This is a genomic window from Hymenobacter mellowenesis, from assembly GCF_030581005.1.
Lineage (GTDB): Bacteria > Bacteroidota > Bacteroidia > Cytophagales > Hymenobacteraceae > Hymenobacter > Hymenobacter mellowenesis.
Genome location: NZ_JAUQSX010000002.1, coordinates 344,576 through 401,377, shown reverse-complemented (window position 1 = coordinate 401,377; position 56,802 = coordinate 344,576). Strand labels below are relative to the sequence as shown.

49 protein-coding genes (2 of these 49 only partly in view) are annotated in these 56,802 nt (G+C 62.8%); 24 read left to right on the top strand and 25 right to left on the bottom strand.

Annotated elements, in window-relative coordinates:
- From Q5H92_RS05705 to Q5H92_RS05695, 3 genes are all read left to right on the top strand, one after another.
- Positions 1-82: the final stretch of a helix-turn-helix domain-containing protein gene (locus Q5H92_RS05705; RefSeq protein ID WP_305010533.1), read on the top strand. It extends 152 nt beyond the left edge of the window; the window shows 82 of its 234 coding nt (coding positions 153-234); its start codon lies beyond the left edge, outside the window; its stop codon occupies positions 80-82.
- A 171-nt stretch (positions 83-253) separates the two neighbouring features.
- Positions 254-1,636 carry a serine hydrolase gene (locus Q5H92_RS05700; RefSeq protein ID WP_305010532.1) on the top strand — a complete coding sequence of 461 codons (1,383 nt, stop codon included), beginning with the start codon at positions 254-256 and terminating at the stop codon, positions 1,634-1,636.
- A gap of 63 nt (positions 1,637-1,699) precedes the next feature.
- The gene (locus Q5H92_RS05695; protein WP_305010531.1) at positions 1,700-2,719 is read left to right on the top strand and encodes an MBL fold metallo-hydrolase; all 1,020 of its coding nucleotides are present in this window, start codon (positions 1,700-1,702) and stop codon (positions 2,717-2,719) included.
- A gap of 186 nt (positions 2,720-2,905) precedes the next feature.
- Here the strand turns inward: Q5H92_RS05695 and Q5H92_RS05690 are convergent, their stop codons facing one another.
- From Q5H92_RS05690 to Q5H92_RS05670, 5 genes are all read right to left on the bottom strand, one after another.
- Complete coding sequence (locus Q5H92_RS05690; RefSeq protein ID WP_305010530.1) at positions 2,906-3,751, bottom strand: hypothetical protein; 846 nt, start codon at positions 3,749-3,751, stop codon at positions 2,906-2,908.
- A 62-nt stretch (positions 3,752-3,813) separates the two neighbouring features.
- On the bottom strand, positions 3,814-4,062 hold the full coding sequence (locus tag Q5H92_RS05685; protein WP_305010529.1) for a hypothetical protein: 249 nt from the start codon (positions 4,060-4,062) through the stop codon (positions 3,814-3,816).
- 39 nt (positions 4,063-4,101) lie between these two features.
- Positions 4,102-4,647 carry a hypothetical protein gene (locus tag Q5H92_RS05680; RefSeq protein WP_305010528.1) on the bottom strand — a complete coding sequence of 182 codons (546 nt, stop codon included), beginning with the start codon at positions 4,645-4,647 and terminating at the stop codon, positions 4,102-4,104.
- A 66-nt stretch (positions 4,648-4,713) separates the two neighbouring features.
- Complete coding sequence (locus Q5H92_RS05675) at positions 4,714-5,229, bottom strand: hypothetical protein (RefSeq protein WP_305010527.1); 516 nt, start codon at positions 5,227-5,229, stop codon at positions 4,714-4,716.
- Between the two features lie 100 nt (positions 5,230-5,329).
- Positions 5,330-6,301, bottom strand: coding sequence for a hypothetical protein (locus tag Q5H92_RS05670; protein WP_305010526.1), 972 nt, complete (start codon positions 6,299-6,301; stop codon positions 5,330-5,332).
- Positions 6,302-6,646: 345 nt separating this feature from the next.
- Between Q5H92_RS05670 and Q5H92_RS05665 the strand changes: the two genes are divergently transcribed.
- Positions 6,647-7,432: a LytR/AlgR family response regulator transcription factor gene (locus Q5H92_RS05665; RefSeq protein ID WP_305010525.1), complete on the top strand. Its 786-nt coding sequence runs from the start codon at positions 6,647-6,649 to the stop codon at positions 7,430-7,432.
- On the opposite strand, the gene Q5H92_RS05660 is transcribed toward Q5H92_RS05665, so the two are convergent.
- Positions 7,411-9,507, bottom strand: a complete 2,097-nt coding sequence (locus tag Q5H92_RS05660) for an ATP-binding protein (RefSeq protein WP_305010524.1) — start codon at positions 9,505-9,507, stop codon at positions 7,411-7,413. The genes Q5H92_RS05665 and Q5H92_RS05660 overlap by 22 nt on opposite strands.
- A gap of 260 nt (positions 9,508-9,767) precedes the next feature.
- On the opposite strand from Q5H92_RS05660, the gene Q5H92_RS05655 reads away from it, so the two are divergent.
- The 3 genes from Q5H92_RS05655 to Q5H92_RS05645 all read left to right on the top strand — a co-directional run bounded on the left by Q5H92_RS05655 (position 9,768) and on the right by Q5H92_RS05645 (position 12,392).
- Positions 9,768-10,256, top strand: a complete 489-nt coding sequence (locus tag Q5H92_RS05655; protein ID WP_305010523.1) for a hypothetical protein — start codon at positions 9,768-9,770, stop codon at positions 10,254-10,256.
- 132 nt (positions 10,257-10,388) lie between these two features.
- On the top strand, positions 10,389-11,123 hold the full coding sequence (locus tag Q5H92_RS05650) for a YebC/PmpR family DNA-binding transcriptional regulator (protein WP_305010522.1): 735 nt from the start codon (positions 10,389-10,391) through the stop codon (positions 11,121-11,123).
- 153 nt (positions 11,124-11,276) lie between these two features.
- A complete protein-coding gene (locus tag Q5H92_RS05645; protein WP_305010521.1) occupies positions 11,277-12,392 on the top strand; it encodes an acyltransferase family protein in 1,116 nt (371 codons plus the stop codon).
- A gap of 43 nt (positions 12,393-12,435) precedes the next feature.
- Here Q5H92_RS05645 and Q5H92_RS05640 read toward each other — a convergent pair whose 3' ends face one another.
- The 14 genes from Q5H92_RS05640 to mraZ form a co-directional block, all read right to left on the bottom strand.
- Complete coding sequence (locus Q5H92_RS05640) at positions 12,436-13,662, bottom strand: hypothetical protein (protein ID WP_305010520.1); 1,227 nt, start codon at positions 13,660-13,662, stop codon at positions 12,436-12,438.
- Positions 13,663-13,854: 192 nt separating this feature from the next.
- Positions 13,855-15,360: a cell division protein FtsZ gene (gene ftsZ / locus Q5H92_RS05635; protein ID WP_305010519.1), complete on the bottom strand. Its 1,506-nt coding sequence runs from the start codon at positions 15,358-15,360 to the stop codon at positions 13,855-13,857.
- A 103-nt stretch (positions 15,361-15,463) separates the two neighbouring features.
- Positions 15,464-16,870, bottom strand: coding sequence for a cell division protein FtsA (ftsA, locus tag Q5H92_RS05630; RefSeq protein WP_305010518.1), 1,407 nt, complete (start codon positions 16,868-16,870; stop codon positions 15,464-15,466).
- A gap of 84 nt (positions 16,871-16,954) precedes the next feature.
- A complete protein-coding gene (locus Q5H92_RS05625) occupies positions 16,955-17,713 on the bottom strand; it encodes a cell division protein FtsQ/DivIB (protein ID WP_305010517.1) in 759 nt (252 codons plus the stop codon).
- A gap of 69 nt (positions 17,714-17,782) precedes the next feature.
- Positions 17,783-19,180 carry a UDP-N-acetylmuramate--L-alanine ligase gene (gene murC, locus Q5H92_RS05620; protein ID WP_305010516.1) on the bottom strand — a complete coding sequence of 466 codons (1,398 nt, stop codon included), beginning with the start codon at positions 19,178-19,180 and terminating at the stop codon, positions 17,783-17,785.
- 134 nt (positions 19,181-19,314) lie between these two features.
- Entirely contained in the window at positions 19,315-20,412 is a 1,098-nt protein-coding gene (gene murG, locus Q5H92_RS05615; RefSeq protein WP_305010515.1) for an undecaprenyldiphospho-muramoylpentapeptide beta-N-acetylglucosaminyltransferase, read from the bottom strand.
- Between the two features lie 139 nt (positions 20,413-20,551).
- Positions 20,552-21,748, bottom strand: a complete 1,197-nt coding sequence (locus tag Q5H92_RS05610; protein ID WP_305010514.1) for an FtsW/RodA/SpoVE family cell cycle protein — start codon at positions 21,746-21,748, stop codon at positions 20,552-20,554.
- Positions 21,749-21,822: 74 nt separating this feature from the next.
- Positions 21,823-23,184: a UDP-N-acetylmuramoyl-L-alanine--D-glutamate ligase gene (gene murD, locus Q5H92_RS05605; RefSeq protein ID WP_305010513.1), complete on the bottom strand. Its 1,362-nt coding sequence runs from the start codon at positions 23,182-23,184 to the stop codon at positions 21,823-21,825.
- A gap of 2 nt (positions 23,185-23,186) precedes the next feature.
- Entirely contained in the window at positions 23,187-24,407 is a 1,221-nt protein-coding gene (gene mraY / locus Q5H92_RS05600; RefSeq protein ID WP_305010512.1) for a phospho-N-acetylmuramoyl-pentapeptide-transferase, read from the bottom strand.
- Positions 24,408-24,544: 137 nt separating this feature from the next.
- Positions 24,545-26,017, bottom strand: a complete 1,473-nt coding sequence (locus Q5H92_RS05595; RefSeq protein ID WP_305010511.1) for a UDP-N-acetylmuramoyl-L-alanyl-D-glutamate--2,6-diaminopimelate ligase — start codon at positions 26,015-26,017, stop codon at positions 24,545-24,547.
- Positions 26,018-26,096: 79 nt separating this feature from the next.
- Positions 26,097-28,550, bottom strand: coding sequence for a PASTA domain-containing penicillin-binding protein (locus tag Q5H92_RS05590; protein WP_369811118.1), 2,454 nt, complete (start codon positions 28,548-28,550; stop codon positions 26,097-26,099).
- Complete coding sequence (locus Q5H92_RS05585; RefSeq protein WP_305010510.1) at positions 28,547-29,485, bottom strand: FtsL-like putative cell division protein; 939 nt, start codon at positions 29,483-29,485, stop codon at positions 28,547-28,549. The genes Q5H92_RS05590 and Q5H92_RS05585 overlap by 4 nt, the downstream gene beginning before the upstream one ends.
- Positions 29,486-29,494: 9 nt before the next feature.
- Entirely contained in the window at positions 29,495-30,418 is a 924-nt protein-coding gene (rsmH, locus tag Q5H92_RS05580) for a 16S rRNA (cytosine(1402)-N(4))-methyltransferase RsmH (protein ID WP_305010509.1), read from the bottom strand.
- Positions 30,415-30,888: a division/cell wall cluster transcriptional repressor MraZ gene (mraZ, locus tag Q5H92_RS05575; protein WP_305010508.1), complete on the bottom strand. Its 474-nt coding sequence runs from the start codon at positions 30,886-30,888 to the stop codon at positions 30,415-30,417. The genes rsmH and mraZ overlap by 4 nt, the downstream gene beginning before the upstream one ends.
- A 318-nt stretch (positions 30,889-31,206) precedes the next feature.
- Between mraZ and Q5H92_RS05570 the strand changes: the two genes are divergently transcribed.
- The 3 genes from Q5H92_RS05570 to Q5H92_RS05560 all read left to right on the top strand — a co-directional run bounded on the left by Q5H92_RS05570 (position 31,207) and on the right by Q5H92_RS05560 (position 34,639).
- The gene (locus Q5H92_RS05570; RefSeq protein ID WP_305010507.1) at positions 31,207-31,647 is read left to right on the top strand and encodes an HYC_CC_PP family protein; all 441 of its coding nucleotides are present in this window, start codon (positions 31,207-31,209) and stop codon (positions 31,645-31,647) included.
- Between the two features lie 98 nt (positions 31,648-31,745).
- A complete protein-coding gene (locus Q5H92_RS05565) occupies positions 31,746-34,136 on the top strand; it encodes a TonB-dependent receptor (RefSeq protein ID WP_305010506.1) in 2,391 nt (796 codons plus the stop codon).
- Positions 34,137-34,261: 125 nt separating this feature from the next.
- Positions 34,262-34,639 carry a heavy-metal-associated domain-containing protein gene (locus Q5H92_RS05560; protein ID WP_305010505.1) on the top strand — a complete coding sequence of 126 codons (378 nt, stop codon included), beginning with the start codon at positions 34,262-34,264 and terminating at the stop codon, positions 34,637-34,639.
- A 215-nt stretch (positions 34,640-34,854) separates the two neighbouring features.
- Here Q5H92_RS05560 and Q5H92_RS05555 read toward each other — a convergent pair whose 3' ends face one another.
- Positions 34,855-35,070, bottom strand: coding sequence for a hypothetical protein (locus tag Q5H92_RS05555; protein WP_305010504.1), 216 nt, complete (start codon positions 35,068-35,070; stop codon positions 34,855-34,857).
- A 184-nt stretch (positions 35,071-35,254) separates the two neighbouring features.
- Between Q5H92_RS05555 and Q5H92_RS05550 the strand changes: the two genes are divergently transcribed.
- Both Q5H92_RS05550 and Q5H92_RS05545 read left to right on the top strand, forming a co-directional pair.
- Positions 35,255-37,558 carry an efflux RND transporter permease subunit gene (locus Q5H92_RS05550; protein ID WP_305010503.1) on the top strand — a complete coding sequence of 768 codons (2,304 nt, stop codon included), beginning with the start codon at positions 35,255-35,257 and terminating at the stop codon, positions 37,556-37,558.
- A gap of 129 nt (positions 37,559-37,687) precedes the next feature.
- Positions 37,688-38,083, top strand: coding sequence for a hypothetical protein (locus Q5H92_RS05545; RefSeq protein ID WP_305010502.1), 396 nt, complete (start codon positions 37,688-37,690; stop codon positions 38,081-38,083).
- A 46-nt stretch (positions 38,084-38,129) separates the two neighbouring features.
- Here the strand turns inward: Q5H92_RS05545 and Q5H92_RS05540 are convergent, their stop codons facing one another.
- The gene (locus tag Q5H92_RS05540; protein ID WP_305010501.1) at positions 38,130-38,681 is read right to left on the bottom strand and encodes a prolyl hydroxylase family protein; all 552 of its coding nucleotides are present in this window, start codon (positions 38,679-38,681) and stop codon (positions 38,130-38,132) included.
- 99 nt (positions 38,682-38,780) lie between these two features.
- Between Q5H92_RS05540 and Q5H92_RS05535 the strand changes: the two genes are divergently transcribed.
- From Q5H92_RS05535 to Q5H92_RS05520, 4 genes are all read left to right on the top strand, one after another.
- Positions 38,781-39,605, top strand: a complete 825-nt coding sequence (locus Q5H92_RS05535) for an oxygenase MpaB family protein (RefSeq protein ID WP_305010500.1) — start codon at positions 38,781-38,783, stop codon at positions 39,603-39,605.
- 12 nt (positions 39,606-39,617) lie between these two features.
- Positions 39,618-40,028 carry a ribosomal maturation YjgA family protein gene (locus tag Q5H92_RS05530; RefSeq protein ID WP_305010499.1) on the top strand — a complete coding sequence of 137 codons (411 nt, stop codon included), beginning with the start codon at positions 39,618-39,620 and terminating at the stop codon, positions 40,026-40,028.
- Positions 40,029-40,101: 73 nt separating this feature from the next.
- On the top strand, positions 40,102-41,019 hold the full coding sequence (locus Q5H92_RS05525; RefSeq protein WP_305010498.1) for an FKBP-type peptidyl-prolyl cis-trans isomerase: 918 nt from the start codon (positions 40,102-40,104) through the stop codon (positions 41,017-41,019).
- A 191-nt stretch (positions 41,020-41,210) separates the two neighbouring features.
- Entirely contained in the window at positions 41,211-41,714 is a 504-nt protein-coding gene (locus Q5H92_RS05520) for an FKBP-type peptidyl-prolyl cis-trans isomerase (RefSeq protein WP_305010497.1), read from the top strand.
- Positions 41,715-41,865: 151 nt separating this feature from the next.
- On the opposite strand, the gene Q5H92_RS05515 is transcribed toward Q5H92_RS05520, so the two are convergent.
- The 3 genes from Q5H92_RS05515 to Q5H92_RS05505 all read right to left on the bottom strand — a co-directional run bounded on the left by Q5H92_RS05515 (position 41,866) and on the right by Q5H92_RS05505 (position 46,934).
- Positions 41,866-45,567 carry an AAA domain-containing protein gene (locus tag Q5H92_RS05515; RefSeq protein WP_305010496.1) on the bottom strand — a complete coding sequence of 1,234 codons (3,702 nt, stop codon included), beginning with the start codon at positions 45,565-45,567 and terminating at the stop codon, positions 41,866-41,868.
- 222 nt (positions 45,568-45,789) lie between these two features.
- Complete coding sequence (locus tag Q5H92_RS05510; protein ID WP_305010495.1) at positions 45,790-46,374, bottom strand: hypothetical protein; 585 nt, start codon at positions 46,372-46,374, stop codon at positions 45,790-45,792.
- A 77-nt stretch (positions 46,375-46,451) separates the two neighbouring features.
- A complete protein-coding gene (locus Q5H92_RS05505) occupies positions 46,452-46,934 on the bottom strand; it encodes a hypothetical protein (protein ID WP_305010494.1) in 483 nt (160 codons plus the stop codon).
- On the opposite strand from Q5H92_RS05505, the gene Q5H92_RS05500 reads away from it, so the two are divergent.
- From Q5H92_RS05500 to Q5H92_RS05465, 8 genes are all read left to right on the top strand, one after another.
- The gene (locus Q5H92_RS05500) at positions 46,933-47,532 is read left to right on the top strand and encodes a hypothetical protein (protein ID WP_305010493.1); all 600 of its coding nucleotides are present in this window, start codon (positions 46,933-46,935) and stop codon (positions 47,530-47,532) included. The genes Q5H92_RS05505 and Q5H92_RS05500 overlap by 2 nt on opposite strands.
- A gap of 15 nt (positions 47,533-47,547) precedes the next feature.
- Complete coding sequence (locus tag Q5H92_RS05495) at positions 47,548-47,907, top strand: Imm51 family immunity protein (protein WP_305010492.1); 360 nt, start codon at positions 47,548-47,550, stop codon at positions 47,905-47,907.
- Between the two features lie 197 nt (positions 47,908-48,104).
- Complete coding sequence (locus Q5H92_RS05490) at positions 48,105-51,284, top strand: DUF5691 domain-containing protein (protein WP_305010491.1); 3,180 nt, start codon at positions 48,105-48,107, stop codon at positions 51,282-51,284.
- Positions 51,285-51,419: 135 nt separating this feature from the next.
- Positions 51,420-52,508: an ATP-binding protein gene (locus Q5H92_RS05485; protein ID WP_305010490.1), complete on the top strand. Its 1,089-nt coding sequence runs from the start codon at positions 51,420-51,422 to the stop codon at positions 52,506-52,508.
- A gap of 264 nt (positions 52,509-52,772) precedes the next feature.
- Positions 52,773-53,294: a hypothetical protein gene (locus tag Q5H92_RS05480; protein ID WP_305010489.1), complete on the top strand. Its 522-nt coding sequence runs from the start codon at positions 52,773-52,775 to the stop codon at positions 53,292-53,294.
- 8 nt (positions 53,295-53,302) lie between these two features.
- The gene (locus Q5H92_RS05475; protein ID WP_305010488.1) at positions 53,303-54,301 is read left to right on the top strand and encodes a hypothetical protein; all 999 of its coding nucleotides are present in this window, start codon (positions 53,303-53,305) and stop codon (positions 54,299-54,301) included.
- A 127-nt stretch (positions 54,302-54,428) separates the two neighbouring features.
- A complete protein-coding gene (locus Q5H92_RS05470) occupies positions 54,429-55,331 on the top strand; it encodes an NAD(P)/FAD-dependent oxidoreductase (protein ID WP_305010487.1) in 903 nt (300 codons plus the stop codon).
- A gap of 66 nt (positions 55,332-55,397) precedes the next feature.
- Positions 55,398-56,802 carry the 5' portion of a DUF5682 family protein gene (locus Q5H92_RS05465; RefSeq protein ID WP_305010486.1) on the top strand. 995 nt of this gene lie beyond the right edge of the window, so only the first 1,405 of its 2,400 coding nucleotides appear in the window; its start codon is at positions 55,398-55,400; the stop codon falls past the right edge of the window.

The window sequence follows — 56,802 nt, the reverse complement described above, 5'->3', positions numbered from 1 at the left end:
CTGCAAGGCCCTGGACTGCCAGCCCGGCGACCTGCTGGAGTATGTGCCCGGCGAGGGGCCCATTGCGCACGACGACGGGTAATGCTACTTACCCAGAAGCGTGACAGCACATAGGCCGCCATGCAGAGCGCAGCGAAGCATCTCGCGTGCTTTAACCAGCTCAATTGCAATGATTACTACCCCACGCGAGATGCTTCGTGACGCTCTGCATGACGGCAAATCAATCTCGCTTTCACCACTTTCCATCATTTCCATGAAAGCCCCTTTTTTCTGCTCATTCCTCGCCGCTTCCCTTCTTCTCCATTCGCCGGCCAGCACCCAGGCCCAGAGCCTGCCCAAGCAGCTCGATGCCCTGGCCGTTTCCTACGCCAAAGCTGGCCAGCTCAACGGCACGGTGCTGGTGGCGGAGCACGGCAAGGTCGTTTTTGCCAAAGGCTACGGCCTGGCCAACCGCGAATGGAACCAGCCCAACGCGGCCGACACCAAGTTCCGGCTGGGCTCGCTCACCAAGCAGTTCACGGCCCTGCTGGTGATGCAGCTGGTGGAGAAAGGCAAGTTGAAGCTCGACGGCCACGTCTCGGATTACCTGCCCGATTACCCGAAAGCTGCCGGCGATAAAATCACCATCCACCACTTGCTCACGCACACCTCGGGCATACCCAACTACACGGCGCAGCCCGGCTTTGCCGCCGCCAGCATACTGCCCACCACGCCCGCCGCTTTCCTGCGCACGTTTGCTGAATTGCCACTGGAGTTCGAGCCGGGTTCGACGTATCGCTACAGCAACTCGGGCTACTTCCTGCTGGGCGCCATCATCGAGAAAGTGACGGGCAAGCCGTATGCGCAGGTGCTGAGCGAGAACATTTTGCAGCCCCTGCACATGCAGGACACTGGCTACGACCTGGCCGAAACCGTGCTGCCCCGGCGCGCAGCCGGCTACGACAAAGCCGCGACCGGCACGTTCTACAATACCTCGTACGTCGACATGACCGTGCCCTACGCCGCCGGCTCGCTGTATTCCACCGTGGGCGACCTGTATAAGTGGGACCAGGCCCTGTACACCACGCAGCTGCTGAACGATGCTAGTAAGGCGTCGCTGTTCAAGCCCTTCAAAGGCAACTATGCTTACGGCTGGATAGCCTCCAGGGCCGTGGTTGGCGCCGACACCGTGGCGCTGCTGGGCCACAGCGGGCACGTCAACGGCTTTGGCGCCTACCTGCTGCGGGCCCCGCGCGACCGGCAATTGGTGGTGGTGCTCGACAACGAAGGCGGCCCGCACGTGCAGGAAGTGAGCCTGGACCTGCTGCGCGTGCTCTACCACCGGCCCACCACCGGCCCCAAGCCGGAGCCCGCCGCCCGCCAAGCCGTGGCCGTCGATGCCGCCACAGTGGCGCCCTACGTGGGCAAGTACCAACTCGCGCCCACGTTTTTCATCACGGTGAAAGCCGACGGCAGCCAGCTCTCGGCCCAGGCCACCGGGCAGCAGCCCTTCGTGCTGGTGGCCACCGGCCCGGCCCGCTTCACGGTGCAGGGCGTGCCGGCCGAAGTCGAATTTGTAAAAAACGCCAGCGGGGCCGTCGAGAAGCTGATTCTGCACCAGGGCGGCAATGCCTCGCCGGGCACAAAAGTGGAATAGGGCGCACCCCTAAGCTGGACATCTGCGTAAAGCCGGGCTCCACCAATCCCCTTTGCAAGCTCTATGGATACCCTAGCCGCCGGCGTCACCCAGCTGCGCATTCAGCGCTTTGTCAATGTGTATTTTGTTGAGACCGGCACGCCCGGCGAGTGGGTGCTGATTGATACCGGCCTGCCCGGCAGCGCCAAAACCATCATTGCCGCCGCCGACAAGCTCTTCTATCCCGGCACCCACCCCGAGGCCATCCTCCTCACCCACGGCCACCTCGACCACCTGGGCTCGGCCCGGGAGCTGGCTGACCACTGGAACGTGCCCGTCATCGTGCACCCGCTGGAACTGCCCTACGTGACCGGCAAAGCCCTCTACCCGCCGCGCGACCCCACCGTGGGCGGTTCGCTGGCCTTCATGAGCCGCTTCTTCCCCACCCAGCTGCCCAACCTCGAAGACCGGGTGCAGGCGCTGGATGCCGACGACCCCAGCACGCCCTACCTCATGAATTTCCGCTGGCTGCACGTGCCCGGCCATGCGCCCGGCCAGCTGGCCTTCTTCCGCGAGGCCGACCGGGTGCTGATTGGCGGCGATGCCTTCGCCACCACCGACCACGACTCGGTGCCCGCCGTGCTGCTGGGCCTGCCCAAAATCAGCCGGGCCGGCACGCCCTTCAACTACGACTGGCAGGCTGCCCGCCAATCGGTGCAAACCCTAGCCGACCTAGAGCCCAAAGCCATTGGCTGCGGCCACGGCCCGGTCATCACGGGTCCGGAAGCCGCCGCCGGCCTGCGCGCCCTGGCCGATAATTACCCCATACCCGCGCACGGCCGCTACGTGAACGAGCCCGCCCGCACCGACGCCAGCGGCGTCGAGCACCTGCCGCCCGCGCCCAAAGACAAGCTGCCCATGCAGGCTGCTATCATCGGGGCCGGCATTCTGGCGGCCGGGGCGGCGTGGCTGCTCACCGGCGGCCGGCGGAAGGGTAAAAAGGAGTCGAAGGCTTATCGAAAAGCCATCAAAGCCGCGAAGAAATCGGGCAAATACCCGTCGGCTACCCCACCCCCGCTGTACCGGGGCGGCGTTGGAAGCTAAAGTAACGGCGGCCGGTATAGGGACGTAGCAACTGCCCCTGACCAATCGGAAAACGAAGCCGCGTAGGCGGTGACAGGTGCCTTTCCGGCGCTGTCGCCACCTGCGCGGCTTCGTTTTTTGAGGGCCCAAGCCTGGCAATGACTGCTAACTAGCGCCGCTACACAGGGGCGCGGTCACTCGGGCTGGTTAGTAGTTTTTCCAGGCCTCGTACACCTCATCGTCCTCGGCCGAACGTCGGCTGGTCGTGACGGTAGTTCTGGTTTTGAGCGTGCTCCGGGACTGGAGAAAATAGGCCAGGTACATGACGGGCGCCAGAAATACCCAAGTGGCCACGTGCTGGCTGGGGTCGAAGAGCACCAGCCCGGCCAGCAGCAGCCAAACGATGGCTACGCCGGCCAGCACCTTGCCCAGCACGGAGCGCCCCAGAGTGCGAGGCGGCTCGGCCACCAAGCCGCTGTCCAGGCTGTTGGCAGCGGCGGGAGCGGCGCTGAGTGTAGCAGCAACGGGTATGCTGGCGAAGGCCGGCCGGGATTCTTCGAGGCGGGCGGCCAGCACTTCGGTCCAGGCGTCCAAGGTCAGCAGGCCCGCGCCGGGGTTGCGCATACGCTTGCCGAATTTGAGCGTGGCCCCGCCGTGGAGTTGCAGCTCCAGAATCTGGTAGGCCGACTCCATTGGCCGCAGGTAGTTGGCAATGCGCGGCAGCGGCAACTCTTCGGCCGGCTGGCCGAGTGCCACGGGCTGAATGCGCAGGCTGCGCGGGCCCAGCTCCAGCTGCACGGCCCGGTAGCCCCGCTGCCAGGCCAGGTAACCCACCGCCAGCAGGGCGGCAGCCAGCACCAAAACCGGCGGGCTGGGCTGCGTCACCAGATTAATCAGGCCGGTAATGAGGCCGGCCACCGAGGCCAGGACCATCAGCCAGAAATAGCCCACGCGCACGGCAAAGGCCTCGCACGCGGGGCCGGTGGCCTCGAAGGAAAAATTGGAACCGGCGCTCTGGGCCGTGGGCTGCTCAATGGGGCTGACGGTACTCATGGGATGAAGAATGAATGAGACAATGATGGGCAATCAGGGTTCGAATTCATTTTCTGGGCGGCCTACTTGCGGGTGTGGGCTGGTGCTGCCGCCGGGCGAACCTGGGCCGAGTTGGGCACCGGGCGGCTCGCGGCGGCGCGGGCGGCATCCAGCTTTTCATCTTTGGGCTTGATGGCCCAGTGCACATTCATCACCAGCGTAACTATCAGCACTACGCCGATAACGCCTATCACAAAGAGCCATCTGGCTAGCTTGAGCAACCAGGTGGGCCAGGGCACTGGCTCTTTGGGGAAAGGCGGCGAATTACGCATCGGATGGCTTGTTTAAGTTGCAACTGGGTCTGGGGCCGCTTAGTCGCCCAGCTTCACGGTGCCGTCGTCGTTAAAGGTGCGTTTCACGTCTTCGGAGCCCTTCACCACTAGGCCAAAAACCTCCCGTCCGCCGTCGGCTTCCTGGTTCAGCACCATGCTCAGGGCCTGGGCGGGCTCGCTGTAGTTGAAGGTGCCGCCGTAGGTCACCGGCTTGCCGTGCGAATCGGTGTAGGTGAGCTGGATGTTCTTGCCGTTGAGGGTGTAGCGGCCGGTTTCATCGAAATGGTTGCGGCCGTAGGGGCCCGGAATCGTCAGTTTTTTCTCGTAGCTGCCGCTGGGGCCCAACGTGAGGGTGCCGCCTACGCCGCGGGTGTTGGATGGCTTGGGGCTGTACTTCGGGGCGTAAACCAGGTACACCGTGTAGGTGTAGGTGGTGAAAAACTTGGTGGGCAACCCGCTAGCCGCCAGCACCTGTGCAGTCGGCCGGACAGGGTTAGCCGGCGCGGCTTTTTTTGGGTTCTTCGATTGGCCGGAAGCGGTGCCAGCCGACACCAGCAACAACATTGCGCAGCAAAACTTATGCATGAATCATCAAGTAGAAACGGGTAAAAATGCCCCATAAAGCGCCTATTTGAGTTCGGGGCACTGCTTTTACTGGGGCGGGGCCACGTTATTCTGGATGGCCATGGCGGGCGCCGAGGTGTCAATCATCTTGCACACCCAATCGCCAAACGTGGTGCGGTAGCACAGGCCGCTGGCGTGGGGCTGGGGGTACACGTTGCAGTTTTTCCCGGCATTGGGGAAGACTTTCGAGATTTTCGAAATCTGGTAGCGCACGTAGCTGCCCCGCACTGGATACACCAGCGCCGACACATCCGCGTCGGGCAGCATGTCGGTGTTAGGCAAGAAAGGCCGGCCCTTGCCAATCTGCAACGTCACGTTGCCCACCAAGTATAGGTCGTCGCCGAAGAGGCCTTCCGTGCCGCAAATGAAGTATTGCATGGCCTGATTGGCCGATATGGGCCCTTTCGGGGGGGCTTTCGTGCTGGGGCAGGTGCGCGGGCCGCGGCTGCCGTATAGGGCCCGGTAGTCCTGCGCCGATGCGCCCGAAGTCAGGAGGAGAAATAAGGCGCAGAGGAGAGCCGCCGGGGCTACTCGATTGAACATGGAATGTTGATTTTAAATTAGTAATCAATAACAAACCGAGACAAAAGCTGCTTCAGCACCTCCCGCCTGGCCCTGCTCCAGGCCAAAGCCGGCGGGCGGCTTATAGGCGCTTGTAGGCCACATTGTCGAAGTAGAACCGCGTTACCTGGCCGGTTTTGTCATTCTTCTCCACCGGAAAAGCCACGCCGCGGTTGGTGTGGCCCTGCGCATCGGTGAGGGTGAGCAGCCAGCCGTTCAGGCTCCAGCGGCCGCTGTTGCCGCTGCTGCTACTGCCGGCGCTGTAGGTTTTGGCGCCGTCCGCGTCGCGCCCCCCGAAGCTGGAGGCGCCACCGCCGGTGTAGGTGCCATCGGGCCGGAAGGTGAGGCTGCTCACCGCCGAGGCACTGCCGCTGCTCGTGCTGATGGAATTGCCGCCCTCGAACGAGCCCGTGAGCTGGCCCGGGCTCGTGAAGGGCCGGCCGGCCAGGAAAATGCCCATGTCCCAGCCAAACGTGGTGGCTTGGGGTTCTACTTCGCTGCTGGATGTTTGGCCGCTGGCCCAGCGCACGGTGAGCTTATTGCCCGCCACCGAATAGCTGCCGCGCGAGCTGGCCGGCAGGGCCGCCAGCGCCGCCGCCGAAAACCCCTTGGGGTCGACGTACACCTGTCCGTTGGGGGCAAAATAATAGGTCGACTTTTCCAGCGAGCGGGTGGCTATCCAGTACCGGGTCATGAAAAACAGCCCCACTGGCCGGCCGCCATTCACGGCACCCGCCACGGGCTGGGTGAGGTCGCCGGCGTTGGCGGCAGCGGCCGGGCGGGCGACCGCAGCGGCGGCGCGCGGGGCGGCGGCTACGGCTCTCGGGGCGGCGGCGGCCGGTGTGGCGGCCCCGCTTTCCACGGCTTTTTTGCGGGCCAGGGCCGCAATCATGCCGTCCGAATCATCGACGCTGGTGAAGGCCTCGTAGGCTTTTTGATAGGCCGCCGCGGCGCCGGCCCGGTTACCGGCGGCCTGCAGCCGCTGGCCTTCTTTCATGTGCACCGCGCCGGGGGGGCCGCTATAGGCCGGTTGGGCTACTGCTCTGGTGTTCATAATGGCCGTAAGCAGCATGCCTGAGGCCATTAGTGCGCAAAACTTTTTCATAGCGGGCGCTTATAAGGTTAGGGATATAGGCCGCTGGTTTAAGGCTGAGCAGCAACCCAAAGGGGCTCAGCCCAGCCCGCAGCCACTCCATCTCCGGAAAGCTAAGCGCCGACCCACCGCCCCTGCCGATGAAGTATAGCAAGGCCCGCAAAAAATCGACCGACTGAGGCTGTCATCTGCAAGCACGAACGCCGGAACAACACGAAAAAAAGCTAACCCCTCAGCGCATCGTTTCCTGCCCCACGGCCGGGCTTCGCTAAACTTCTGTTTATTTGCCTGCTCTGTTTTTCACTTATGCCTTCCAGCCCCGCTCCCTTTACGTGCCTTGTCCTCGATGACGACCTGCTGGTGCGCGACTTGGCGGTCAGCTTTGTGGAGCGCATTCCGTCGCTCCTACTCGTGGGACAGTATGACGATGCCCTGCTAGCTTTCGAGCACCTAGCCCGTACCCCCGTCGACATCCTCATCACCGACATCGAGCTGCCGCAACTCAGCGGCCTGGAGTTGGTGCGGGCGCTGCGCCAGCCGCCGCAGGTCATTTTCATGACCTCGCACCCCGAGTACGCTCTGCCCACCTACGAACTGGATGCGGTAGATTTCCTGGTGAAACCCCTGCGTTTCGACCGCTTTCTGCGGGCCATCGACAAGGCGCTGCTGCTGCTGCGCGGCCGCGCGGCTGAGGCTGCCCCGGCGCCCGTTGCCCCGGCCGACGCCGCCGACCCAACGGCCGGGGCCGACACCTTTTTCATCCGCACCGAACTACAATTTCTGAAGCTGCGCTACGACGAGGTGACCTACGTGGAGGCCATGCGCGACTTTGTGAAGGTGCACCTGCTCGACGGCACGGTGCACATCACCCTGGTCAACCTCAAGCACATGGAGGAGCAGTTGCCCCCGGCCTTGTTCGTGCGCACGCACCGCTCCTTTCTGGTGAACATCCGGCACATTGACGCCGTCACCAATCAGGAAGTGCGCATCGGCAAGGTCGAGGTGCCGCTGGGCAGTACCTTCCGGGAAACCGTTTTGAACCAAGTGGTGCAGCAGCGGCTGCTCAGCCGTCATCCGTCCAAACGGGCGTAGGCGGCCGGCTGCTCGGCCACGGGCAGACGCAGGGTGAAGGTGGTGCCCTGGCCCGGGCCGGCGCTGGCCACCCACAGCTGGCCGCCGGTGCGGGTGGCCATGTCGCGGCTGAGCAGCAGGCCCAGGCCGGTGCTGCGGGCCTGGCCGGCCTCGCCGGCGCGGCGCTCCAGAGCATCGGGCCGCAGGGGCTGGTGGGGCGTGGGCGTGGGCAGGCCGCGCCCGTTATCGGCCACGGCCAGTTGCCAGCAGCCAGCCTCCTGGGTGGCCGAGATGCTCACGGTGCCGCCCGCGGGCGTGAACTTGATGGCATTGGCCAGCAGGTTGCGCAACACCAGCCGCACGGCGGCCGGGTCGGCCCAGGCGCGTTCGTCGCCCGTCAAGTGGTGGGTGAGGGCGACCTGGGCCGCGTCGGCCGCCGCCGTGAGCAGGCCAATGTTTTCCTCAACCAAGCCGGCCAGGGCCAGGTTCTCGGGGCGGGGCGGGGCGCTGGCCCGCATTTGCAGCGCGGCCCAGTTCAGCAGGTTTTCGAGCAGGGCCAGGGTGTGGTCGAGGGTGCGGGTGAGGCGCTGGGTGTACTGGCTGAGCCGGGCGGGCGGCAGCGGCGGCCCGTCCAGCAACTCGACGAAGGCGTGCAGCGAGTGCAGTGGCCCGCGCAAATCGTGCCCGATGATGGAAAAAAGCCGGTCTTTCGTCGCGTTCAGTTTGGTCAATTCGGCACTTTGCCGCTCAATCTGCTGGTTTTTGTGGCCCAGCAGGCGGTTCAGCCGCCACAGGGCCAGCCCGGCCGCGGCCACCACGGCAAAGCCCAGTCCCAGGCCCCACAGCTGGCGCTGCTGGGCTTGCAGGCGCTGCTGCTGGGCCTCGCCGGTGCGGGCCAGGGCCTGCGCCCGCGCCCGCTCCTGGCTGAGCTGAAAGTCGCCCTGCAAACGCCCCATTTCCTCGGCCTTCGACTGCGTGAAGAGCGTGTCGTGGGCGGCGTACGCCTGCTCGGCAAAGGTCAGCGCCTGGCGGTAGTCGCCCCGCTGCTTGAGCAGGCCGGCCAGCAGTTGGCCGGCCGTTTCCAGCACGCTCCAGTCGCGAATGGACGTGGCCAGCGCCAGGGCTCGCCGGGCCTGGGCTTCGGCTTCGGCCGGGTGGCCCAGCTTCTGGTGCAGCTGCCCCAGCGCCACCAGCGTGGCCGCCAGCGTGCCGGTATCGCCCGAGTTTTCCAGCAGCGCGCGGGCGCGCTCCAGCGTGGCTTGCGCGGCGGGCAGGCGCTTTTGCTCAGTTTGCAGCTGGGCGTAGTCGCTCAATACCACGCCCAGCTGGGCCCGCTCGCCGGCCTGCTCCGATACGGCAATGGCTTCCTTGTAAAACGTCTCGGCCTCCGTTAGCTCCCCCAGTTGCTGATGCGAAGCGGCCACGTTGGTCAGGCAGTCGGCTAGGGTACTTGTTTCGGGGCTGCGGCGCACCAGCGGCAAGGCCTGCTCGAAGTACTGTTGGGCCTTCCGGAATTCGTTGTGCCGGAAATAAACCGCGCCCAGGTTACTCAGGCAATTGGCCTGCAAGGCGCTGTCCTGCAGCTGCTGGCTTTGCCGCAGCGCTGGCAGCAGCATAGCCAGCGCCCTTGGGAAGTCGCCCCGGCTGCTGTAAATAATGCCCAGGCCGTTGCGGGTGCGGGCTTCATCGCGCAAAGCGCCGTGGGCGTGGTAGAGACGCAGCGCCTCCTCGCAGGCGCGCAGCGCGCCGGGGTAGTCGTCCTGCTCATTAGCCACCTGGCCGAGGGTGAGCAGCACGTTGGCCAGGGCGTGGCCCTGGCCGGGGGTGCGCCGGGCCAGGTCCACGCCCTGGTTCAGGTAGGCGCGGGCTTCGGCAAAGCTGCCGTGCACCAGCTCGGCCTTGCCCAGCACGCGCAGGCTTTCGATTTCGCCGGGGGCGAAGTGCAGGCCGTGGGCCAAGGCGTGGGCTTGCACCAGCAACGGATGCGCGGCCTCGTTCCGGCCGGCCCGCAGCAGGCCCTGCGCCTGGTGCAGCAGGGCGCGCACCTGGGCCGTATCGGCCGGGGCGGCGGGGCCCGCTGCCAGCAGTCCGGCCATTACCAGGCCCGCAGCTAGGCGCTTTGCGAGGCTACCCAACCGGTAGCCCGCTGCTTGATTGCTTCTGCTGCTTACGTATTCCTCCACGTTTGCTCAGCTAATCAAAAGTTGTCTGTGTTTATTCAAGTAAATAAACATTACAGGCCCTGTTTTTGCCAAATCAGTTGCCAACCACTTTGCTGCTGGCCGGCTTTACCTTCGCGCGGCGTCGTCCTGACCACGGTAGAGCAATAATTCAGCGCTGCTATTTATATCATCCCATGCGTATTCCAATCGTTTTTTCACTCCTAATCAGTTTATCATCAGCTTCGATAGCCCGGGCGCAAACCAACCCGATTCGGCCGTCCTTCTACACCACCTATATCTACACAGCCTATACCGTGTACGACACCACCAGCGCCGGCGCGCCCACCCAGGTGAGCGGCGTGGGTGGCACCCTCACCTTGCGCGCCGACGGTTCCTACGAAAAGCGCATGAGCATCGTGGCCTCGGGCAAGCCCTATTATTTCAATCAAACGGGCACTTACACGCTGGCCGGCGACAGCATCCGCTTTGCCTTCAGCGACTTGAAAGGGGCCGATGTGCAGCGGGGCACCTTCCGGTTTCAGCCGGCCACGCAGCGCCTCAGCATCACCATTTTCGGCTACCCGGCCGGCAACCGGGGGGTTTACGACCTGGTGGCCGCGCCACCCAAGCCGCCAGTACCCGCGCCCAAGTCCCGGCCCAAAGCCAGCAAACGCGCGCGCTGAGCGCAGGTCGGCCGGGTATTTGGCGGCCCGCGCTGGTTCTGGCTAACTTGCGGCCCGTTTCGGCTTTCCGCGCCCCGCGCCGGCCCAAACGGCATTGTTAATTGCTCATTGTTACTTGTTAATTGACCCCCTATGGGACGCGCGTTTGAATTTCGTAAAGGCCGCAAAATGAAGCGGTGGGACAAAATGTCGAAAGACTTCACCCGCATCGGCAAAGAAATTGTGATGGCCGTGAAGGAAAACGGCCCCAACCCCGATACCAACGCCCGCCTGCGCGCGGCCATGCAAAACGCCAAAGGCGTGAACATGCCCAAAGACCGGGTCGAAGCGGCCATCAAGCGCGCCAGCAGCAAGGAAGAGAAAGATTACCAAGAGGTTGTGTACGAAGGCTACCTGCCCCACGGCGTGGCCGTCGTCATCGAAACCGCCACCGACAACCCCACCCGCACCGTTAGCAACGTGCGCCTCATCTTCAATCGCAACGAGGGCACCCTGGGTACGGCCGGTTCGTCGGACTACACCTTCACCCGCAAGGGCGTCTTCAAGCTGGCCGCCGAGGGCCTCGACCGCGATGAGCTGGAGCTGGAACTCATCGATTTCGGCGCCGAAGACGTGTACGAAACCACCGAAGAAGACGAGCACGGCGCCGAGCACAAGTACATCGTGGTCGAAACCGCCTTCACCGACTTCGGCCAGATGCAAAAAGCCCTCGAAGCCCAGGGCCGCCACGTGGTGAGCGTGAACCTGCAGCGCGTGCCCAACACCACCGTCTCCCTCAACGACGAGCAGCTGGAGGAAATCATGACCATCATCGAGAAATTCGAAGACGACGAAGACGTGCAGGCCGTGTACCACACGCTGGGCTAAGGGCCGCGTTTTGCTCGCTTTGCGAAATAAAGAACGTCATGCCGAGCGCCGCGAAGCATCTTGTCCGCAATAGTAAAATCAATTACTGCTGCGGTAAAGATGCTTCGCGGCGCTCGGCATGACGTTCTGTTTTAGCCTCTTCACGTTTTTGTTTTGACTCCTTCCAGTACAGCCTCCCCAGCCTCGCCCCTGCTCTACCGCCCCACCCTCAACGGGTTGCGGGCCATTGCGGTGTGGCTGGTGGTGCTGGGCCACTGGACGCGCCTGCCGTTTCCGGTGGGCGAAATGGGCCGCATCACCTTTTTCGTGCTCAGCGGCTACCTGATTTCGGGCATCATCTGGAAGCAGCAGGTACACCCCGGGGCGCCAGCGGGCTGGGGCCGCCGGCTGCGCACGTTCTACGCGCGGCGGGTACTGCGCATTCTGCCGCCCTACTACCTGGCCCTGGCGCTGGGCGCCGCGCTGCCGCTGGCCACGCTGCACGAATACCCGGGCTGGTTTGTGCTGCCGTTTTCCAACGTACTGTTCTACCGCTTGCAGCATTGGGGCGAGGGTGTGGGCCACTACTGGACCATGGCCGTCGATGAACAGTTCTACTTGGTGTGGCCGCTGCTATTGGGGCTGCTGGGGCGCCGGGTGGGGGCTTTTTTGGTGGTGGCAATGGCGGGGTTGTTGTTTCGGATTGGGTGGAGTGCCTGGGTCACGCCGCACTTCGTGCTGGTGCTGCTGCCCGCCTGCCTCGATATGTTTGCCACCGGCGCCATTCTGCGCATCACCGAGCACCATCCGCGGGTGCAGGCCCTGGCCCGAGGCCACTGGGTGCTGCTGGCCTGGGCAGTGTGGGTTGTCATCTGGGGCCTCACGCACTTGATAGGCCCCGAACAGCAAGAAATCTGGTTGCTCACCTACACCAGCCTGGGCAGCGTAGCCGGCTTCCTCACGCTGGCCTGGGTGCTGCGTGCGCCGGATGCAGACTACACCCCCCGCACCGGTTTTCTGCTGCATCCAGCCCTCCAATGGGTGGGCAGGCGCAGCTACGGCTGCTACCTCTATCATCTGCTGCTGCCAGTTTTTCTTCAACGAGCAGTCTTTCGGTTGTTTCCGGCCACGCAGGCCAATGGGCTGGCTTGGCGGGAGTTCTGGCTGGGCCCTTTGCCCACGGTGCTAGTGCTCACGCCTTTGCTGCTGGCGATGGCGGCGGCCTCCTGGGCCTGGCTGGAAGCGCCGCTCGAACGCTGGAAAAACCGATTCGACTACGCAAGGGCCTGATTCCTGCAGCGGCCCGGCCACCAAGGAATCGGTGGGCGAAGTTTCAATCTTCTGACCGAAGCAGTTCCCCCGCCGCCGGCCAGACCATCGCCGGGCGGGCCCGCAACTGTTCCGCATTGTGCCCCGCCCGCACCGCCGAATAGGCCAGCCAGCCGGCCAGCAAAGTCCCGCCCAACCAGTGCAGGAGTTTTCCTTTGCGCCCCCCCACAGCGGGAGCATCGGGCCAACGTGCCAGCACCAACAGTACCACGGGCCCCACCAACGCCGCGCAATACCGCTCCGCATTGTGCGGGCCTGTCGCCGCACGTAATGCCCCTGTGGCGAATAATAACGCCGCCACATTCACCACCACCGCCCACCACAGCAGCCTTAGTTCCTGTGATGCGTTTGCGGTCGGCAACTTATCCGGCGTTGAAGAGGCGGCCGGCGGCGTTTCATTTTTAAGTGGAAAAAGACAAGCCAGGAAAACCGGCAGCACCCCAATCCACAGCGTCGGCACAGCGTCGCGCCAGGAAGCCCCCAACGGCACCAGCCACCGCACCAGCACGAAGCCATAATCGGCCACCGAGCCCCAGGCGTCCCAAGGCCGGGTGGCCTGGTACAGCTTTGGCCCCGCCAGCACCTCGGCATAGTAGTTCCAGGCCAGTCCGCCCGCTACACAGCCCAGCCCGTGCAGCAGTAGCACCCGCCATCGGCCACGCCACTGCCCCGTGAGCACCAGCCCGGCCCACGCCCCAGCCAGCAGAAAAAACCCCGCCGTCCGCTGCAAAGGCAGCAGGAAACCGGCTACAGTAGCCAGGCCCAGCCAGCCCGTGTGCTGCTGCCGAGTCCAAGCCAGAAGAGCGTACAGATAAATGGCTCCCAAGGCCCCAAACACCGTTTCCGACCATACGTACTTGGCCGGGACCAACACCGCAGCACTCAGCGCCACCAACCACGGCAACCAAACCCGCTGGCCGGCCGGCAACAGTCGCGCCCCTATCTTGCTCCATAGTCCTAGGTAGATAAGCAGCGAGGCGCCATGCAGCACCCGTACGCCCATCGGACCATAAAACGCGGCCAGCAGCAATGGATACAGCGGCCCCCAATAGCGGTAGGGCCGCCCGTCGGGCGCCAGTAGCCGGCCGCTTTCGCGCCAGGTATGCGCCGCCCACTGGTAATAGTTGGAATCGGAGGTTCCCCCAAATCCAGTGGCCGTCATGTACAGAAATAAACCCATAAGGGCCAGCAACGGCAACAACAAATGCCAGCGCCGGAAGAGAAAGGCCATAATCACAAAATAACTGGCCGTCGAAATGCCCCTGGCACTGACAAAAATAAGCAAACAGCCGTTGCGTATGCACGACAGCTTTTCCCTACTAAAAGCCGGGCTTAACCCGGTCCCACCCTCTCCCAAGTAAAAGTGCCGCCCCTGATTACATCAAAGGCGGCACTCTCAAGTCTTCAGCTTAATGGCTGTTGGCTAGTCCACGTTGTCGTGCAGAAAGCGGTTGTCCCCCAGCAGTTCATTGTCGTCCGACAGGTTGAAGCGGGAGATGTTTTGGGCCGAGCTAGGCTCCACGTTCTCCAGCTTCACCTGGCGGCGCAGGTAAGCCGGGGTGTCGTACTGGCTCACCGCCTCGGGCGGCAGGCCGTTGCTGAGCTCCTGCAGGCGGCGGCGGCGCTCCAAGGCCTGGGCATCCATCGCCGGGCGCGGGCGACCGGATGCGGCGGCAGTGGCTTCCGGCGCCGGGGCGGGCGCGTTGGAAGTCAGGACCGGTTCACCGGGTGCGGTAGCTGGAATGCCCGCCAGCGGCGGAGCATTGTGGGCCGAAGGGCCGTTCAAATCAAACGTCACGCGAGCCGGCTCCGGGGTACCGAAGCTGGGCACAAACGGCGCCGAGCCCGAAGCAGCCGGCGCAGTCGGTGCCGATACTTCCGGCCGGGGCGCCTCGGCCACCGGGGCAGCAGCCGGTTCAACCGCCGCAGCACCGCCCATGGCGGGCGTGGTGATGGAGTGCGCCTCGCGGGCAAAACCCGTGGCAATCACCGTCACCCGAATGCTCTGACCCAAGGCCTCATCAATGCCGTGGCCGAAAATCATTTCGGCGTCCTGCCCAGCTTTCTCCTGGATGTAGTCGGTGATTTCCGTCAGCTCGTCCATTTCCAGCTCGTGCTCAGCGCCCGACATGATGGAGAGCAGAATGCGCTGCGCCCCGTGGATGTCGGTGTTGTTGAGCAGCGGCGAGTTCAGGGCTTCTTCGGCGGCGCGGCGGGCGCGGTTTTCGCCGTCGGTCACGCTGCTGCCCATCACGGCGGCGCCGCTGTCCTTCATCACCGTTTTCACGTCTTCAAAGTCCACGTTCACGTCGGCCGTCACCGTGATGATTTCGGCGATGGACTTGGCGGCCGTGGTCAGCACCGTATCGGCCTTGGCGAAGGCGGCGCCCATCGTCAGGTTGCCGAAAATCTGTGGTAGCTTGTCGTTGAGAATCACCAACACCGTGTCGCAATGCTCGCTCAGGGCCTTGATGCCCTCCTCGGCCTGCTGGCGCTTCTTCTTACCCTCAAACATGAACGGCGCCGTCACGATGCCCACCGTGAGAATACCCAGTTCCTGCGCTACCTGCGCAATTACCGGGGCCGCTCCCGTGCCCGTGCCACCGCCCATGCCGGCCGTGATGAACAGCATCTTGGTGCCCTGGTTCAGCAAGTCGCGGATTTGCTCCTTGCTTTCGATAGCGGCCTGGCGGCCGCGCTCGGGCTTAGCACCAGCGCCGAGGCCTTCGGTCAGGTCCACGCCAATCTGGAGCTTGTTGGGCACCGTGGAGCTTTGCAGCGCCTGGTGGTCGGTATTGCAAATGATGAACTCCACGTCCTTGATGCCCTGCTTATGCATGTGCTTCACGGCATTGGAGCCCCCGCCCCCGACGCCAATCACCTTGATGATGGACTTATTCTGGGCTGGAATGTCGAATTTATAGTTCATGGGATTGAGTTATGAGTTTTGAATTATGCGTTATGAATTACAGGCCGGCAATCCACTGGATTTGCCAACTCACAATTCATAACTCATAACTCATAACTAACGGCTAGTAGGATTTATCGTCGTAATCGTCAATCAGCAGCCCTTTGGTGCGGGTGATGATGTCCTTGAAGAAGCGGCTGGCAGCGCCGGGCTCCTTCTGCTTCACGGGCTGAGGCGCCGGGGCCGGAGCCGCCGGAACCGTAGCCCGGGTTTCAACCGGAGCGACTGGTGCCGGAGCGGCCACCGGCTGCGGGGCATAGTACGATGGCACCACAGGCGCCTCCTCCTGTTCGTAAGGCGTGCGCGAGAGGTTGCGCTCATCCAGCGAGTGGTAGCCCGACAGCACGAGTCCCACGGTGGTAGCGTACATCGGCGACTTTACAGCTTCGATGCGGCTTTTGCCGAGGTGCTGGTTGGGGTAGCCGATGCGCGTGTCGAGGCCGGTGATGTACTCGGTGAGCTGCTCCAGGTTCTGGAGCTGCGAGCCGCCGCCGGTGAGCACGATGCCGGCCGACAGCTTGTCGTGCAGGCCCATGCGGTAGATTTCGGCATACACCAACTCCATGATTTCCGACATGCGGGCCTCAATGATGTAAGCCAGGTTTTTCAGCGAAACCTCCTTGGGCGGACGGTTGGGCAGGCCGGGGATGCTCACGATTTCGTAGTCGCTGGCTTCCTGGGCAATGGCTTTGCCGAATTTCACCTTCAACTGCTCGGCCTGGCCGGGGGCCACGTTGCAGCCGGTTTTGATGTCCTGCGTGATGATGTTGCCGCCAAACGGCAGCACTGCCGCGTGGCGGATGATGCCATCCTTGAACACGGCTAAATCGGTGGTGCCACCGCCGATGTCAATCAGGGCCACGCCGGCCTCCTTCTCCTCCTCCGATAGAATGGACATGGAGCTGGCCAACGGTTCCAGAATCAGGTCGGCGATTTCGAGGCCGGCCTTGGTCACGCACTTGTTGATGTTGTTGATGGCGGTGCTTTGGGCCGTGATGATGTGGAAATTGCCTTCCAGGCGCACGCCTTCATAGCCCACGGGGTCGGCGATGCCTTCCTCGTAGTCCACTTTGTAGTCCTGCGGCATCACGTGGATGATTTGCGAGCCGGGCTGGGTCACCAGCCGGTACATGTCCTGCGTGAGGCGGTTCACGTCGTCGGGCCCGATGGTATCGTGCGAGTTGCGGGTGATGCTGCCGTTGTGCTGGAGGCTCTTGATGTGCTGGCCGGCAATGCCGACGTTTACCACTCCAATGCTAATTCCGGATTGTTCTTCGGCCTGCCGAATGGCCCGTTTGATGGCGTCTACAGTCTTGTCGATGTTGAGCACGATGCCGCGCGAAACTCCCTCCGACACGGCTTTGCCCATGCCCAGGATTTCGAGTTTGCCGAACTCGTTTTTGCGCCCCACCAGGGCGCAGATTTTTGTGGTACCAATGTCGAGCCCGACGACGATTTTATCTTGTTGCATAGGAGCGGTGCTGGCGAGCAGTGAGGAAGCGGTGGGTTGGAAACAGGAAAATTTCGGCCTTACAGCCTATGTTTCAGCGAATTACTATTCGCAAATAATTTGATTTTGGTATTCTACGTTCACGCGGTGGTAGGTATCCCACCCCAAAACTGACGGAATTTGCCGGTAAAATACCATCAGCTTGGCAAATTTCTCGGAAATATTTTCGGGCAGCCCGAATTCTATGCGCTGGTCGCCTACCTGCTGGGTGAACGAAAGCTTGCCGCTCGGCTCAATGAACACCTCCGAAACCTGCGCTTTCCAGAATTCATGCTCGTCTACGTAGCGCAGAAACTCCAGATAACGCCGCCCCGTGCTATCCTGGAAAAATCCACTTGGCAGGTTGGCGCCGTTGGCTCTTGCCACGGTGGCTACGCGGGCCGTGAACAAGGGCGACAGCGGCAGCGTGTGGCCCTCGGCGTCGACGTAGGTATCGAGGCGGGTGTCGGGGTGCGTGAGACGGGCGATGGGGCGGTTCTGGCGCACGTCGGCGTGCAGGTCGCCGGCCAGGTCGCGGTACACCTGAGCTTCGCGCACGAAGGGATGGGCTTTCAAACGGGCTTCCAGCTCGCGCAGGCGGGGGCCTTCGGGGCGGCTGCCCAGCACGGGCTCCTTGCCGCCTTTGGTGAGCAGGGCCGTGACGCCACGCTCGCTGATGAAGTAGTTATCGAATTCGTTGGCGACGTTGACGCGCACTTCGCTCACGGGCCGGGAGGCCTGGCGCAGGGCGGCAAATACGCCCAGCCCGCCCAGCACCAGGAGGCAAGCAGCGGCAACAAGTAGGTTTCTAACGGTGCGGTCCAATGCGGTTCAATCGTGGAGGGTGGTAGATACAGCCCGGAGGCCAATTAAGGGGTTGGCTCAATGCGCTGGCTACTTCCAGCGTTCGGTCAGGATGACTTTCAGTTGGGGAACCAGCGTGTCGATGTCGCCCGCGCCAACGGTGGCCAGAACGTCGAAGGAGTTATCGGATTGTGCAGCGGCCAGCACTTCTTCTTTGGTGCAGATGGCTTTGACTTTAGCGGTGATGCTTGTCAACAGAATTTCGGAAGTAATACCCGGCAACGGCTTTTCGCGGGCTGGGTAAATATCCAACAAAAATACCTCATCTGCAATACTTAAGCTCCGGGAAAAGCCTTCGGCAAAGTCGCGGGTGCGGGTAAACAGGTGCGGCTGAAAAATGACGCGCAACCGTTTGCCCGGATACAGGGCACGCACCGAACGCAAAAAGGCCTCTATTTCACGCGGATGGTGGGCGTAGTCGTCCAGATAGACGTTTTTCGGCGTTGTCACCACGAACTCAAACCGGCGCTTCACGCCCCGGTAAGCAGCTACGGCGGCGCGTAATTTTTCGGGCTCAATACCCTGCAATTGGGCCACGCTGGCGGCGGCCAGCATGTTTTCGACGTTGTGGTAGCCGGGCACGGCCAGCTGCAGTTCGGACACGGCACCCTGGGGGCCGTGCAAGTCGAAGTGGAACTGGTGGCCTTCGGCCGAAATGTTGGCGGCAAACAGCTCGGGCCCCTGCTCCGCATTCAGGCCGTAGCGGATGACGCGCGTGCCGTCTGGCGCGGCGGCGGCCACGCTGGGGTCGGCGGTGTGGTTGATGAGCAGGGTGCCGCCGGGCTTGATTTGGGCCACGAACTGGCGAAACGACTCAATCAGGCGGGACTGGTCGCCGTAGATATCGAGGTGGTCGGCGTCGGTGCTCGTGACGATGGCCACGTTGGGAAACAGCGTCAGGAAGCTGCGGTCGTACTCGTCGGCTTCCACCACGATGGGCGCCTCGGGCGTGGACGGCAGCAGCAGGTTGCTGCCCAGGTTCACGGCGATGCCGCCGAGGAAGGCGCCCGCGTCGAGGCCGGCGTGGTGCAGTAGGTGGGCCACCATGCTGCTGGTGGTGGTTTTGCCGTGGGTGCCGGCCACCGCGATGGTGTAGCGGCCGTGGGTGAGCACGCCCAGCACCTGGCTGCGCTTGCGGATGTCGTAGCCCTGCTCCCGCAGCCAGGCCCATTCCACGCTCTCGGCCGGGATGGCGGGCGTGAGGACCACGAGGGTTTGGGCGCGGTTTTCGCGCACAGCGGCTGGGATATTATCCACCGCGTCGGCGTAGTGTACGGCGATGCCTTCGGCGGCCAGGGCGCGGGTTAGGGGCGTTTCGGTTTTATCGTAGCCGCTCACCTGGTGGCCGTTGGCCCGGAACCAGCGCGCCAGGGCCGACATGCCGATGCCGCCGATGCCGAGGAAGAAAACGTAGGGAAACTGCTTCAAATTTGGGTGTATTTAGGCTTTTTTGACCGTCTTGCAGAGCGCAGCGAAGCATCTTTACCGCGCAACCAATTAAGATTAGCGTTGCAGTAAAGATGCTTCGCTGCGCTCTGCATGACGTGCTTTTCTATTGCTCTTCACTTCTTTACCAGCTTCAATAGCTCATCCACAATGGTAACTGTAGCGTTGGGCCGCGCCAGCTCGCGCACGCGGGTGCTGAGCTGCTGCTGGCGCTCGGGGTCGGCCAGCAGGCGCAGGGCTTCGTCGTAGAGGCGCGTGGGGGCGTGCTCGTCGGTGATGAGGACGGCGGCGCCTTTGCTCATCAGGGCGAGGGCGTTTTTGGTTTGGTGGTCTTCGGCCACGTTGGGCGAGGGCACCAGGATGCTGGCCTTGCCGGTGATGCAGAGCTCCGAGACGGAAAGCGCGCCGGCGCGGCTGATGACGACATCGGCGGCGGCATAGGCCAAATCCATGCGCTGGATGAACTCCAGGGCGTGCAGGTTATGGGCCTGGTCGGCCTGCTGGCGGGCTTCGGGGAAGTAGAGCTTGCCGGTTTGCCAGAGCAGCTGGATGCCGGCTTCGCGCAGGCGGGCCAGCGCGGCGGCTGTGGCCAAGTTGAGGGTGCGGGCGCCCAGGCTCCCTCCTATCACCAGTAGCGTTTTTTTGGCAGGGTCGAGGTCGAAGAACTTCATCGCCTCGGCGCGGTCGCCGCTGGCAATCTCGGTGCGGACGGGGTTACCGGTAAGGATGAGCTTGTCTTTGGGGAAGAACTTCTCCATGCCGTCGTAGGCCACGCAAATCTTGTTCACGCGCTTGGCCAATAGCTTGTTTACCAGGCCGGCGTAGGAGTTCTGCTCCTGAATGAGCGAGGGGATGGCGCGCGAAGTGGCGGCCAGCAGCACCGGGGCCGAGGCGTAGCCCCCCACTCCTACTACGGCATCGGGCCGGAATTCTTCAATCAGCCTGCCGGCCTTGCGCACGGAGCGGAACACGCGCACCGGAAACATGAGGTTTTGGGGCGTGAGGCGGCGTTGCAGGCCGGTGATGTCGAGGCCCACGATTTTGTAGCCGGCTTCGGGCACGCGGGTCATTTCCATGCGGCCGTTGGCGCCCACGAAGAGGATTTCGGCGTCGGGCAGGCGGCGGCGCAGCTCGTTGGCAATGGCCACGGCCGGGAAGATGTGCCCGCCTGTGCCGCCGCCGGAGATGATGAAACGAAGGGGAGAGTTGGTCATTTTTGGAGGAGCGTCAGGCGGCTAAAAGGCCGTCATGCAGAGCGCAGCGAAGCATCTTTACCGCAGTAGTATATTTAATTGCGTTGCGCGGTAAAGATGCTTCGCTGCGCTCTGCATGGCGTTCTGGTGCGGTAAAACGCTACGCATACGCCGCGCGCTGGCTGGGGATGCGGGCCGTGTCGGGGTCTTCGCCCGTCATGGGGCGCACTTCGGGCTCGCCGCGGCTCACGGCCAAGATGATACCGATGCTGATACCGGTGAAAATAAGCGAGGTGCCGCCCATGCTCAGCAGCGGCAGTGGCAGGCCGGTGATGGGGCCCAGCCCCACGGCCACTCCCATATTCACCAACGCCTGCATGACGAGGCTGAAACTGAGCCCCGCCGAGAGCAGCCCGCCGAAAGCCCCGTAACTATTCATTACCGTTTTAAGCCCTCGATAAAGAAAGGCCATATAGAGCAGCAGCACCACGGCGCCGCCAATCAGGCCATATTCCTCGATGATGATGGCGTAGATGAAGTCGGAATACGGGTGTGGGAGGATGTTGCGCTCCGTGCTTTTGCCGGGGCCTTTGCCCGCGATGCCGCCAGTGGCGATGGCGATGTAGCTGTGCTCGAGCTGGAAAGGCGTTTTCTTGGTCGGGTCGGAGAAGTTTTCGAGGCGCGACTGCACCGTTTTCCAGCGCTGGCCGCTAGCCAGGGCCGTGCCGCCCACCGTGACGCCAATGAGCACCATCACCAGCATCTGCTTGAGTGGCACCCGGCCGATAAACATGAGCAACAGGCAGGTAGCAAACAGCAGCGACGAGGTAGAAGCGTTGGTCAGCGCAATTAGGCCGCAGATGATGCCCACCCACAGCATCACCGGAAACAGCGTACTCCAGAAGTCGTCGAGGTGCTGCTGACGGCGGCTGAGCATGCTGGCCAGGTGCGAAATCAGGGCCAGTTTGGCCAAATCCGAAGGCTGAAAGGTTTGATTGATAACCGGGATGGTCATCCAGCGGGAGGCACCGTTGGTTTCGCCGCCCAGCAGGTAGGTGAAGAGCAGCAGCGGCACCGAAATCAGCAGCGCGTACAGCGCCAGCCGCGAGTAGTAGCGGTAGTCGACGCGGTGCGCCAGCCACATCAGGCCCAGGCCGGCCACAATCAGGGCGGTGTGCTTGAGGGCAATCATCTCCACGGCCGAGCCCGAGCGGCCGTGCATTTCGTTTCGGTAGGCCAGCGTGCCGGTGGCCGAGTACACCACCGCGATGCTGATGAAGGAAAACAGCAACACAATAGCCCACAGAATGGGGTCACCTTTGAGGTTGCGCTGCAGCCAGATTTTTACGGGTTCCATGGGGTGAGATGGTGATGTGGCGAAATGGTGAGTTTGGGATTAATGAACAGACGAGTTAGAAACTCACCATTTCACTATTTCGCCATCTCACCGACGGCGACGGCAAACTGCCGGCCCCGGTCTTCGTAGTTCTTGAATAGGTCGAAGCTGGCGCAGCAGGGCGAGAGCAGCACCACATCGCCGGGGGCGGCCAGGGCGGCGGCGCGGGCCACGGCGTCGGCCATGCTTTGGGTTTCTTCCACATGCGGAACGATGGGATCGAACACGGTGCGGAGCTTGGCGTTGTCGACGCCCAGGCAGATGAGGGCCTTCACGCGGTGCTCGGCCAGGTTCAGCAGGCTGCTGTAATCGTTGCCTTTGTCGGTGCCGCCGGCAATCCAGACGATGGGCTGGTGGATGCCGTCGAGGGCGTACCAGGCGGCTTCTACGTTGGTGGCTTTGCTGTCGTTGATGTAGCGGGCGCCGTTGATTTCGCCCACCAGCTGCAGGCGGTGGTCAGCATTCTGGAAGGTGGTCAGGGCGGCTTCAATCTGCTCAGCATCGAGGCCGGCCACGCGTGCGGCGAGTACGGCGGCCAGCGTGTTCTGGCGGTTGTGCTGGCCGATGAGGGGCGAATTGGTGATGTCTACTTCGACCCCACCCTCTTCGTTGATGCCGGGCGCCAGATTGGTGCACAGCACTTCTTCGGACACGTAGTAGCCGGCCAGGTGAATATCGCGTCGGTGGTGCAGACTGAACGGTAACTGGCGCGTTTGGAGGAAAGCTGACAGAAAATACTTGCCCGTTACCTCATCATCGGCATTGTAGATGAAAGCCCCGCTGCTGTCGAGGTTGCGGGTTATGCGCAGCTTGGCCTGAGCGTATTGTTCGAGCGAGTAGCCGTAGCGGTCGAGGTGGTCGGGCGTGATGTTGAGCAGCACGGCAATCCAGGGCTGGAAGTCGTGGGTATCATCAAGCTGGAAGCTGCTTAGCTCCACCACGTAGTAGTCGAATTTGTCCTCGATAACCTGCTCGGCCAGCGAGTAGCCCACGTTGCCGGCCAGGCCCACGCTCAGGCCCGCGCTTTTTAGCAGGTGGTAAATCAGCAGCGTGGTGGTCGTCTTGCCATTGGTGCCGGTGATGCAAATGCACTTGGCCTTGGTGTAGCGCCCGGCAAACTCAATCTCCGAAATGACCGGAATCTTTTTTTCGCGCAGCGCCTGAATCACGGGAGCTTTCTCGGGGATACCGGGGCTTTTCACCACTTCATCGGCCTGCAGAATGCGCTCCAGCGTGTGCTGGTTTTCTTCGAGTTCGATACCGGCCTGGGTGAGTTGCTGCTTATAATCTGCCTGAATGGCGCCGCGGTCCGACACGAATACCGTATGGCCTTTCGCCTGCGCCAACAGGGCCGCTCCTACGCCGCTTTCGGCCGCTCCGAGGATGACAATATTCATTTTTAGCGCAGTTTCAGAGTAACCAAGGTAATGACGGCCAACATGATACCCACAATCCAGAAGCGCGATACGATTTTGGATTCGTGGTAGCCTAGCTTCTGGTAGTGGTGGTGCAGGGGCGACATGCGCAGCAAGCGCTTGCCTTCGCCATACTTCTTTCGGGTGTATTTAAAATAGCTTACCTGGACGATAACCGACAGGTTTTCAATTAGAAACACACCGCACAGCACCGGAATCAACAATTCCTTGCGCACGATGAGGGCCAACACTGCAATGATGCCGCCCAGCGCCAGCGAGCCCGTGTCGCCCATGAAAACCTGCGCCGGGTAGCTGTTGTACCACAGAAACCCGATGCAGGCGCCCACGAAAGCCGTACAGAAAATAACCAGCTCACCCGAATCCGGAATAAACATAACATCCAGATAGTCAGCCAACAGTGCATTACCGCTCACAAAGGCGAAGATGGCCAACGTGATGCCGATGATGGCCGAGGTGCCCGCCGCCAGTCCGTCGAGGCCGTCGGTGATGTTGGCGCCGTTGCTCACAGCCGTAATCAGAAAGATGACGATGGGGATGTAAAGCAAGCCGTAGAGGCCGTTGAACATGGTGCCAGCCGAGGCAAATAAGTCGCCGTAATTCAACTCGTTGTTCTTCATAAACGGCACCGTCGTAATCATCAAATGCACGTCCTTGAACACCTTGCTGGCCTCAATGGCCGAGAACGTGCCGTTAGGCAGCAGGTACTCGCGCACGGTGATTTCGTTGCTGTAGAACAGCACCCAGCCCACCGTAATGCCCAGCCCCACCTGCCCCAGCACCTTGAAGCGGCCGCTCAGCCCCTCCTTGTTCTTGCGAAACACCTTGATGTAGTCGTCCAGAAAGCCAATCAAGCCCAGCCACACCGTGCTCAATATCATGAGTATGATGTAGATGTTGCGCAGGCGGGCCAGCAGAATTACCGGCACCAGAATGGCCAGGATGATGATGAGGCCGCCCATGGTGGGGGTGCCTTTCTTCTCGTTCTGGCCCTGCAGGCCCAGGTCGCGGATGCTTTCGCCCACCTGTTTCTGCTGGAGCACGCGGATGAGCCGGTGGCCAAACGTTTGGGCAATGAGCAGGGAAATAACCACCGCCAGCCCGGCCCGGAACGTGGTGTACTGAAACACCCCGGTGCCGGGCAGGTGAAAATGGTCGTGCAGGTAACGGAAGAGGTAATAAAGCATTTTATTCAGGAGCCAGCCAGGTTTTACAGAACGTCATGTCGAGCGCAGCCGAGACTTCTCGCCGCGGAAAACTAATTACTTCGGCACGCGAGATGTCCCGGCTGCGCTCGACATGACATTCTGCTAAACTGCTGTGCTTACTTATTCAATTGGGAAAAAACTTCGGTCAGCACTTCCTTATCATCGAAATGCGACTTCACGCCGCGAATGTCCTGATAATTTTCGTGGCCCTTGCCGGCCACCAGCACAATGTCGTGCGGGCCAGCCAGCGCCACGGCGGTTTCGATGGCCGCGCGGCGGTCGGCCACGGTCTGCACTTTGGCCGAATCGGGGGCCGTCACACCGGCCTGCATCTGGGCCAGGATTTCGAGCGGGTCCTCAAAGCGCGGGTTGTCGGCGGTGAGGACGACTTTGTTGGAGAGGCGGGCCGCCAGGTTGGCCATGATGGGCCGCTTGGCAGCGTCGCGGTTGCCGCCGCAGCCTACCACGGTGATGATTTGCTGCGTTGGCTGTCGGATTTCGTGCAGCGTTTGCAGCACGTTTTCCAGCGCGTCGGGCGTGTGGGCGTAGTCGATGATGCCCGTGATGGCCTGCTGAGCCGACAGCACCGGCTCGAAGCGGCCGGGCGCGGAGGTCAGGCCCGAGAGGATGGTGAGCACCTCGGTGGGGTCCTCGCCCAGCAGCACGGCCGCGCCGTACACGGCCAGCAGGTTGTATGCGTTGAACACACCGATGAGGCGGAACAGGATTTCGCGGCCGTCGATTTCGAGGTGCAGGCCGTGGACTTCGTTGGCCACCAGCTTGGCCCGGAACGTGGCGGCTCCGCGCAGGGAGTAGGTTTCGCGGCGGGCGGCGGTGTTTTGCAGCATCACCAGGCCGCGCTTGTCGTCGGCGTTGGTGAGGGCGAAAGCCGTTTTCGGCAGGTGGTCGAAGAAGGCCTTTTTGGCTTTCAGGTAGTTGTCGAAGGTGCCGTGGTAGTCGAGGTGGTCGTGAGTGAGGTTGGTAAACACGCCGCCCACGAAGCGCAGGCCTGTGACACGGTGCTGGGCCACGGCGTGGCTGCTCACCTCCATGCAGGCGTGGGTACATCCGGCGCCTACCATACGGGCCAGCAGCGCATTCAGCCTGATGGCGTCGGGCGTGGTGTGGGTGCTGGGGATGACTTCCTCGTCAATCTGATTCTGCACCGTGCTCAGCAGGCCGGCGTGGTAGCCTAGTTCGCGCAACAGCTTGTGCAGCAACGTGGCGCAGGTGGTCTTGCCGTTGGTGCCCGTTACGCCCACCAGTTGCAGCTGCCGCGAAGGGTGCCCGTGAAACGCCGCCGCCATGTGGCCCAGCGCTTCGGCGCTATCCGGCACCAGCACGTAGGCCGTGGCGGGGTTCAGCACGGCCGGCAGTTCTTCGCAGACCACGGCGGCTAGCCCTTTTTCCACCGCGCCCTCGATGAACTTGTGGCCATCCGTAGCGGTGCCGCGGAGGGCGAAGAAGGCCACGCCCGGCGCCGCCTCGCGCGAGTCGAGGGTGAGGCCGGTGATGGGCACATCGGTGGGTCCGTGCTGGCTGAGCACGGTCACATCGGTAAGCAAAGAGAAGAGCGGCAGCGAAATCATCTTGGGAGTTATGAATTAAAAGTTATGAGTTATGAGTCGGCCTGTGGTTTTCCCTTTTAACTCTTCACTTTTAACTGATTCAGGCGCGGCGCACAGCGGGTTTGGCCGGCTTGGTTTTTTTAGAATTCTGAGACGGGTCGGGCTGATGGGTTTCTTTGGGTTTGGCGGGCGCTTTGGCGGCCGTGGCGGGCTTGCTGGCCGACGCGGCCGGCTTGCGCGCTTTGGCATTCGGCTTCACACCGGCCGAGCGTTCGGCCACCGTGGTTTGCACGTGGGCTTTCTCGCCGGCGGCAAAGGACTTGCGGGGTTTAGCCGCTTCCATCTCCACGGGCACCAGCAGCTTGTTCTCTTCCAGTTCGGTGTGTTCGGGCTCGGGCAGCGCTTGCGGGGCCGCCAGGCGCGGGCCCGATTCGGCCAGATTCAGCGTAATCATGTCGCCGCGCTTGATGGGCGCGCCCACCTGCAGCGACTGCTCGCGCACGCGGCCCGTGCCCACGGCCCGCACGTGCAGGCCCCGGTTTTCAAGCAAAAACAAGGCATCGCGCAGGCTCAGGCCGCGAACCTGAGGCACGCGCCCGGCGCGCACGGGGTTCACTACCAGCGCCACGGTACGGGCGTGGAAGGCCGTGTCGGAAGCCGCGCGCACCCATTCTTCACCGCCGGTGGCCTGGGTGTTGCCGGCCAGGCCCAGCTTCTGGCACACCAGGGCCAGCTCGTCCTGCATGCCGGCGCGCACCAGCGGCACGTGGCTCTTGTTGAGGCGGGCCTTGGCCAGCAGCGGGCGCTGGCTGAGCAGGTCGCGCGCCATGCACTTATCGGCCACCTCGCGGAACACCGGCGCGGCCACGTCGGCGCCGTAGATGCGGCCGTTGCGGGGCGAGTCAACAACCACAATGCAGCTGTACTTGGGCTTGTCGGCCGGGAAATAGCCGCAGAAGCTGGTCGAATACGTCTTGGTATACTGGCCGTTTTTGAACTTCCAGGCCGTGCCGGTTTTGCCGGCAATACTGTAGTCTTTAGGCCGGATGCTGCGGGCCGTGCCGGCCAGCACCACGCCTTCCATCATGGCTTTCACCTTGGCCAGCGTGGCATCGGAGCAGATTTTGGGGTTCAGCACCTTGGGCTCGTTGCGCTGCAGCACCTGGTCGGCCTGCTTGATTTCGCGCACAATCATGGGCTGCACCTTCACGCCGCCGTTTGCCACGGCGTTGTAGAGGGCCAGTGTCTGCAACGGGGCCAGCTTCAGCTCGTAGCCGATGCTCATAGTGGTGAGCGAGGTGCGGCTCCAGCTGCGGTCCTTGGGGTCTTTCACGTAGGGCACGGCCTCGCCGGCCATCTGGAAGCCAAGGGGCTTGTCGAGGCCGAACTTCTTCAGGTAGTCGGTGTATTCGGTGGGGTTGCCGGAGAAATACTTGTCCACCAGCTTGGCCACGCCGATGTTGCTCGACTTCTCAAACACCTGCTGCACCGTGATGCGGCCGTAGCCGTGCGAGTCCGATTTCACGGCCCCGCCCACGTACATGCGGCCGTTGCCGGTGTCCACCATGTCGTCGAGCGTCACGTTGGGCCGCGCCTCAAACAGGGCCATCATCGAGGCCAGCTTGAACGTGGAGCCCGGCTCGGTGCGGCCCTGGTCGGCAAAGGCGTAGTTGTAGTCCTCTTTATAGGTGTCGTCCGAAGCCTTGCCCAGGTTGGCTACGGCCTTGATTTCGCCGGTGGCCACTTCCATCAGAATCACGCAGCCGTACTGGGCGTTGTTATCGACCAGCGACTTGTAGAGGGCGTTTTCGGCCACGTCCTGCAGGTTGATGTCGAGCGTGGTTTTCACATCGTAGCCGGGGAGGGGCTTCACTTCAGTGCCGTCGAACACCGGCTTCACGCCGCCCGGCACCCGCTCAAACAGCGCCTCGCCGGCCTTGCCCGCCAGGCTCTGCTCGAAAGTGTATTCCAGGCCCGCGCCGTGCTTATCCTCGTTCACGAAGCCAATGGTGCGCTGCGCCAGCCCGCCAAACGGCCGGAAACGCTTGTCCACCTTCTCAAAAATGGCCCCGCCGCGGTTGCGCTTGGCCCGGAAAATAGGCCAGTTGGCCAGCTGCTTCTTCTCCTGGAAATTGATTTGCCGGGAGTTGAGGCGGATGTAGCGCAAAGCGGGCTCCTTAGCGCTGTGGGCATTCACCAAGCGGCGGCGGTACTCCTGCACGCTGCGGTCGCCGAAGAAGTGCGACAGGTGCCAGGCCAGCGAGTCCACATTGGCTTTGAACACCTCGTCGTCGACCACGCCCGGGTCCCATGCCACCCGGTAGAAGGGCAGCGAAGTGGCCATAATACTCTCGTTATCAGAGTAAATATTGCCGCGCGTGGCGGGTACCGGCTGGTAGCTGATGCGCCGCTCCTGCTCCAGGGCCCGCCACTTGGCGCCCTCCTGAAACTGAATTTTGGTGGCTTTCCAGAATATCGCACACGAAAAAACGGCGACCCCCAAAAAGGCCAGCCGCACTCGTGTAACAATGGATTTTTTAACGCTGCCTTTCATCGGGAATGGCTTCTAACGGCTGGCTTAACGGGCTGCTTCGCCTTGCGAGGCGCAGCTTTTGGAGTTGCCTTGGCTTTGGCGTTGGCCTTGCTCCCGGCAGTATTTTTCTTCGCGCTGGGTGCCGACTTAACGGACTTGCTTTTGGCGTTAGACTTCTGGGGTGCGGCGCGGGGCGTTGCTGCCGGCCGCGCCACGGGCGCCATGGCTGCCGCCGAATCCCCGTCCAGGGCCTGGGGCGGGGCAATGATTTCGGGGCCGCTGTCGACGCCGGTTTCCAGGGCTTCACGGCGGCGGCGGCCTGCTTGCACGTCGGCCTGCTCGGCAGCGGCCGAGTCGCGGGCGGCGCGGGCGGCCAGCGTATCGGCCGTGAGCACGGGCATCAATTCCAGTTCGGCGGCATCGAGGTGGCCCTTCGGCACCGTGATGCGGAAGGGCGGCGAGGAGCTTTCCACCAGCCCGAAAGCTGCCACCTTGCGGGCCACTTCGCTCTGCTTGCTGGCTTCCATGTAGTCCGATTTCAGGGTGGTGTAGTCGGCGCGCAGGTCTTCGGTTTCTTGCTTGAGGCGCAGGATGTTGCGGTTCATGCGGTTGCCGTAGTGCGTGTTGCCGATGTAGAGCAGTGTCAGGGCCATGATGAACAGCAGGTGCGGCAGGAAGCGCACCGGCAGGCCCTCCCGAAACAGGCCGTCCACACTGGTCATCCGGTCGAGCAGCGAAAACAGGCTCCACGAGCTGCGGGGCCGGGCCGGTTCGGGCGCGGGCTTGCGGGGGCGCTTCTCGCGCACCGGCGCGGGCTCCGGGGCAGGCGTGGGTTCTGGTGTGGGCGCTTCGACCACGGCGGCCTCGGGCAGCACTTCGGGCGCCGGCGGGGCTACCTCGCGGGGCACGTTGGCCCGGCGCGGGCTATCGGTGGGTCTGAGCGTATTGGCGGCCATGGCTACCTCTTAATTTTTGATTGCAACCCGCAATTTAGCACTTCGGGCCCGGCTATTCAGCGCGATTTCGGCGGCATCGGCCTCCTCAGGCTTGCGGTTGAGGGCCTCAAAGGGCTTGCTCTCATTGCCAAAGAAGTCTTTTTCGACGGTCCCAAAAAACTTGCCCTTGCCGATGAAATTCTTCACCAGCCGGTCTTCCAGCGAATGGTAGCTCATCACCACCAGCCGCCCGCCCGGCCGCAGCACCTCGGCCGTTTGCAGCAGCATCTCCTGCAAGGCCTGCATTTCCTGGTTTACCTCGATGCGCAGGGCCTGAAAAACCTGGGCCAGGTATTTGTTCTCCTTGCCGCGCGGCGTGCAGGGCTGAATGGCCTGTTTCAGTTCGCTAATGGTTTCGAGACGCCGCCCGCGCCGGCCCACCACCACGGCCTGGGCCAGGGTGCGGGCGTTGGTCACTTCGCCATACATGCCGAAGATGCGGTGCAGGTCGGCCTCTTTGTAATCGTTCAGCACGTCGGCGGCGGTGAGGGGCCCGTCGGGGTCCATGCGCATATCCAGGGGCCCGTCGAAGCGGGTTGAAAAGCCCCGTTCCGGCGTGTCGAACTGGTGTGAGCTCACGCCCAAGTCGGCTAGCAGGCCATCGACGGGCAATGCGTCAAGCGCTTGCAATTCAGCAGTTAAATCACGGAAATTAGCCTTAACAAATGTAAATTGTGGTCGAATTAACTTTTCTGCTTCGGCTTCTGCGTCGGCATCTTGGTCGAAGCTGTAGAGGTGGCCGGTGGTGAGGTTTTCTAGAATGCGGGCCGAGTGCCCTCCCCCACCGAAAGTTACGTCGACGTAGCGGCCGTCGGGGCGCAGGTCGAGCCCGGCCAAGCACTGGGCGAGCATCACGGGGCGGTGGTAGGCGGTATCGTTGGCGTAGTCGCTCATGCTGCGGGGCCGCTAGTCGCGGGTGTATCAACCGACAAAAACTTCTGGGCCAACTTACTAAAGCTTTGCTGGTCTTTAATCAGGTACTCGTCGTAGCGGGCGGGGTCCCAGATTTCGCACCGGTTGCCCAGGCCCACGATAATGGCTTCCTTCTCAATGCCCGCGTAGCGCAACATGCTGCGGGGCAGCATAAACCGATTGATAGAGTCCAGCTCTACCTCGGTCATGCCCCGGAAAAAGTTGCGCTGAAACTGCCGGTACTCTTCGTTGAATTCATCGAGCGCCATCACCTTTTCGTGGATGACCTGCCAGGCGGCCCGCGGGTACAGCACCAGGCAGGGCTCAAAGCCGCGCACGAGGATGAGCTGGTTGCCGGACTGCTCGGGCAGGTTGCCCTTCACTTTGGCCGGCAACACAAGCCGCCCCTTGGGGTCGAGCTTGCATTCGTATTCGCCGGACAACAGATTCATGGGCATCAGTCGCCGGGAAAAGGGAGGCGATATATGCAAATGTACAGGACTGGGTTCGAAATCCAACCACAATTTACCATTTCCTACCACAAAACGAAAATGCGGTTCTAGTGCCTGCTGAAGCACTTTTTGAATTGATTGCCCACTTATTTAATGCTGCCGGAATAAGCAGGCCATTGCTGGCTTGCCATTGTGTCAGGTGTTGGACAATGACCTTGAGGACGTACTCAATGCAAGGGCATTGGCCAGATTTTGCACCGCTGCCACCCGTTTTTCGCACCTTCCGGCAGGGCATCCTGGCTTACCTTTGTGGTAGTCATGCCCTGCCATTCTGTATTCCGTCGCTTCGTCAGCCTATTGCTGGCCGTGCTGGTGCTCACCACGTCGGTGGGCTTCACGGTGCAACGCCTGACTTGCCGCATGAGTGGCCGCATCACGGTGGCGCTTTCGGTGGCTGGGCGGGCCGATTTGCGCGGCTGCACTGATGAGATGACGCCAGCCACGCCCGTGGCCAAAGACAACTGCTGCGATTTCAGCAAGCAGTTACACAAGCTCTCGACCCCGTCGCATGAGCTGGCGGTGAAGGTGCTGGTGCTGGGGCCCATGCTGGCGTTGCTGCCGTCTACGCCGTCTTGGCCGAAACCGGCTTTTACCTCCCTCCCTCTCGCCAACGCGCCCCTTTGGTTCGCGGCCGATTCCTCGCCCCCGCCACGGGGTGGGCGCGGCTTGCTGGCGTTTGTCTGTACGCTGGTCGTCTAGAGGGTTTCTGAAAATGCCCTTGGCTGCGCGGTTGCGCAGAGGGCAGCATTGCGGTTTAGCGCCGCAATTATCTCAGAACGCCTTAACTTACAGACATTATGAAATCTATTCGCGGGGTATTCCCGCCGATTGCGCTTGTTACGCTGGTGGCCGCTGGCTTGTCGGCGCCCAAAGCCCGGGCTCAGGCCATTGCGCCGGTGCGGGGCGAAGTGACGGAGGCCGGCAAGGGCACTCCCCTGCCCGGCGCGGTGCTGCGCTGGCTCTTTGATGACGCCGACGCGAATGCGCCGGTGATAACCACCGCTTCGGATGCAGCCGGACGCTTCACCCTGCCCCGCCCAGCGCGGGCGGCCTCGCGTCTGGTGGTGCAGGCCCTGGGCTACCGCCCCGATACGTTGGCCGTGCCCACCACCGGCGCCCCGTACCTGCGGGCGGCACTGCGCCCCGGCCAGGAGCTCGGCGAGGTGATGGTGACCGACCGGGCTCCCTCCTATTCGTCGCTGACGCCGGCCAACGTGCAGATGATTTCGAGCCGCGACCTCACGAAATCGGCCTGCTGCAACCTGGCCGAAAGCTTCGAAACCAATGCCTCGGTGGAAGTCACGACGTCGGACGCCGTATCGGGTGCTAAGCAGATTCAGCTGCTGGGGCTCGACGGCAGCTACTCGCTACTTACTGTGGACAACCAGCCGGCCCTGCGCGGGTTGGCCGCTCCCTACCGCCTGGGCTACCTAGCCGGCCCGTGGATTGAGAACATTGAAATCATCAAGGGCACGGGCTCGGTGGTGAATGGCTACGAGGCCATCTCGGGCCAGGTGAACGTGAAGCTGAAGGAGCCGGAGAAAACCGACCAGTTGCTCTTCAACGCCTACGCCAACGAACTCGGCAAATTCGACGTCAACCTCAATACGTCGGCCCGCCTCAACGCCAAGTGGAGCACGGTGCTGCTGCTGCACACCGACCACCTCGGCAACCGGGTGGACTGGAATAAGGACGGCTTCCTGGATTTGCCGCTGGCCACGCAGTTCAATGCGTTCAATAAGTGGAAATACATCTCGGGCAAAGGCCTGGTGAGCGAGGTGGGCCTGGGCGCGCTGCGCGAAACCCGGCAGGGCGGCCAGCTCGATTTCCGCGATACCGGCGCCGAGGCCTTCACGCAGAGCTACGGCACCACGCAGGCCACCACCCGTTACACCGGCTACGCCAAGACGTCGTACACCTGGCCGTCGCGCCCGTTCCAGAGCTTAGGCTTGTTGCTCACCGGGACTGACCACGACTTCACCTCGCGGTATTCCTACGGCTACCAGACCCTGCACACGGACCACGACCCGAGCCTGCCGTTTTACTTCGTGTCCAACCCTTCGTCGCGCAGCTACGACGGTAACCAGCGCACCGGCCAGGCCACGCTGCTTTTCCAAAGCGCTCTGGGTAATACGGCGCACGTGTACCGAACCGGCCTAAGCTTTTTGTACGACAACTATGATGAACGCCTGACCGCGGGACGCACCTACCTCATCGAAACGCCGGCCGACGTGGAAGCCCGCGAGCACCGCACCCGGCGCGAGCTGGTGCCCGGCGCCTTCGCCGAGTATACCTACCAGAACAGCCGCAACCTGACCGTGGTGGCCGGCCTGCGCGCCGACCGCCACAACCTCTACGGCTGGCAGGTGACGCCGCGCCTGAACCTAAAGTACGACGTGCTGAAGAACACCGTGCTGCGCGCCGCTGCCGGCCGCGGCTTCCGGGTGGCCAACCCCATTGCCGACAACGCGGCCATGCTGGCCAGCGCCCGCGAGTTTGTCATTGCCCCCAACCTGCAACCCGAAAAAGCCTGGAACCTGGGCGGCAGCGCTACGCAGTACTTCACGGCGCTGGGCCGCCCGGCCACGTTCATCCTCGACTATTACCACACCGAATTCCAGAACCAGGTGGTAGCCGATATGTACACCTCGCCCAGCCTCATTGCCATCGACAACCTGCAGCCCGGCGGCCGGTCCTTCGCCCGCAGCCTGCAAGCCGAACTGCAGCTGGAACCGCTGAAAGGCCTGCAGGTGAAGGGCGCCTACAAGTACCTCGACGTGCGGACCACCTACGACAACGTGCTGTTGCCCAAGCCCCTCACGCCCGCCCACCGCGCCTTCCTAAACCTGGGCTACGCCAGCGCCTTCGATAAGTGGCGCGGCGATTTTACGGTGCAATGGTTTGGGCAGCGGCCGGTGGCGCACATCACGGCGGCGCATGCCCACGGCGCGACGCAGGAGTACCGCCCCGAAACCACGCCCCGCTACGCCTTGCTCAACGCCCAACTCACCCGCGGCTTCAAGCGCTTCGATTTGTATGCCGGCGTGGAAAACCTGACCAATTACCGCCAACCTAATCCGATTGAGGGCGCCGCCAACCCGTTTGGTCCGACGTTCGACGCAGCTATGGTATGGGGCCCCGTATATGGCCGCCTTACCTACGCGGGCCTGCGCTTCCGCATCGAATAAAGTAGCGCGTGGCCTTACTGGCTTCCGCAACACTGCGGATTAAAGCCCGCACCACTTACACTTATTCCAAATTTTTCCGGCAGCAATTTTGTTAGGCTGCCGTCATCCGCCTTCACTTTTCAACGATGAAATTCCTCCTCCCGCTTTCGCTTTCGTTCCTGTCGCTGCTCAGCATCTCGGCCACTGCCCAGACGCCCACGCCGGCCGCCGCTCAGACGTCGCCGAAAGGCACGGCCACCGCCAAATTCAAAACCTCGGCCGTGTGCGATATGTGCAAAGCGCGCATTGAAAAAAGCTTGGCTTATGAGAAAGGCGTGCAAAGTGCCGTGCTCGACGTTCCCACGCAAATCGTGACCGTTACTTATAAGACCGACAAAACCACGCCCGCCGCCCTGCGCACGGCCGTGCAAAAAACCGGCTACGACGCCGACGACCTCACCGCCGATACCCGCGCCTACAACCGCCTGCCCGACTGCTGCAAGAAAACCAACGCCGTCCACTAGGGACTGAATTGGATGTCCTAGGCATGGCTAGCTAAAATCTGTCATCCTGAGCGCAGCGAAGGGCCTTATCACGTCTTCATAAATCGTTCACTTCGCTGCGCTCAGGATGACAGATTTTAGCTAGCCAGCGCAACAAAAAGCCCCGCCCGGATTTCCCGGCGGGGCTTTTTGTTGCGCTGGCCGTAAGGCAAAGCAGCGGCCGGAGCCGCACTAAACTACAGCTTAACGGCAGTGGCTGGCTTGGCGGCAGGCTTCACGGCCGCCGTTTTGCCTTCCTTTTTCATGCAGCACGACGAACCGCCGGCCATGCCGCCTTTCATGGAGCAGGATTCTTTCTTGCCTTTTTTGCCGTCTTTGTCGTGGCCGTCGTGGGCGAAAGCGGTGGTGCCGGCAACGGCGAACAGAGCGAGAGCGAGCAGGGACTTTTTCATGGGGAAAGATGGGGGAATGAGGGGAAACAAAACCGGAAAACCGGGGGTTTTCAGGCTCTAAGATACGGACCGGAAGCGTAAGTTTTTCGGCCCGCGTATAAGTAGCTTCCGTTCCCTATTCCGCTCACCAACTGCTGCCTGCCCGGCGCGGGCTTCGGCCGGTGCGGTGCCGGGCGGCCCGCCGATGTCCCTCCGCCGATACGCTCACCTCACCCTGCTCGTGCTGGGCCTGCTCACGGCCGTGAGCGGCTATTTTGTGGCTCAGCTGCGCTTCAATTACAATTTCAACGACTTCTACCCCGCCGGCGACCCCGACTTGGACTACTACCAGGGCTACACCCGGCGCTTCGGCAACGACAACGACTACCTGCTGTTGGGCTTGGAAGCGCCGGCTGGCCAAACGGTGTTTGCGCCCGGCTTCCTGGCGCGCGTTGACTCACTCACCCGGCTGGCCCGGCGCGAGCGGCACGTGGTGGCCGTCACCTCCCCCACCACCATTGCCAACCCCGTGGTGGAGGGCCTGGGCTTCTTCAACCTCCCCTACCTGCACCCCGACGAGCCCGCGCGCCGCGGGCAGGATTCGACGCTGATATACCACACGCCCGGACTCGTGGGCAACGTATTCAGCCCCGATGCGCGGGCCGTAACGCTGGTTATCCAAACCACGCCCGACCTCAAAAAACCGCCCGGCGACTCGCTGCTGGCCACCTTACGCGGCGGTCTGGCGCGGCTCAACTTTCCAGAGAAAGACTACCATTTTGCCGGCCGCGCCGTGGCCCAGTCGGTGTTCGTGGATAGGCTGCAATGGGAGCTGGCCGTATTCATGAGTTTGTCGGTGCTGCTGGTCACGGGCCTGTTGTGGTTCACATTTCGGACGTGGTGGGGCGTGGTGCTGCCGCTGGTGGTGGTGCTGGGGGCCATTGTGTGGGGGCTGGGCGTGATGGGCGCCAGCGGAATCAGCATCGATTTGATGACGGCCCTGCTGCCGGTGATGATGTTCGTGGTGGGCACCTCCGACACCGTCCACATCATCACACGCTACGTGAGCGAGCTGGGCTACGGCGCCAGCAAGCGCGACGCGCTGTGGGTCACGCTCAAGGAATCGGGGTTTGGCTCAGGGTTGTCGGCGCTGACCACCAGCTTAGGCTTTTTCACACTGATGACCAGCACTATCCGGCCCATCTACAACTTCGGGCTGTTCACCGGCATTGCCGTGCTGCTGGCTTTCGTGCTCAGCTTCACGCTGCTGCCGGCGCTGCTCTTGCTGCTGCGGAAGCCCCAGCTGCGGGTGCCGCGCCAGCAGGGCCACAGCTGGGATGGCGTGCTGGGCCGCTTGTTCCGCACGGTGCTGGTGCGGCGGCGGCTGATTTTCGCGGTGAGCGGGCTGGTCATTGCCGCCTCCATCGGCTTGGCCACGCGAGTCCGCATCAACTCCGCCCTGCTCGACGACCTTTCCAAAAACGACCCCGTGCGGCTCGATTTCGCCTTTTTCGAGCAGAAGTTTGCCGGCGTCCGGCCCTTCGAGCTGGAGCTGAAACCGGCGGCCGGCCGCGACATCTACGACCTGGCCGTGCTACGCCAGACCGAGCAAATAGAGGGCTACCTGCAGCATACGTATGGCCTGCGCTTCGCCGCCTCGCCCGTCACGCTGGTGAAATCGGTGCGCAAGGCCCTCAACGGCGGCGGCCTGGCCGAGTACCGCCTTCCCGCCGACTCTACGGAGCTGGCCCGGCTGCGCGGCAAGCTCAGGCTCTTCCGCAAAAAGCCCGAATTCCGCGCCCTGGCTACCCCCGACGGCACGGCCGGCCGCCTCACCGGCCGCATGGCCGACGTGGGCAGCATCCGGGCCGACGCGCTGAACGACGGCCTGCGCCACTACCTGCGCACGGGCATCGACTCGACCGTGCTGCGCACCCGCCTCACCGGCTCCAGCAACCTGATTGACAAGAACAACGAGAACCTCACGCTGAACATGATAACCGGCATGAGCATCGACATTGTCATGGTCACGCTCATCGTGCTGGCCTTGTTCCGGTCGTTGCGCATGACGGTGGTGGTGCTCATTCCCAACCTCATGCCCATCCTCATCGTGGCCGGGGTGATGGGCCTGGCCGGCGTGAGCATGAAGGTGAGCACCAGCATCATCTTCACCATCGCCTTCGGCATCGCCGTCGACGACACCATTCACTTCATCAGCAAATTACGCCTCACGCTAACCCACGAGCCCAACCTCTTCAAAGCCGTGCGGCACACCTACCTGCTGGCCGGCAAAGCCGTCATCGTCACCTCGCTCATTTTAGTCGGCGGCTTCTCCACGCTGCTGTTCTCGTCCTTCGACGGCACGTTTTACGTGGGCCTGCTCATCGGCCTCACGCTGCTCTTCGGCGTGGTAGCTGAATTGACGCTGTTGCCGCTGTTGATACTATTTTTTTATAAACACAAACCCAAGTCCGTTATTGCCGAAGAAATGGCGCTGCCACAGCCATAAGGAAATAGCAATTTGAATTCACGAACAGTGTAACGTCTCCCAGTTAGCGCTATCTGCTTTCGTCATACGAAGAGGCGTATGGGATGGGTACCTGCGTTGTATAGTTGCATCAGTTGGCGGGTAACTTATATGAATCGAATTAATGCGTACGCACTCGTGGGTTTGCTATTGTCGGGATGCCATGAGTACCACAATTCGCTTCAAGACCAGCAACTATATCATAAGCACCGGGCAGAACGGGCCTATACAGTGGTGGTGCAACACGATGAATGCACTTATTGTGGCGAGGCGCTTTTCAAGCCAATGATACCTGTACCTGAAAGCCTTAAAAAAAGCTTGGGAGATACACTGACAAACGATGCGCTAACATTAGTCGGCAATTTCCCGCACGATTTACTCGATTCAAATTCACTCTTTTTTACGGACCCTTCTATTCTGACTGGTAAAATTATTGGCATCGACACGACCAACGGCTCTGAGTGGTATCCCCGCTTCTATGTAGAAACTTGGGAGTATGCGAATTAATTAAACAACCAACACCTCACTATTCATCCACTAGTGGCATTTTGATTCAAATGCCTTCTGTCCGATACATCACATCCGAGCGCAGCACGTATTTCACCCCCTGCGTCACCTCACTGCCTTCGTGGAAAAGGCTGTGCAGGAAGATGAGCGCCATGCCCTGCCGCGGCCGGATGCGCAGCCCGCGAAATGCGGTGTCGCCGCCCTGGAAGTTGTCGTTCAGATACACCATGAAGGTGAAGTAACTGGCCTCGAGCTCGTTGCGGATGTAGCTTTCATCGAAATGGCCTTTGAACTGGTGCCCACGCTGGTAGCGGTAGAATCGGAACAATTCGTTGAGGCCGATGGGGCGGCTGTGGCCCAGCTGCTGAGGCACGAAGGGTTGGAGCTTTTCCCACAGCGTCTGGGCCAGTTCCTCGCTCTTGTAAAACGCCCGGTTGTTGTTGCGAATGTCCGTGCGCACTTTGGCCCCGCCGGATGTATTCACTTTTGCCAGCTCGTACCCAATTTTTTCGCTGAGCACAAGGTTTTCCAGGCATTCCTGCCGGGTGAGAAAGTCCTCGACCGTAAAAATGGAATCTGTTATCTGGGTAAATTTCATGCGGCAAAATAGCTAGTAGCGGTCAGTCGCTTCCAACTCAAGTGGACCAACTTAACAATTCATGCATTAGCTTTGCAATTCAAAGTTCTTTTTACAATCATGAGCTATTTCGTCGCTCCCGATTCCATCGTCCGCCGCATCTGGGGCTCGGCCGATACCGTGCTGTTCATCTTTGCCGGGGCGGCGGCCGAGTTTGCCCTCAATAAGGCCGTGGACTGGCTTTACTTCACCGGCCGCCTGCCCGCCGCCCCGCTCGACCGCCTGTTCTCGACCGTCGACTACGCCCGCCGCATCGTGTTTGCTGACCGCGCCGGGGCCGAGAAAGCCATCGACACCATCGCCGCCATCCACGGCGCGGTGGAGGCCAAGCGTGGCCGGGCCATTCCCGATTGGGCCTACCGCGACGTGCTGTTCATGCTCATTGGGTATTCTATTCGGGCTTTTGAAGTGCTGGAACGGCCCCTCACGGAAACGGAGTGCGCCGAAATCATGGCCGTGTTCACGCGGGTGGGCCAGCGCATGGGCATTCCCGGCCTGCCCACCACCTACGCCGCTTGGCAGCCAGCTCGGCAGCAGCATCTGGCCGAAAACCTGGCTGTAAGTGTCTATTCAGCCGATTTATACGTGCAGTACCGCAAGCACCTCGGTGGCCCGCGCTACCAACTGCTGCGGGCCGTGCAGGGCCTAGTGGTGCCGCCTGGCGTACGTAAGTTGCTCGCGTTGCCCCCCGGCGCGCTGATACAACCGGCCGTGGCTTTCTACCGCCGCACCAAGCAATGGCCCGCCAGCCAGTGGGCTAAAAACGCCATGCTCCCGGCCCAATACCAGGCCCGCATCCACGCCCTAGATGCCGTGCCGGCCGGAAAACCCGCCGTGGCGGCGCAGCCTTCGCTCATGCGCTGCCCCATGGGTTACTCCCACTAAGCCGGGCTGGTGATGCGGCTCCGGTTTGAGAAACGGTACTTCTTGCTGGCCAGTGGCTTACTGGCGCTCGAAGTTGTCATTGCGCTTTACCTGCACGATAAAATCATCCGGCCCTATGTGGGTGATTTCCTGGCGCCCGTATTCCTCTACTGCCTCGTTTGCAGCGGCTTGGCCGTAGCGCCCATGCGCGCGGCGGCAGGGGTGCTGCTCATCTCCTATCTGATTGAATTTCTACAGTATTTCCACTTTTTAAGCTGGCTGGGCTGGCAGCACATCCGGGTGGCAACGGTGCTGCTGGGCAATCATTTTGAGTGGAGCGACCTGCTGGCTTACACCGGCGGGGTGGCGCTGGTTTTGCTGGTGGAGCAGATGCGCGGGCCCCGGTCCCTGGCCCCAAACGGAATTGGCGGTTCTGCAGCTTAGGCCCTGGCGGGCGGGAACTAATGTTTTGCCGGTAGGATTGCGGGCTGAAGCTTATTTTTACCAAAAAACCGCGATGAAAATTAATTTAGCCCCCGGCCTGCTTCGGTTCCTTTTCCTGCTATTGGTTGGCTCGGCCAGCCTAGTGGCCACTTCCTGTAAGAAGGACGGGCCCGAATTTGAGGACTTCAGCGCCAGAGACGAAAGTCAGATTAAAGATTACCTGACCAGCAAAAACATCGTCACTGCCCAAAGACAGGCTTCCGGCCTCTATTTCCTGCCGGTTCGGACCAACGCGAACGCCAAGAAAATCACGCTGGGCACCACGGTGTCGGTGCTCTATACCGGCCACCTGCTCGACGCGGCCGGCACGGTGTTCGATGCTACTTCGCTGCACAACAACAAGCCCATCACCTTCATGGTGGGCGCCGGCAACCTCATTCCCGGTTTCGAGGAGGGCATTTCCCTGATGCACATCGGCGACAAAGCGGAGCTGCTGTTACCTTCCGCGCTGGCCTACGGCTCCAACACGGTGAGCGGAGCGATTCCGGCCAATTCGGTGGTGCGCTTCGAGGTGGAAGTGCTCGACTTTGCGGTCATCGACGACAACCTCATCACAGATTACCTTTTGGCACGCAACATCACCACGGCCCAGAAACAAGCTTCGGGCCTGTACTTTCTGCCCATCACCACCAATGCCAATGCCGTGCGGCCCACCACCGGCTCCACGGTGGTAGTGCAGTATACCGGCCGCCTGCTCGATGCCGCGGGCACCGTGTTTGATGCCTCCACGCCCACCACGCCCCTTACGTTCCGATTTGGCAACAAGCAATTGATTGCCGGTTTTGAAGAAGGCATTGGCCTGATGCACAAGGGCGACCGGGCCGAGCTACTGATTCCGTCGGCCCTGGCCTACGGGCCCCAGGGCTCCGGCACCCGCATCGAGCCGAACACCGTGCTACGCTTCGAAGTGGAATTGGTGGATGTGCGCTAAGCGCTGACTGTTTCCACACCGCTACTACCTGAAAAGCCGGGCCCCGACACAAGCGTCGGGGCCCGGCTTTTTCGCTGCATGACCGATTCAACCGTTGCAGAATACCTGTCGCGGGGCACCTATCGGGACCATTTCATGTCCGTGTAGCGGGCAACGGCTATTTTTACTCAGTTAATTCACTCAAAAAACGCATGAAATCCCCATTTCCAACCAGCATTCTTCAGTTCGTATTCCTGGTGCTGCTCGGCTTTGCCACCCTGGTCACCACGGCTTGCCAGAAAGACGAAACCACCGATTATGCCCCCATCGACGAGGATATTATCAAAAAATACATCGCTGATAACAAAATCACCAATGCCCAGCGCCAGAGCTCGGGCCTGTACTATGTGCCCGTAACAACTGTGCCCGCGGGCCAACGCGCGGTGGCCGGCAAAACGGTTTCGGTGCTCTACACCGGCACTTTTCTCGATGGTAAAGTCTTCGATGCCACCAAGAACCAGTACACGCCCTTCAACTTTTTGCTGGGCAACAACGAAGTCATCAAGGGCTGGGACGAAGGCATTGCCCTCATGCGCAAAGGCGAAAAAAGCGTGCTGCTGATTCCTTCCGGCCTGGCCTATGGCGCCCGCAGTGCAGGTTCCATTCCGCCCAACACCGTGCTGCGGTTCGAGGTGGAGCTGGTAGATATTAAGTAATCTAGTAAAGCCACCGCACAGATAAAGGCCGTCATGCTGAGCGGAGCCGAAACATTTCTACCGCATTGGTAAATCCTTTTGATTGGATTACTACTGCGGCAGAGATGTTTCGGCTCCGCTCAGCATGACGGCCTTTTTCTCGACTTCCCCCTCAAACAGCCTCCTGCCCGTTCCCGGCTACGCGCGCCAGCATAGCGGCATGGTGCGGCGCGCGCTGCAAAATAGCTTCGTTGCCGAGCAGCACCAGCTGCTGGCGGGCCCGCGTGAGGGCCACGTTGAGCTTGCGGTCGACGGTGCCGTCCTCGTTGGGCGACACCATCAGCTCCAGCTGGTGCTCGTGGTGGCAGCAGAAGCTCACGATGATGACGTCGCGCTGCGAGCCCTGGTAGCGCTCTACGGTATCGACGCTGACCTGCGCGAGGGCGGGCAGGGCCAGTTCCTCCGCCAACGCTGCCAGCCGCGCGCGGATGAGGGCGGCCTGGTTGCGGTAGCTGGCGATGATGCCCAGCGTGGTGTCGGGGTTGAAATTGGGGCCGTAGCCTTGCAACACGTAGGCGGCAGCGCGGGCCGCCAGGTCGGCCTCCTGGGCCGATTCTTTCATCGACAAATCCTCGGGCTGGCGGTGCGTGGGCACGAACACCAGGCGCCGTTGGCTCATTTGACCGGTCAGGGCATCGGTGGCGGCGGGCCAGGCGGTGCGGTTCAGCGGCTCGTGCTGCCAGGGCAGGGGGCAGCGCAGCAGGCCGTTGTAAAAGTCGTCGTTCACCAGGGCTACCAGCTCGGTGTGCATACGGTAGTGGTCGGCGAGGGTGCCGTGGGCGTGGGGCCAGTGCGCTTCGGCCCGCTTGAACAGGCGCTCGAAGTAGGAGTTGCGCATGTTGCTCAGGCCCAGCTCCTGCTGCAGTAGCTCGGCTACTTCTTCGGCCACGGCGCTGGCTTCGGGCTCCTGCGTCACCACGGCCGGCAGCTGGCGGTGGTCGCCAATGAGGATGAACTTGTTGACTTTCGAGAGCAGGCTCAGCATGGGCGCTTCCAGCACCTGGCTGGCTTCGTCCACCACGGCCAGGTCGAACTGCTTGAGGGTGAACAGTTCGGGCTTGCCCAGCAGGCTGGCCACGGTGCCCACGTAGAAGGGGCAGTTCTTGAGCCGGTCGCGCACGGCCTGGCGCGTGAGGCAGTCGCGCAGCATGTTATCCAGCAAATAGGGCCGGTAGTGGGGCGCCGTGCCCAGCCGCGAGCCCACCCGAATAAAGGGCAGCCCGGCGTCCACCAGTTGCTCGCAGATTTCGTCCACGGCGCGGTTGGTGTAAGCGGCCAGCAGCGTGTGCTTGTCCTGCTTATACAGGCGTTCGGCCAGCTCGCGCAGCACGGCGCGGGTTTTGCCGGTGCCGGGCGGGCCGCAGAGCACAAACCAATCGGGCGCGGCCAAGGCGCGGGCCACCACGTCGGGCGCCGTGGTAGCAGGCTCTGAGGCGGGCGTCCAGAACTCGGGCTCGGGCAGGCGCGGGCCGGTGCGGGCCAGCAAGCGCTGGCGGCGCTCCGGCGCCAAACTCAGGAAGGCCGAAATACTGGCCCACTCGCGGCGAAAGGTATCGTAGGTATCGGGCTCCAGGGCCCAGTGCGAGTGGCCGTGCAGGTAGCGCGGCGCCAGCCGACGGTTGCGGATGGACAGCACCACGCGGCCATCGGTGCCCAGGTCTTCGGCGAGGACGACTTTCACGACCTGGCTATCGAGTGGACTTAAGGGCTTGGGGGCTTGGAGAATTGGGGTTTCGTTGTTTGAATCCGCTCCTACATCGGCGGTTGCGCTGGCTTTTCTGCGCGGGTATAATATCAAGGTATCGCCGGCCCGGAAATTGACCTCCCGGCCCCCGGCCTGGCGCTGGAATACCAAGTGCGGGCCCAGGCCGTCGCGGACGTCGTCGTCGGCATTGCTTTGGTCTTCGATTAATTCCAGCTCATCAAGCAGGCTGAAATTCTGGTGTTTGCGAGCCTGGGGTAGCAGCCAAAGGCCGGCCTGGCCGCCGGCGTCGCCGGGGCGGGCCTCGTCGCCAAGCAGGGTCAGACGCATTTCGCGGGCTGAGAACCGAATCAGCTCAAGGCAGTAGGCACGCTCCACGGAGTCGGCGGCAGCCCAGGCGTTGGCTACGTGCTGGGCTTTGTCGCGTCCAAAGCTGGGCAGGCCGGCCAGATTGGGCTGGATAACGGGCGCGAGCAGCTGGCGCGTCTGGCGCGGGCCGGTGGCGCGGGCCAGCTGCAGCTCCACGCCCACCAGCTGGTTGCGGGCATTGAGCAGGCGGTCGATGAGGTTCTGGTCCTGGTCGACGCGGCGCACGGCCGACTGCCCGTCGGTGGCATTGGAATACAGAATGCTGGTGCGGCCCCGGCCGGCGGTTTCGCCATCGGCCCCAAACACCGATTCGAGCAGCAGGCGGTAGAGCTGGGCCTGGGCCGTGTGGTTGGTCCAGGGCGGGCCGCCGGGTACCGATTTCGAGCTTTTGAGCTCGATGAGGTCGTAGCCGGTGGGGCTTTCGTGCAGCAGGTCGAGGCGGCCCTGCAGGCCGTAGGTGGCCGAGAGGAAGGTGGGTTCGAGGAAGCAGTCGGCCACGCGCAGGCGCTGCTGCTGGTAACCGGTGCGGCTGTCGGCCACGAAGCCGCGCAGCTGGGTGTCGCGCAGGGTGCGGTGGTGGCGGCGCAGGTCGTTGAACAGCTCCGGCACGCCGTTGCGGGTCTGGAACTCCGGCAAGGTGCTCAGCGCCAATGGCTGGAGGCGGAACAGGCGCTTGTGGAGGAAGTGCTCCAGGTCGAATTCGGAGCGGCTGTCGATGCCCCCTACCGGAGCCTCCCCCCCCGGCCCCCTCTCCGATGGAGAGGGCGAGTCGAACGACGTGCTGGTGGCAAAGGTGTTTTTGGCGAAGCCCTGGCCGGGGCGACCTTTATCCAACAGTGTGGCCAGTGCCGACATGCGTTCTTGCATATTGGCTACTTCGGTTTTGGTTTTCAGCTCCTCGTAGCGAGCGGCGTGGCTCACTTCCTCGTCCAGCAGCATGTTCACCAGGTTGCCGAACACCAGCGGTCGCGAGGTTTCGTCGGGCAAAAAGGCATTGATAAGGGCCCATTCGGGAATGGTGCCGTCCTTCTGGGCGCACTCGGCAATGGTGGTGACGTTGATGAGGTAATCGGGCTCCAGTACCACACGGCGCGGCTTCACCCGTCCATCGGGCAGCAGCACTGGGCCGATGAGGTGCAGCGTGGGGTGCAGCACGGCGGCCGTGGGCAGCAGGCTGGCGTAGGCTTCGGGCAGGAGCAACTCGAAGGGGCCGGCGGGGCGGCCATCGGCGGGCTGGTCCAATTCTACGGTCAGCTCGCCGGTGGCCAGGTTGGTGGCCAGCACGTGCACGCGCCAGGCTTCCAGGGGAGTGGCGGGCGGCAGCGGGGCCACAGCCAGCGCGGCTTCAAAGGCGGCCTGCTCGTTGTCTTCGAGGCCGGCATCGGGTGGCAACTGCAGGGCCGGGCCGTCGTAGAGCACGGTGGTCAGCTTCTCAATCAGTTCCACCACGGCGCCGAAGCCGGATACTACTTCGGCCACGGTGCCAGGGTAGCTTTCGTGCAGCACCAGGTTGGCGCTCAGGCGCAGGGCTTGCAATTGGTGGCGCAGGCGGCCAGTGAGCTCATGCTCGTAGGCCACGAAACCAATGGCCTGGCTGAGGTTGGCGAAGGCTACGCCCCGGCGCTTATACTCGTCGCGCAGCACGGTTTCGAGCAGCTTGCGCAGGCGCGGGAGCTGGTCGGCGGGGGCGGCCGTAGCATCGGTGGCCAGCGCGGCGAGGCGTGGAAAGTAGCGGGCGGGCATAGGTTTCAGCGGTAGAACAAGGTTAAAAGTACCGCCGGGAGAGGGATTTTATCGTCAAAACGACTTTAGAACGTCATGCAGCGCGCAGCGAAGCATCTTGCCCGCAGAAGTAATTCAATAGACCCGCAGAAGTAATTCAATAGAAAGGTTACTTCAGAGGTAAAGATGCTTCGCTGCGCGCTGCATGACGTTCCCTGATTGTTATCTCAGACTACCGATTCTCTACTCCCCTACTCGCTCAAACACTTCGCCGTCGGCCAGTTCGTAACGAACCAGGCCGGCCTGTTTGTCCCAGTGAAAGGATTTCATGCGGCCGGTGCCGTAGTTTTTGGCGTTCTGGCCGTCGCGGAAAACGTAGGCCGCCGGGTAGGTTTTGCCGGTGCTCAGAGTGCAGGGTTCCGGCACCAGCACGTCGGTGGGGCCAATTTTCTGGCCGGCGGGCAGGGGGTACTCCAGGCCGGAAATGCTGAACTGGAGCCGGGCGGGCACATTGGGCCTTATTTTGTCGGCGCTGATGCTGAAATGGGGCAACTTCGGGTCGTATTCCGTGGCCGACGTCAGGCCATACTGCACGTGAATGGGCTGGTAATTCCCTGCCTCCAGCTTGTTGCAGTCGGTGTTGTTGAACCACTCGCGCTGCTCAATCAGCGTCATGGTGTTGGTGTGGCCGCGGTTGCTGCGAAAGGCAATTTGCTTGCCCGCCGGGTGCGCCGGAAACCAGGCCCGTTCGTCGGGCGTGAGAAGAACCTGCTCGCAAGGCCCGCAACCGGAAACCAGCAACGACAAAAACGACAGTAGCTTTTTCATACCGCGCGGCGGGCCCGGGGGTGTTTGCCCGGCCCCACCCCACGGGCATACGCAGCCGGCTACGGCCGGGATTAGGGCTAGCGGGCCGGGGCCAGGCCTTTAGGCGCTTTCAGGTCGGCTTCTTCGTACATGTTCAGGTAGAGTTTCAGCGGCTCTTTGCGGCCGCGCCACGTCACGGTGTAGATGTCGAGCTGGCCTTCGTTGTCGATGCCGCCAGCCGGGATTTTGAACGCGCAGCAGCTGCCCTGCAACTGGTATTCAATGGCTTGGCCACCGGGGCCCCGCAGGGCATTGAGGTAGCGCTGCTCGTTGCGCACGCCGGCTTCGCGGCCACCGCCTACCCGCACGGGGTTGTTTTCCGTAAAGCCGTACGACTCGTCGTCGCTGGTTTCCTGAATCAGGAAGGGCAGCACGCCGCTTGCGCCCTTCTCGTGCAACCCTTCGGAAACGGCGCCGCCGTAGGTGGGCGGCGTTTTCAGGCGGGTGGTTTCACAGCTCCACACGGCCAGCGCGCCGCCTAGCAAGGCGGCCGCTTTCTTCATTACCTCTTTCTTCTTCATGCGAATCCTTCTCTTTCCCTGGTCTGCAAAAGTGCAACGCAACTTCCGAATCCCACTGTTTCAGCTGCTCCTATTGGCTACGGCCGGGCTCGGGCGGCCGGCGGCGGCCCAGGCGCCCGCCGTCACCCCCGACTCGCCCCTGCCCCGCCTGCTGGCCGAGCGCAAGACCCTCACCGACCGCTACCGCGACGCCAGCGCCCAGCGGCACAGCCTGTTCGGCAACAAGCCCTCGAAGAAAGACCTGCAGGAAGTGGTGGACGCCCTGCAGGGCATTGTGGACAAGGACCAGCAAATCGTGAACGTGCTCAACGAAACAGCCCAGAAAGCCACCACCACCTCCGTGCGCCTGGCCGCCACCACCACCCAGCTGCAAAGCACCAGCCGCGACGACCGCAACCTGACGTCGCAGCGCCTGTCAGAGGTCGAAAACGAAGCCAGCAACCTGCGTCAGCGCGAAAAGCAGCAGTTGGCCAAAATGCGCGACCTGGAAGCTGAGGTGACCGAAGCCAAGCAAGGCCATTTCGTGCGCGACGCCCTGATTGCCGGGCTGGCGGTGCTGTGCGTGGGCCTGGTGGTGGCGCTACGCCGGCGCCGGTGACCGTACTTTCGGGTCATGTCAGATACTTTTCCCTTCCAAACAGTCCCCGCCCCGCCGCCCATTTCGCCCGAGTACGAGGTACTGGTTTTTGCCGATGTGGGCGGGCTGGAGGACTACTACCGCTTGTTTCAGCACTTTGGCTTTGGGGGCACGGCGGCCTCCTGGGTCGAGCATCTGGAGACGATTGTGGAAGAACATTGCCCTGCCCTGCTTGAAGAAGTAGAATTTACGGAAAGCAGCGGCGCCTTTGTGGCCTACGCCGCTAGCCCGGCGATTGCCGAGCAGTTTCTGGCCTGCGTGCGGCCGTATTTCGGTTCGTTGGAACTGCTGCGCAAGTATCTGGGGCAGGCCGACCCGGGTGACTTTTTTGCGTGAGCAGTTGGGGCATTACACGAGGCATTGACCTTCAGGCTGAGCGCCGCCGAAGCTGCTCTGCCGCAATGGCAAATCAATCTGCCACTTATGCGGTAGAGCAGCTTCGGCGGCGCTCAGCCTGAGGGTTTGACCGCCTCAAATAGCCGGCCTCGAAACCCCAGGATTCCCTGCTACTTTTGGAGCCTACCCCGCCCCGCATGATTACCTATTCCGAAGCGCAGGCCCTCGCCCTCATCACCGACCCTGGCACCCTCAAACGGGGTCAGGAACTGCTGAAACCAGCCAAATGGGCCAATCTGGGCCGCACCGATACGGCCGCTTGGGGCGAGTGCGCCGGCAGCGGCAGCAAGCCCTACCTCACCGGCATCGACCTCACGGAGCCTGCCTTCAAGTGCAGCTGCCCGAGCCGCGTTTTTCCCTGCAAGCACGGCGCGGGCCTGCTGCTGCTCATGGCCCGCCAACCAGAATTATTGGTCGGAAACATGCCCCCGGTCTGGCTGACTGAATGGCTGGAAAAACGCCAGCAAACGCAGGAGAAGAAGGCTGAGAAACCCGCCTCTAAAGCGGCCAAAGCCACTGCCGCGGCTGAGTTGCTAGCCGACGAAACCAGCCCTGATTCTTCATTACCCGGGCCGGAAACGGCGACCGACGAAGCCGCCGGTCTGTCATTCCAAAGTCAGGCCGCACCGGCCGTCGACCCCAAGCGCCTGACCCGCATGGCTGCCGGGGCCGAAGAACTCACGGCCTGGCTCGAAGACCTGATGCGCGCCGGCCTGGCCGCGCTCGATAAGCAGCCAACTACCTTCTGGGAAAACCAGGCCGCCCGATTGGTCGACAACCAGCTGCCCGGGCTGGCCGCGACCGTGCGCGAGCTGGCCCCCCTGCGCCACGCCCACGCCGACTGGCCCGGCCGCCTACTCGGCCGCCTCGGCGAACTGTATTTGCAGGTGCGGACTTTCCAAAACTTGCCCCGCCTCCGCCCCGATGCCCGGGCCGAGGTGCTCCAGCAAGTCGGAGTCAACCTGAAAAAGGAAGACCTGCTGGCCACTGCCACCCCGATTTCCGACGCCTGGCGCGTGCTGGGCCAGTTCCGCTGGGAGGAAGACCGCCTGACCGCCCGCCGCACCTGGCTGCTGGGCCGCGACACCGGCCGCACGGCCCTGGTGCTGGAGTTTTCGTTTGGCAGCCAGCCTTTCAGCACGCCGTTTATACCACACGGCGCCTATTTGGGCGAACTGGCCTTTTACCCCGGCCTACTGCCGTTGCGGGCGGCGCCGGTGCAGGTGAAATTTGATGGTACAGTGCCCGCCCATGCAGTGCCCGCGGGCCAGTCCATCAGCCAGCTGCTGCAGGACTATGCCAGCGCCTTGGCCCGCCAGCCCTGGCTGCGCGAGTGGCCCGCCACGCTGGCCCAGGTGCTGCCTGCCCCACTACCCGACGGCCGCTGGCAGCTGCACCACGCCACCGAAACCGACACTTTGCCGCTGCGCTTTATTGAGGAAGATTTTGGCTGGCAGCTGCTGGCTGAAAGCGGTGGTCATCCGATAACGCTATTCGGCGAGTGGGACGGGCAGGCATTCCGGCCGCTGAGCAGCTGGCTGGGAAATTCATCCTTCCCATCGACCTCACCCCCTGACCCCCTCTCCAAAAAAGAGGGGGCACCGGCCCGTGAGGACGATTCAATGGTTGAACTCGCAAGGAACATGTCCGGTGCCCCCACTTTTTTGGAGAGGGGGTCAGGGGGTGAGGTCGAAGCGGGCGGCGCGGTGCCGCCGCAAGGCGCGCAGCTTCTGCGCATTGCCCTGCTCGGCACCCGCCAAAGCGGCGAGCCCATCCCCGCCTTTCCCACCCCTGCCGACACCCTAGAACAACAGCTGCTGCTGGCCGCCGGCACGCTGGCCCTGATGCGCAAGGCGGGCTACGAGCCGGCCTCGGCTGCTGGCCCGGCCCTGGCGCCCTCGCCGCCTGAGCTGCTGCCCGTCGTCGGCCCCAAAGGCACCAGCCACCTGCACCAGATGCTGGTCAACTCCCTGCATCTGGAGTTGCTGCCCGACTACCTCACCCGCCTCGCCGGGCGCGACCTGCGGGTGCCGCCGGCCCTGCTGGTGCCACTGCTGCGCCACGCCACGCGCTCCACCGAAACCCGGGCCGCGCTGGGGCCAGTGCTGGGGGCGCGGGGCCACTGGCTGGCCGCGCTGAACCCCGAATGGAGCAAGCTGGGGGACAACCTGCCCGCGCCCACCGCCTCTGGCACCGACCTGACCACCTGGGAAACCGGCCCCTCCGCCGCCCGTCTGGCCTGGCTCAACCAGCATTTTGACCAGATGCCCGAGGCGGCCCGCGCTCTGCTCCTGGCCGCCTTGCCCACCGAGCCAGCCAAAATGCAGGAAGCCCTGCTCAACATCCTGGCCCGCCACCTGCACCCCGACGCCGAGCCTACCCTCGAAGCCCTGCTCAAAGCGCGGGGCCAGGACGTGCGCCGCCGCGCAGCCGAGCTGCTGGTGCAGATTCCCGGCGCCGCCCTCATCGAGCGGCTGTGGGCCCGCGCCGCGCCGCTCATCACGGCCAAACGCAAGCTGCTGGGCCTCGGCAAGCCCACCCTGGAAATCACCCTGCCCACCGCCTGGGACAAATCCTGGCTGCTCGACGGCATTGAGGAGATAACCGCGCGTTATGAGTACCGCATCAGCACCACCGTGGGCCTGCAAACCACGCTGGGCCCGGCGGCGGGCCGCCTCGGCAACCTGGTCGGGCTGCTGCCGCCCCGGCGCTGGACCGCCCACCTCGGCCTCACGCCCGGCGAGCTGCTCGCGGCGGCGCTGGCTTCGGAATGGGCGCTGCCCCTGCTGCCGGGCTGGGCGCACAGCACCCTGCTACACCGCGATGCCGCGTTTGCCGGCGCTTTCCTGCAGCTGTGGCAGGAAGACCTGCCCGCGCTGGACCGCGCCAATTGCGCCCGCGGCATCGAGTGGGGCCAGCTGGCCGCCCTGCTGCCCGCCGCCGACCAGCGCACCCTGCTGCTGGCGCCCACGCTGGAACGGGTGCGCCGCCAGCAGGCCGACTGGGCATTGGGCCTCGATTTCGTGCCCGCGCCCTGGCCCCGCGCCCTCAGCAGCGCCGTGCTCGACGCCATCACCCGCCAGCTAACCAAAACGGCCGTCGTGTACGAGGTCAACGCCCCACCCTACCACCTGCGGCAGCTGGCCTGGCTGCTGCCCCAAACCGTGGCCCCTAACCTCGCTCCCGCCGATGTGGCCTGGGCCATTCAGCAGGTCGAAGCCATCGACCAGGCCCACTCGGTTTTTCAGCCCCAGCTCCATACGTTTGTCGATACCCTGCGCTTCCAGGCCGATTTGGAATCGTCGCTGAGCGAGTGATTACGGTCATGCAGAGCGCAGCGAAGCATCTCGCGTGCCACCACTAATCCAATCGATTGAAATACTAGCCCACGCGAGATGCTTCGCTGCGCTCTGCATGACGTTCTTTTACTTTTCTACACCCCAACCAACTCCATGACGCCCACCCTGCTCCGTCCCCACGCCGAAGACCTGTACGCCGAAGAACTGGCCGCCCTCAAAGCCACCGACCAGGCCCGCCCCAAACCGCCCGGCTGGCACCTCTCGCCCTGGGCCGTGGTGACGTATTTGCTGGGCGGCAAGCTCGATAATGGGTTTGAGATTGAGCCCAAGTACATCGGCCAGCGGCGGCTGATGGAAATTGCCGTCGCCACCCTGGCCACCGACCGCGCCTTGCTGCTGCTCGGCGTGCCCGGCACGGCCAAAAGCTGGGTGAGCGAGCACCTCACCGCCGCCATCAGCGGGCACACCAACCTGCTGGTGCAGGGCACTGCCGGCACCGCCGAAGACAGCCTGCGCTACTCCTGGAACTACGCCCGCCTGCTCGCCGAAGGCCCTTCGCTGGCCGCCCTCGTGCCCAGCCCGCTCTACAAAGGCATGGAAACCGGCCAGCTCGTCCGCATCGAAGAGCTGACCCGCATCCCCTCCGACGTGCAGGACACCCTGCTCACGATGCTCTCGGAAAAGGTGCTGCCCATCCCCGAGCTGAGCACCGAAATCCAGGCCCGGCAGGGCTTCAACGTCATCGCCACGGCCAACGACCGGGACCGGGGCGTGAACGAGCTCAGCAGTGCCTTGCGCCGCCGCTTCAACGCCGTGGTGCTGCCCCTGCCCGCCACCCTGGCCGAGGAAGTTCACATCGTGCAAACCCGCGTGGCCAAGCAGGGCCAGGCCCTCCAGCTGCCCGTAGAGGCGCCCGCGCTGGAGCAAATCAGCCGCCTCGTCACCATCTTCCGCGAGCTGCGCCAGGGCGTAACCGACAACGGCAAAACCAAGCTCAAGAGCCCCAGCGGCACCCTGAGCACCGGCGAGGCCATCTCCGTCATGAACTCCGGCCTGGCCCTGGCCGCCTACTTCGGCGATGGTACCCTGCGCGCCCACGACCTGGCCGCCGGCCTCACCGGTGCCGTCATCAAAGACCCCGCCCCCGACCGCGTGGTGTGGCTCGAATACCTCGAAACCGTGGCCAAGGAGCGCGAGGGCTGGAAGGATTTGTATAGGGCCTGCCGGGAGGTGGTGGAGTAATGAAATTCTCGAAAATCATTGCCTGTCTTCGCGAACTTGGGTTGTTGGCTACGCCCGAGGAATCAGCGGCCGACCATGAGCAACAGGTTGAAGTATTTGTTGCCCAGTTTGAAACCAAGTCCACAAATGATTTATTGGCAATGAACCAGAACCGGCTTTACATAACGGCGGCGCGGGAATCAGCAACAATATTAATTCGAGAACGGGAGCGGCAGAAAGAGGCAAATGGTAAGAGCCTCCAGGAACCCTGAGCAATGAAATTCAATGGCAGATGAGAATACAGATGCTGAAGTGGCTCCCGAATCATGCTGGACCGCGGTTGCCAACATCATTCGGGAGCGCCCTTATGGGCCGGGCGGCGAAGAAATTCGCTTCGGCACGAATCATTTCGCGCCGGGAGCTAAGGTTTATATCATCGATTGGTATGGCGGGATGTGTCAACGGATTATAGTGGTTGGATTGCACCGCAAATCCAGACGCTATATAACCTTGACAATTGACGTAAGACTGGTGGAAAATCTTCGTCCCAAAGTCTGTTATGACCCAACGGTTATTGCCAAATTCAAAGAGCATCATCCGCCAAAGCCACGATACAATACTGACTATACTAATTACCTGACCAAAGAATTTGCCGAAACCGTTTGCCATTCAATTCCCTACTGGCAGCTTAATTATAAATCGGCGGCAGAAACAGCAGAGCTATCAATTGATGAAATAAAATTTCGTCACCCCCGTACCTTTTTGTCTCGGCTTCAGGTTTTTCTCGGCTTTCTTCTAAAGAACTAATCTGTTCTATGCCCTTCGACCCCACTACCTTCCCCATCGACGACACCCAGCTACCCTGGGGCCTGAGCCTGGCCGAAGTGGAGGCGCGGCTGCCGGGCCGGGCGTGGTGGGAGCCCTACGGCGGCTGGCCCAACCTGCGCGGCGCCTGCCACACCGTGTTCGGGCTGGCGGCCACGGCCTGCAATGTGCGCGCCCAGGCCCGCCACAAGCCCGTGCTACAAGTCAGCTACGAGCTGGCCCCGCCGCCCACGCACCGAGGGGAGCGGGCCGTGCCGCCTGCTACCTGGATGCAGTCCCTCACGCAGCTGCTCGGCCCGCCCACCGAGGCCAAAACCTACCCCAATGCCAACCACCCCGGCAATGTGAAGTACTCGGCCCGCTGGGAGCAGTGGCCATTGCAGGTGTCGCTGTCGGTATACGGCGGCGTGCGCCTTGACGAGCCGGGTGGGCCGGCCGCCGCCGGCCTGTTTCTCGATTGGCAGGACATGGTGGCCGTGGCCGGGCCGCTGGTGGCCGCCGCGCAAGCCCAGGCCAACGCCCTCGCCGCAGTAGCCGGGCAGGTCTCGCAACTCGAACGGTTCGATACTGCGCAAACCTACACGCCTTTCTACGTACCCGATTCCAGCAGCCCCGGCCCTCAAACGCCTTATACCAACGACCAGCGGCGGCAGGCGGAGCGCGCCCTCTACCGCGACGGCCTCTGCGACACGCCCGCCCTCCTGGCCCGGCAGCTCACCGAGCAGCAGGCGCTGCTGTGGGCCGTGCCAGGCCAGGAATCCTGGGCCGTTTCAACCCGCCGGGACACGGTGTTGGTGCCCGTCGATGCCCCGCCCCTGCTCGAACTCGTGACGCTGCACCCGGCCCGGGGCAGTGGCTACATTTCCCTGTATGTGGGTGCCATCCATCTGCAGGATGCCTACGGCTCGCCCACCCTCGGCCGAATGGCCGACGCGCTGGAACGCGCCACGGGAGCCCCCGTCAGCCGCGTGGAAGAGTATGACTGCTGAGCTTGAGCAGGTTTCTGCTAACGACCGGCGCTTTTTAATATTCCCTAAAATCCGCATGTAAGGAAAGCAGGGCTGTACCGTCAGACCCGAAGCTTGCGTCCTTTGCAAGCCCGCTACTTTCCTTTTCATGCAAGAATTCGACGCCATTATCATCGGTGGCAGCTACGCCGGCCTCTCCGCCGCGCTGGCTTTGGGGCGCTCCCGCCGCCGCGTGCTTGTCCTCGACACCGGCCGGCCCTGCAACCGCCAGACGCCCCACTCCCACAACTTCCTCACCCAGGACGGCGCCACGCCCACCGCCCTGCGCGCCCAGGCCCGGGCCGAGGTGCAACACTACCCCACCATCGAGCTGCGGGCCGACGAAGCCCTGACCGCCACCGCCCTTCCCGGTGGTGGGTTCCGCATCGAAACTGCTGCCGGGGCCAGCCTCACAGCGTCGAAGCTGCTGCTCGCCACGGGCGTCATCGACTTGCTGCCCGCCCTGCCCGGCTTTGCCGAATGCTGGGGCATTTCGGTGCTGCACTGCCCCTACTGCCACGGCTACGAAGTGGCCGAGCAGCGCCTCGGCGTCATCGGCAACGGCGAGATGGGCTTCGCTTTTGCCCGCCTCATTCATAACTGGTCGCGTCAGTTGACGCTGTTTACGGACGGGCCCGCCACGCTCAGCCCCGCCCAGTTGCAGACGCTGGCCCGCCACGGCATTACCGTGGTGGAAACCCCGTTGGCCGGCATTGTCCACACCCAAGGACAGCTACAGGCCGTGCAGTTGGCCGATGGCAGCGCCCGCCCGCTAGACGCGGTATTTGCCCGCGTGCCGTTTGAGCAGGCCGGTACCCTGGCCCGGCAGTTGGGCTGCGCCTTCACGGAGATGGGGCACGTGCAGGTCGATGACTTCCAGCGCACCAGCGTGCCCGACGTGTTCGCGGCCGGCGATGCGACCACGCCCTTCCGGGCCGTTTCAGCCGCCGTTGCCGCTGGTGGCAAAGCCGGCGCCCTTATCAACATGGAGCTAATCGAAGAGCGTTTTTAGACAGGTGCAGGGCGGGTTGGGCCCGGTGTTGTTCATTTGCAGCTCCTGTCCAACCCTTTTCCGCTCATGCCTACCCCCGACCTGCGCCTGTTCGGCATTCGCCACCACGGCCCTGGCAGCGCCGCCAGCCTCGTGGCCGCCCTCGAAGCCTTCCGGCCCGACATCGTGCTGCTGGAATGCCCCGCCGATGCCGAAGCCGCTCTGGCCACGGCCACTAATCCGGAACTGGTACCGCCGGTGGCCCTGCTCGTGTACAACCCCAAGCAGCAAGGCCAAGCCTCGTTTCTGCCATTCGCGGAGTTTTCGCCAGAGTGGCAGGCGGTGCAGTGGTGCTTCAGGAATCAGGCGCACATCAGGTGCATGGATTTCCCGATGTCGTTGCGGTTTGGGATGCGGGAAGCGGCTTTGACTACCTCTCCGTCAACCTTACCCCCTGACCCTCTCTCCAAAAAAGAGGGGGCACCGATTCGTGAGGACGAAGGAGCTCTGGAAACTGGGGCGGATTCTGTTCCTGTTGAAATTCATGGTTTCCAGCCAGCTGAAGAAAGCGGTGCTGGTGCCCCCTCTCTTTTGGAGGGGGGGTCAGGGCGTGAGGTTTCGGGACCGAGCGGTAAGCCGCCGGAGGTCGAGCCCGATACCGACCCCGTGGCCTACATCGCCCACCTGGCCGGCTACACCGATTCGGAGCAGTGGTGGGAAACCCACCTCGAACACGCCCCCGGCAAAGCCGACACCTTCGCCGTGGTGCTGGATTTGATGACGGCGCTACGCGAGGAGCTGCGGCGCCCCGAAACCGAGGAAACGCTGCTGCGCGAGGCTTTTATGCGCGAAAGCTTGCGCGCAACTTTGGCCCAGGGCTACCCGCGCATGGCGGTGGTCTGTGGCGCTTGGCACGCGCCGGTGCTGCGAGCCGAACTCTTCAAAAAGGAAGACAAAGCCCGCCTGAAAGGCCTCAAGAAAGTTGCCACCGAAACCACCTGGATTCCGTGGACTTACGAGCGGCTTTCTTTCAGCTCGGGCTACGGAGCGGGCGTGCTCTCGCCGGCCTGGTACGAGCTGCTGTTTGCCCAGCCGCGGGCCGAAGTGCTGACGCACTGGATGGTGCGCGCCACGCGCCTGCTGCGCGGGCAGGACGTAGACGCCTCCTCCGCCCACGCCATTGAGGGTGTGCGGCTGGCTGCCGCGCTGGCCGCCGTGCGCGGGCTGGCGTTGCCGGGCATCGATGAGTTGCAGGAAGCCGCCGTGGCCATCCTGGGCGGGGGCTACGCCGAGCAGCTGGCGCTGGTACACAAGGAGTTGGTAATTGGCGTAAGGCTGGGCGAGGTGCCCGCCGGCCTGCCCGCCACGCCCTTGCAGCAGGACCTAACCCAGCAGCAAAAAACCCTGCGCCTCAAGCCCGAAGCCACGCCCAAGACGCTCGACCTCGACCTGCGCCAGCCCGCCCAGCTGGAGCGCAGCCACCTGCTGCACC

Coding starts and splice junctions, on each gene's coding strand:
- Q5H92_RS05700 (WP_305010532.1), top strand. CDS start 254: ATGAAAGCCCCTTTTTTCTGCTCATTCCTCGCCGCTTCCCTTCTTCTC.
- Q5H92_RS05695 (WP_305010531.1), top strand. CDS start 1,700: ATGGATACCCTAGCCGCCGGCGTCACCCAGCTGCGCATTCAGCGCTTT.
- Q5H92_RS05690 (WP_305010530.1), bottom strand. CDS start 3,751: ATGAGTACCGTCAGCCCCATTGAGCAGCCCACGGCCCAGAGCGCCGGT.
- Q5H92_RS05685 (WP_305010529.1), bottom strand. CDS start 4,062: ATGCGTAATTCGCCGCCTTTCCCCAAAGAGCCAGTGCCCTGGCCCACC.
- Q5H92_RS05680 (WP_305010528.1), bottom strand. CDS start 4,647: ATGCATAAGTTTTGCTGCGCAATGTTGTTGCTGGTGTCGGCTGGCACC.
- Q5H92_RS05675 (WP_305010527.1), bottom strand. CDS start 5,229: ATGTTCAATCGAGTAGCCCCGGCGGCTCTCCTCTGCGCCTTATTTCTC.
- Q5H92_RS05670 (WP_305010526.1), bottom strand. CDS start 6,301: ATGAACACCAGAGCAGTAGCCCAACCGGCCTATAGCGGCCCCCCCGGC.
- Q5H92_RS05665 (WP_305010525.1), top strand. CDS start 6,647: ATGCCTTCCAGCCCCGCTCCCTTTACGTGCCTTGTCCTCGATGACGAC.
- Q5H92_RS05660 (WP_305010524.1), bottom strand. CDS start 9,507: ATGGCCGGACTGCTGGCAGCGGGCCCCGCCGCCCCGGCCGATACGGCC.
- Q5H92_RS05655 (WP_305010523.1), top strand. CDS start 9,768: ATGCGTATTCCAATCGTTTTTTCACTCCTAATCAGTTTATCATCAGCT.
- Q5H92_RS05650 (WP_305010522.1), top strand. CDS start 10,389: ATGGGACGCGCGTTTGAATTTCGTAAAGGCCGCAAAATGAAGCGGTGG.
- Q5H92_RS05640 (WP_305010520.1), bottom strand. CDS start 13,662: ATGGCCTTTCTCTTCCGGCGCTGGCATTTGTTGTTGCCGTTGCTGGCC.
- ftsZ (WP_305010519.1), bottom strand. CDS start 15,360: ATGAACTATAAATTCGACATTCCAGCCCAGAATAAGTCCATCATCAAG.
- ftsA (WP_305010518.1), bottom strand. CDS start 16,870: ATGCAACAAGATAAAATCGTCGTCGGGCTCGACATTGGTACCACAAAA.
- murG (WP_305010515.1), bottom strand. CDS start 20,412: ATGACCAACTCTCCCCTTCGTTTCATCATCTCCGGCGGCGGCACAGGC.
- Q5H92_RS05610 (WP_305010514.1), bottom strand. CDS start 21,748: ATGGAACCCGTAAAAATCTGGCTGCAGCGCAACCTCAAAGGTGACCCC.
- murD (WP_305010513.1), bottom strand. CDS start 23,184: ATGAATATTGTCATCCTCGGAGCGGCCGAAAGCGGCGTAGGAGCGGCC.
- mraY (WP_305010512.1), bottom strand. CDS start 24,407: ATGCTTTATTACCTCTTCCGTTACCTGCACGACCATTTTCACCTGCCC.
- Q5H92_RS05595 (WP_305010511.1), bottom strand. CDS start 26,017: ATGATTTCGCTGCCGCTCTTCTCTTTGCTTACCGATGTGACCGTGCTC.
- Q5H92_RS05590 (WP_369811118.1), bottom strand. CDS start 28,550: ATGAAAGGCAGCGTTAAAAAATCCATTGTTACACGAGTGCGGCTGGCC.
- Q5H92_RS05585 (WP_305010510.1), bottom strand. CDS start 29,485: ATGGCCGCCAATACGCTCAGACCCACCGATAGCCCGCGCCGGGCCAAC.
- rsmH (WP_305010509.1), bottom strand. CDS start 30,418: ATGAGCGACTACGCCAACGATACCGCCTACCACCGCCCCGTGATGCTC.
- mraZ (WP_305010508.1), bottom strand. CDS start 30,888: ATGAATCTGTTGTCCGGCGAATACGAATGCAAGCTCGACCCCAAGGGG.
- Q5H92_RS05570 (WP_305010507.1), top strand. CDS start 31,207: ATGCCCTGCCATTCTGTATTCCGTCGCTTCGTCAGCCTATTGCTGGCC.
- Q5H92_RS05565 (WP_305010506.1), top strand. CDS start 31,746: ATGAAATCTATTCGCGGGGTATTCCCGCCGATTGCGCTTGTTACGCTG.
- Q5H92_RS05560 (WP_305010505.1), top strand. CDS start 34,262: ATGAAATTCCTCCTCCCGCTTTCGCTTTCGTTCCTGTCGCTGCTCAGC.
- Q5H92_RS05555 (WP_305010504.1), bottom strand. CDS start 35,070: ATGAAAAAGTCCCTGCTCGCTCTCGCTCTGTTCGCCGTTGCCGGCACC.
- Q5H92_RS05550 (WP_305010503.1), top strand. CDS start 35,255: ATGTCCCTCCGCCGATACGCTCACCTCACCCTGCTCGTGCTGGGCCTG.
- Q5H92_RS05545 (WP_305010502.1), top strand. CDS start 37,688: ATGAATCGAATTAATGCGTACGCACTCGTGGGTTTGCTATTGTCGGGA.
- Q5H92_RS05540 (WP_305010501.1), bottom strand. CDS start 38,681: ATGAAATTTACCCAGATAACAGATTCCATTTTTACGGTCGAGGACTTT.
- Q5H92_RS05535 (WP_305010500.1), top strand. CDS start 38,781: ATGAGCTATTTCGTCGCTCCCGATTCCATCGTCCGCCGCATCTGGGGC.
- Q5H92_RS05530 (WP_305010499.1), top strand. CDS start 39,618: ATGCGGCTCCGGTTTGAGAAACGGTACTTCTTGCTGGCCAGTGGCTTA.
- Q5H92_RS05525 (WP_305010498.1), top strand. CDS start 40,102: ATGAAAATTAATTTAGCCCCCGGCCTGCTTCGGTTCCTTTTCCTGCTA.
- Q5H92_RS05520 (WP_305010497.1), top strand. CDS start 41,211: ATGAAATCCCCATTTCCAACCAGCATTCTTCAGTTCGTATTCCTGGTG.
- Q5H92_RS05515 (WP_305010496.1), bottom strand. CDS start 45,567: ATGCCCGCCCGCTACTTTCCACGCCTCGCCGCGCTGGCCACCGATGCT.
- Q5H92_RS05510 (WP_305010495.1), bottom strand. CDS start 46,374: ATGAAAAAGCTACTGTCGTTTTTGTCGTTGCTGGTTTCCGGTTGCGGG.
- Q5H92_RS05500 (WP_305010493.1), top strand. CDS start 46,933: ATGCGAATCCTTCTCTTTCCCTGGTCTGCAAAAGTGCAACGCAACTTC.
- Q5H92_RS05505 (WP_305010494.1), bottom strand. CDS start 46,934: ATGAAGAAGAAAGAGGTAATGAAGAAAGCGGCCGCCTTGCTAGGCGGC.
- Q5H92_RS05495 (WP_305010492.1), top strand. CDS start 47,548: ATGTCAGATACTTTTCCCTTCCAAACAGTCCCCGCCCCGCCGCCCATT.
- Q5H92_RS05490 (WP_305010491.1), top strand. CDS start 48,105: ATGATTACCTATTCCGAAGCGCAGGCCCTCGCCCTCATCACCGACCCT.
- Q5H92_RS05485 (WP_305010490.1), top strand. CDS start 51,420: ATGACGCCCACCCTGCTCCGTCCCCACGCCGAAGACCTGTACGCCGAA.
- Q5H92_RS05480 (WP_305010489.1), top strand. CDS start 52,773: ATGGCAGATGAGAATACAGATGCTGAAGTGGCTCCCGAATCATGCTGG.
- Q5H92_RS05475 (WP_305010488.1), top strand. CDS start 53,303: ATGCCCTTCGACCCCACTACCTTCCCCATCGACGACACCCAGCTACCC.
- Q5H92_RS05470 (WP_305010487.1), top strand. CDS start 54,429: ATGCAAGAATTCGACGCCATTATCATCGGTGGCAGCTACGCCGGCCTC.